This window comes from Paraburkholderia sp. SIMBA_027 (assembly GCF_046535315.1).
Lineage (GTDB): Bacteria > Pseudomonadota > Gammaproteobacteria > Burkholderiales > Burkholderiaceae > Paraburkholderia > Paraburkholderia tropica.
Genome location: NZ_JAWRWY010000002.1, coordinates 397,049 through 454,719, shown reverse-complemented (window position 1 = coordinate 454,719; position 57,671 = coordinate 397,049). Strand labels below are relative to the sequence as shown.

General features: G+C 66.0%; 43 protein-coding genes (2 of these 43 running past the window's edge). 22 read left to right on the top strand and 21 right to left on the bottom strand.

The annotated features are described in order from the left end of the window. A protein-coding gene (locus SB764_RS04970) for a BMP family ABC transporter substrate-binding protein (RefSeq protein ID WP_080180213.1) crosses the window boundary here: on the bottom strand, positions 1 to 197 show its start. It extends 904 nt beyond the left edge of the window; only the first 197 of its 1,101 coding nucleotides appear in the window; its start codon is at positions 195 to 197; its stop codon lies beyond the left edge, outside the window. Between the two features lie 399 nt (positions 198 to 596). On the opposite strand from SB764_RS04970, the gene SB764_RS04965 reads away from it, so the two are divergent. Together SB764_RS04965 and SB764_RS04960 are read left to right on the top strand one after the other, a co-directional pair. Next, on the top strand, positions 597 to 2,216 hold the full coding sequence (locus tag SB764_RS04965; protein WP_176080214.1) for a protease pro-enzyme activation domain-containing protein: 1,620 nt from the start codon (positions 597 to 599) through the stop codon (positions 2,214 to 2,216). A gap of 212 nt (positions 2,217 to 2,428) precedes the next feature. Further along, the gene (locus SB764_RS04960; RefSeq protein WP_321900930.1) at positions 2,429 to 4,090 is read left to right on the top strand and encodes a S10 family serine carboxypeptidase-like protein; all 1,662 of its coding nucleotides are present in this window, start codon (positions 2,429 to 2,431) and stop codon (positions 4,088 to 4,090) included. A gap of 39 nt (positions 4,091 to 4,129) precedes the next feature. Here the strand turns inward: SB764_RS04960 and SB764_RS04955 are convergent, their stop codons facing one another. After that, positions 4,130 to 4,654, bottom strand: coding sequence for a nucleoside 2-deoxyribosyltransferase (locus SB764_RS04955; RefSeq protein ID WP_074982407.1), 525 nt, complete (start codon positions 4,652 to 4,654; stop codon positions 4,130 to 4,132). A 71-nt stretch (positions 4,655 to 4,725) separates the two neighbouring features. Then, complete coding sequence (locus SB764_RS04950) at positions 4,726 to 5,100, bottom strand: Rap1a/Tai family immunity protein (RefSeq protein ID WP_074982405.1); 375 nt, start codon at positions 5,098 to 5,100, stop codon at positions 4,726 to 4,728. A 349-nt stretch (positions 5,101 to 5,449) separates the two neighbouring features. Here SB764_RS04950 and SB764_RS04945 point away from each other — a divergent pair, with 349 nt between their 5' ends. Both SB764_RS04945 and SB764_RS04940 read left to right on the top strand, forming a co-directional pair. After that, on the top strand, positions 5,450 to 6,322 hold the full coding sequence (locus SB764_RS04945; protein WP_074982686.1) for a transporter substrate-binding domain-containing protein: 873 nt from the start codon (positions 5,450 to 5,452) through the stop codon (positions 6,320 to 6,322). 272 nt (positions 6,323 to 6,594) lie between these two features. Continuing rightward, a complete protein-coding gene (locus tag SB764_RS04940) occupies positions 6,595 to 7,836 on the top strand; it encodes an NAD(P)/FAD-dependent oxidoreductase (protein WP_410862817.1) in 1,242 nt (413 codons plus the stop codon). A 91-nt stretch (positions 7,837 to 7,927) separates the two neighbouring features. Here SB764_RS04940 and SB764_RS04935 read toward each other — a convergent pair whose 3' ends face one another. Beyond that, on the bottom strand, positions 7,928 to 8,155 hold the full coding sequence (locus tag SB764_RS04935; RefSeq protein WP_124263079.1) for a hypothetical protein: 228 nt from the start codon (positions 8,153 to 8,155) through the stop codon (positions 7,928 to 7,930). 135 nt (positions 8,156 to 8,290) lie between these two features. On the opposite strand from SB764_RS04935, the gene recC reads away from it, so the two are divergent. From recC to recD, 3 genes are read left to right on the top strand one after another with little or no spacing between them, the layout of a single operon-like run. Continuing rightward, a complete protein-coding gene (gene recC / locus SB764_RS04930) occupies positions 8,291 to 11,878 on the top strand; it encodes an exodeoxyribonuclease V subunit gamma (RefSeq protein ID WP_410862815.1) in 3,588 nt (1,195 codons plus the stop codon). Continuing rightward, positions 11,875 to 15,792, top strand: coding sequence for an exodeoxyribonuclease V subunit beta (recB, locus tag SB764_RS04925; protein WP_410862813.1), 3,918 nt, complete (start codon positions 11,875 to 11,877; stop codon positions 15,790 to 15,792). The genes recC and recB overlap by 4 nt, the downstream gene beginning before the upstream one ends. Then, a complete protein-coding gene (recD, locus tag SB764_RS04920; protein ID WP_410862811.1) occupies positions 15,789 to 18,101 on the top strand; it encodes an exodeoxyribonuclease V subunit alpha in 2,313 nt (770 codons plus the stop codon). Before recB ends, recD begins: the two co-directional genes overlap by 4 nt. Positions 18,102 to 18,308: 207 nt before the next feature. Here the strand turns inward: recD and SB764_RS04915 are convergent, their stop codons facing one another. Both SB764_RS04915 and SB764_RS04910 read right to left on the bottom strand, forming a co-directional pair. After that, on the bottom strand, positions 18,309 to 18,734 hold the full coding sequence (locus SB764_RS04915; protein WP_065065363.1) for an organic hydroperoxide resistance protein: 426 nt from the start codon (positions 18,732 to 18,734) through the stop codon (positions 18,309 to 18,311). Positions 18,735 to 18,989: 255 nt separating this feature from the next. Further along, positions 18,990 to 19,556: a TetR/AcrR family transcriptional regulator gene (locus tag SB764_RS04910; protein ID WP_065065362.1), complete on the bottom strand. Its 567-nt coding sequence runs from the start codon at positions 19,554 to 19,556 to the stop codon at positions 18,990 to 18,992. Positions 19,557 to 19,778: 222 nt separating this feature from the next. On the opposite strand from SB764_RS04910, the gene SB764_RS04905 reads away from it, so the two are divergent. Both SB764_RS04905 and SB764_RS04900 read left to right on the top strand, forming a co-directional pair. Further along, a complete protein-coding gene (locus tag SB764_RS04905) occupies positions 19,779 to 22,202 on the top strand; it encodes a TonB-dependent receptor (RefSeq protein ID WP_410862809.1) in 2,424 nt (807 codons plus the stop codon). Between the two features lie 57 nt (positions 22,203 to 22,259). Further along, entirely contained in the window at positions 22,260 to 22,940 is a 681-nt protein-coding gene (locus SB764_RS04900) for a Fe2+-dependent dioxygenase (RefSeq protein ID WP_065065360.1), read from the top strand. Between the two features lie 150 nt (positions 22,941 to 23,090). Here SB764_RS04900 and SB764_RS04895 read toward each other — a convergent pair whose 3' ends face one another. Further along, a complete protein-coding gene (locus SB764_RS04895) occupies positions 23,091 to 23,858 on the bottom strand; it encodes a CerR family C-terminal domain-containing protein (protein ID WP_065065359.1) in 768 nt (255 codons plus the stop codon). A 102-nt stretch (positions 23,859 to 23,960) separates the two neighbouring features. Between SB764_RS04895 and SB764_RS04890 the strand changes: the two genes are divergently transcribed. From SB764_RS04890 to kdgT, 4 genes are all read left to right on the top strand, one after another. Beyond that, positions 23,961 to 25,160 (top strand): HlyD family secretion protein, encoded by a 1,200-nt coding sequence (locus tag SB764_RS04890; RefSeq protein ID WP_410862807.1) that lies wholly within the window; start codon positions 23,961 to 23,963, stop codon positions 25,158 to 25,160. Further along, positions 25,090 to 26,769, top strand: coding sequence for an MDR family MFS transporter (locus tag SB764_RS04885; RefSeq protein WP_110326884.1), 1,680 nt, complete (start codon positions 25,090 to 25,092; stop codon positions 26,767 to 26,769). Before SB764_RS04890 ends, SB764_RS04885 begins: the two co-directional genes overlap by 71 nt. 18 nt (positions 26,770 to 26,787) lie before the next feature. Continuing rightward, complete coding sequence (locus SB764_RS04880; RefSeq protein ID WP_124260519.1) at positions 26,788 to 28,281, top strand: efflux transporter outer membrane subunit; 1,494 nt, start codon at positions 26,788 to 26,790, stop codon at positions 28,279 to 28,281. Positions 28,282 to 28,507: 226 nt separating this feature from the next. Further along, positions 28,508 to 29,524 (top strand): 2-keto-3-deoxygluconate transporter, encoded by a 1,017-nt coding sequence (gene kdgT, locus SB764_RS04875; RefSeq protein WP_065060622.1) that lies wholly within the window; start codon positions 28,508 to 28,510, stop codon positions 29,522 to 29,524. Between the two features lie 38 nt (positions 29,525 to 29,562). Here kdgT and SB764_RS04870 read toward each other — a convergent pair whose 3' ends face one another. After that, positions 29,563 to 30,105, bottom strand: a complete 543-nt coding sequence (locus SB764_RS04870) for a cytochrome b (RefSeq protein ID WP_183039124.1) — start codon at positions 30,103 to 30,105, stop codon at positions 29,563 to 29,565. Further along, a complete protein-coding gene (locus SB764_RS04865) occupies positions 30,102 to 31,163 on the bottom strand; it encodes a catalase family peroxidase (protein ID WP_410862804.1) in 1,062 nt (353 codons plus the stop codon). The genes SB764_RS04870 and SB764_RS04865 overlap by 4 nt, the downstream gene beginning before the upstream one ends. A gap of 192 nt (positions 31,164 to 31,355) precedes the next feature. Between SB764_RS04865 and SB764_RS04860 the strand changes: the two genes are divergently transcribed. Next, on the top strand, positions 31,356 to 31,760 hold the full coding sequence (locus tag SB764_RS04860; RefSeq protein ID WP_065060625.1) for a GFA family protein: 405 nt from the start codon (positions 31,356 to 31,358) through the stop codon (positions 31,758 to 31,760). 59 nt (positions 31,761 to 31,819) lie between these two features. Here SB764_RS04860 and SB764_RS04855 read toward each other — a convergent pair whose 3' ends face one another. From SB764_RS04855 to SB764_RS04830, 6 genes are all read right to left on the bottom strand, one after another. Next, entirely contained in the window at positions 31,820 to 33,262 is a 1,443-nt protein-coding gene (locus tag SB764_RS04855; protein WP_321855337.1) for an NAD-dependent succinate-semialdehyde dehydrogenase, read from the bottom strand. A gap of 247 nt (positions 33,263 to 33,509) precedes the next feature. Then, positions 33,510 to 35,699 carry a TonB-dependent siderophore receptor gene (locus tag SB764_RS04850; protein WP_410862802.1) on the bottom strand — a complete coding sequence of 730 codons (2,190 nt, stop codon included), beginning with the start codon at positions 35,697 to 35,699 and terminating at the stop codon, positions 33,510 to 33,512. A gap of 392 nt (positions 35,700 to 36,091) precedes the next feature. Beyond that, positions 36,092 to 38,230 carry a phosphocholine-specific phospholipase C gene (locus SB764_RS04845; RefSeq protein WP_322007164.1) on the bottom strand — a complete coding sequence of 713 codons (2,139 nt, stop codon included), beginning with the start codon at positions 38,228 to 38,230 and terminating at the stop codon, positions 36,092 to 36,094. 59 nt (positions 38,231 to 38,289) lie between these two features. Further along, a complete protein-coding gene (locus SB764_RS04840; RefSeq protein WP_181440957.1) occupies positions 38,290 to 38,700 on the bottom strand; it encodes a hypothetical protein in 411 nt (136 codons plus the stop codon). A gap of 322 nt (positions 38,701 to 39,022) precedes the next feature. Continuing rightward, positions 39,023 to 40,171, bottom strand: a complete 1,149-nt coding sequence (locus SB764_RS04835; protein WP_065060630.1) for a porin — start codon at positions 40,169 to 40,171, stop codon at positions 39,023 to 39,025. Between the two features lie 273 nt (positions 40,172 to 40,444). Further along, entirely contained in the window at positions 40,445 to 40,774 is a 330-nt protein-coding gene (locus SB764_RS04830) for a DUF1330 domain-containing protein (protein ID WP_065060631.1), read from the bottom strand. Positions 40,775 to 41,234: 460 nt separating this feature from the next. On the opposite strand from SB764_RS04830, the gene SB764_RS04825 reads away from it, so the two are divergent. Beyond that, positions 41,235 to 41,453, top strand: coding sequence for a hypothetical protein (locus tag SB764_RS04825; protein ID WP_065060632.1), 219 nt, complete (start codon positions 41,235 to 41,237; stop codon positions 41,451 to 41,453). A gap of 44 nt (positions 41,454 to 41,497) precedes the next feature. Here the strand turns inward: SB764_RS04825 and SB764_RS04820 are convergent, their stop codons facing one another. Continuing rightward, complete coding sequence (locus SB764_RS04820) at positions 41,498 to 43,654, bottom strand: tetratricopeptide repeat protein (protein WP_321865820.1); 2,157 nt, start codon at positions 43,652 to 43,654, stop codon at positions 41,498 to 41,500. A 315-nt stretch (positions 43,655 to 43,969) separates the two neighbouring features. Here SB764_RS04820 and SB764_RS04815 point away from each other — a divergent pair, with 315 nt between their 5' ends. After that, positions 43,970 to 44,974 carry an aldo/keto reductase gene (locus tag SB764_RS04815; RefSeq protein ID WP_065060634.1) on the top strand — a complete coding sequence of 335 codons (1,005 nt, stop codon included), beginning with the start codon at positions 43,970 to 43,972 and terminating at the stop codon, positions 44,972 to 44,974. A gap of 98 nt (positions 44,975 to 45,072) precedes the next feature. Here the strand turns inward: SB764_RS04815 and SB764_RS04810 are convergent, their stop codons facing one another. Continuing rightward, positions 45,073 to 46,125 carry an alcohol dehydrogenase gene (locus tag SB764_RS04810; protein ID WP_183713891.1) on the bottom strand — a complete coding sequence of 351 codons (1,053 nt, stop codon included), beginning with the start codon at positions 46,123 to 46,125 and terminating at the stop codon, positions 45,073 to 45,075. 138 nt (positions 46,126 to 46,263) lie between these two features. Here SB764_RS04810 and SB764_RS04805 point away from each other — a divergent pair, with 138 nt between their 5' ends. The 3 genes from SB764_RS04805 (at position 46,264) to SB764_RS04795 (ending at position 48,722) form a co-directional block, all read left to right on the top strand. Next, positions 46,264 to 47,892 (top strand): Na/Pi cotransporter family protein, encoded by a 1,629-nt coding sequence (locus tag SB764_RS04805; RefSeq protein WP_410862798.1) that lies wholly within the window; start codon positions 46,264 to 46,266, stop codon positions 47,890 to 47,892. A gap of 124 nt (positions 47,893 to 48,016) precedes the next feature. Further along, positions 48,017 to 48,433, top strand: coding sequence for a MarR family winged helix-turn-helix transcriptional regulator (locus SB764_RS04800; RefSeq protein WP_065060636.1), 417 nt, complete (start codon positions 48,017 to 48,019; stop codon positions 48,431 to 48,433). A gap of 109 nt (positions 48,434 to 48,542) precedes the next feature. Then, positions 48,543 to 48,722, top strand: coding sequence for a hypothetical protein (locus SB764_RS04795; protein ID WP_065060637.1), 180 nt, complete (start codon positions 48,543 to 48,545; stop codon positions 48,720 to 48,722). A gap of 157 nt (positions 48,723 to 48,879) precedes the next feature. Here the strand turns inward: SB764_RS04795 and zwf are convergent, their stop codons facing one another. Beyond that, a complete protein-coding gene (gene zwf / locus SB764_RS04790) occupies positions 48,880 to 50,355 on the bottom strand; it encodes a glucose-6-phosphate dehydrogenase (protein WP_065060638.1) in 1,476 nt (491 codons plus the stop codon). Between the two features lie 368 nt (positions 50,356 to 50,723). After that, positions 50,724 to 52,049, bottom strand: coding sequence for an Nramp family divalent metal transporter (locus SB764_RS04785; RefSeq protein WP_183713630.1), 1,326 nt, complete (start codon positions 52,047 to 52,049; stop codon positions 50,724 to 50,726). A 299-nt stretch (positions 52,050 to 52,348) separates the two neighbouring features. Here SB764_RS04785 and SB764_RS04780 point away from each other — a divergent pair, with 299 nt between their 5' ends. The 3 genes from SB764_RS04780 (at position 52,349) to SB764_RS04770 (ending at position 55,724) form a co-directional block, all read left to right on the top strand. After that, positions 52,349 to 53,380, top strand: coding sequence for a YncE family protein (locus tag SB764_RS04780; protein ID WP_065060639.1), 1,032 nt, complete (start codon positions 52,349 to 52,351; stop codon positions 53,378 to 53,380). A gap of 15 nt (positions 53,381 to 53,395) precedes the next feature. Beyond that, positions 53,396 to 54,403: a sterol desaturase family protein gene (locus SB764_RS04775; RefSeq protein WP_410862796.1), complete on the top strand. Its 1,008-nt coding sequence runs from the start codon at positions 53,396 to 53,398 to the stop codon at positions 54,401 to 54,403. Positions 54,404 to 54,596: 193 nt separating this feature from the next. Then, complete coding sequence (locus SB764_RS04770) at positions 54,597 to 55,724, top strand: 3-deoxy-7-phosphoheptulonate synthase (protein WP_065060641.1); 1,128 nt, start codon at positions 54,597 to 54,599, stop codon at positions 55,722 to 55,724. Between the two features lie 126 nt (positions 55,725 to 55,850). Here the strand turns inward: SB764_RS04770 and SB764_RS04765 are convergent, their stop codons facing one another. After that, positions 55,851 to 57,104, bottom strand: coding sequence for an MFS transporter (locus SB764_RS04765; RefSeq protein ID WP_321892906.1), 1,254 nt, complete (start codon positions 57,102 to 57,104; stop codon positions 55,851 to 55,853). Positions 57,105 to 57,195: 91 nt separating this feature from the next. Then, positions 57,196 to 57,671 carry the 3' portion of a siderophore-interacting protein gene (locus SB764_RS04760; protein WP_065060643.1) on the bottom strand. The gene runs 334 nt beyond the window's last position, so the window shows 476 of its 810 coding nt (coding positions 335–810); its start codon lies beyond the right edge, outside the window; it ends in the stop codon at positions 57,196 to 57,198.

Sequence of the window (57,671 nt, the reverse complement as noted above, 5' to 3'; positions counted from 1 at the left end):
CCGTACTGCGCTTCGACGGCTTTCACGCCCTGTTCGTGCGCGTAGGTCCAGCCTGCATCGCCGGGGTTGCCGAGGTAGACGAAGGCCACGCCCATCGGCGCGGTGGCGGCGTGTCCGATGCCGCTCGTGAGGGCGGCGAACAGGGCGGCAAGGAGCGGTGCGCAAACGCGGCGCGCGCGGGGCAGGCGGACTTTCATGAATTCTCCGGTGAAGGGCAAGTCGTGTTTGCACCATGTTCGCGAGCCAAATATAAGGGAAATATTTGTGTCCCTTATTGCGGGTATAACGGAATGGATATGAAAGGCCGGGGGCGGCAAAGTGGAGACCGGGCGCGTGGGCATGCCGAATGCGCTCGCCGAGCGGCCTGGCTCAGCGTGGCTTCGTGCGTGCGGTTGACGTCGATTCGCAAAGATTCGCCCGCGCGTCGGATGACGCCCGGCGAGTGCATGCCCGTCGAATACGTGCGTATTCATGCGCGATGAATGAAGGCGCGCGCCGCGCCGCTGTTGCGCGGAACCCGATCACCCGGCCATGGGTCTTTCATAGCGTGGAGAGACGCACGACCGAGATTCACGACGAAAACAGGAGAGCCGTTCATGACCCGTCATCCCGTGGCAGGCAGCGATCATCCGGCGCCGACCGGCGCGCAATGCGTCGGCGCTTGCGATCCCGCGGAGCATTTCGACATCGTCCTCATCTTGCGGCGCCAGGCGCAGGCCGCGTTCACCGAACTGGTCGACAAGATCGCTTCGGGCGCGGCGGGCGCGCAGCCCGTTTCGCGCGCGGACTACGAGAAGCGCTTCGGCGCGTCGCAGGCCGATATTCAAAGCGTCGAGACCTTCGCGAAGGCGCATGGCCTGAGTGTCGTCAGCGCCGACGCGGGCGCGCGGCGGGTGGTGCTCTCGGGCACCGTGCAGCAATACAACGCGGCGTTCGGCGTCGATTTGCAGCGCTTCGAGCATCAGGTCGGCACGCTCAAGCAGCACTATCGCCAACCGAACGGCCCGGTGCATCTGCCCGACGACATGCACGAGATCGTCACCGCCGTGGTCGGGCTCGACAATCGCGCGAAGGTGCGGCCGCACTTTCGCATCGATTCGACGCAAGGCGGCCAGAACGATAACCCGATCCACGCGCCCATCCGCGCCGCGCGCGCCGTGAATCGCTCGTTCACGCCGCTCGAACTCGCGAGCCTCTACGATTTCCCCGCCGGCGACGGCAAAGGCCAGTGCATCGCGCTGATCGAAATGGGCGGCGGCTACACGGAGTCCGACCTTAAGGCCTATTTCAGCGCGCTCGGCGTGGCCATGCCGAAGGTGGAAGCGGTGTCCGTCGATCAGGCGAAGAACGCGCCGACCGGCGACGCGAACGGCCCGGACGGCGAAGTGACGCTCGACGTCGAGATCGTGGGCGCGCTCGCGCCGGCCGCGCTGATCGCGGTGTACTTCGCGCCCAACAGCGAAGCCGGTTTCGTCGACGCGGTGAGCGCGGCGCTGCACGACAGCCAGCGCAAGCCCTCGGTCATTTCGATCAGCTGGGGCGCGCCCGAATCGGCGTGGTCGCAGCAGACGCTCAGCGCGCTGAACGACGCGCTGCAAACCGCCGTCGCGCTGGGCGTGACGGTGTGCGCGGCATCGGGCGACAGCGGCTCGTCGGATGGCCTGACCGACGGCGCCGATCACGTCGATTTCCCGGCGTCGAGCCCGTACGCGCTCGGCTGCGGCGGCACGCACGTCACGGCCGCAAACGGCCAGATCACGCGCGAGTCCGTCTGGGGCAGCGCCGCCGCGCAGGGCGACGGCGCGACCGGCGGCGGCGTCAGCGCCACCTTCGCGCTGCCCGCTTGGCAGAAGGGTTTGCGCGTCGTGCGCAGCAGCGGCGGCGCGGGCGCGCTGGTGCGGCGCGGCGTGCCCGACGTGGCCGGCGACGCCGATCCGGCCAGCGGTTATGCCGTGCACATCGGCGGCGCGGATACGGTGGTGGGCGGCACGAGCGCGGTCGCGCCGCTGTGGGCCGCGCTGATCGCGCGCATCAACGCGACCAACGGCAAGGCGGCGGGTTTCGTCAATGCGAAGCTCTACGCGCAGCCCGGCGCGTTCAACGACATCACGAGCGGCAACAACGGCGATTACACCGCCGGGCCGGGCTGGGACGCCTGCACGGGACTCGGCACGCCGGTGGGCGGCAAGGTGGCGGCGGCGCTCGGCTCGGCGTAGCATCGAGTGCCTGCGCGCTCCGCCCGGTTCGGCTCGATGCGGGGCGTACACAAAAGTTTTCCTGGTTTCCGAAGCGAAACCGCGTGCCATCCGCGCCGTGTCGATCGTGACGCGGCGCCCCGGCACGCGGTGCGTCACCGTTGCAGCCCCCGCGCCCGTCGCCAGGCGCGGCGCTGAACGACCCACCGGCGTACCACGAGCAAGGAGACGACATGAACGAAGAGGCTCAGTCCAGCAACGGTCAAGAACACGGTCCGGCCGGCAGCAACGGCAAGCACCGCAGCCCCGCCGACCAGCCGTGCTTCGATCCCACCGCCTACGGCAACGGTCCCGACGACTTCGTCACCGACATGACCGAGAACGCCGCCATCACGCATCACGCGATCCAGATCGGCAAGGAGGTGATCGCCTACACCGCGACCGCGGGCCACCTCGTCACCGTCGATCCGAGCAGCTCGCAGCCCAACGCGAAGATCTTCTACGTGGCGTTCACGAAGGACGGCGTGCAGGCGCAGGACCGTCCGGTCACGTTCTTCTACAACGGCGGGCCGGGTTCGTCGTCGGTGTTCGTGCTGCTCGGCTCGTTCGCGCCGCGGCGCATCAAGACGTCGATGCCGGGCTTCACGCCGCCCGCGCCGTATACGCTCGAAGACAATCCCGACAGCCTGCTCGACAAGAGCGACCTCATCTTCGTCAATCCGGTCGGCACGGGGTATTCGGCGGCCATCGCGCCGCACCACAACCGCGACTTCTGGGGCGTCGATCAGGACGCGGATTCGCTCAAGCAGTTCATCAAGCGCTATCTGAGCGCGAACGATCGCTGGAATTCGCCGAAGTTTCTGTACGGCGAATCGTATGGCACGGCGCGCAGCTGCGTGCTCGCATACCGGCTGCACGAAGACGGCGTGGACCTGAACGGCATCACGCTGCAATCGTCGATACTCGATTACACGCAGAGCGGCAATCCCATCGGCGCCTTGCCGACGGCCGCCGCCGACGCGTGGTTCCACAAGCGGCTCGGCGTGAAGCCCGCGCCGAAGGATCTGCAGAGTTTCGTCGCGCAGGTCGCGCAATTCGCGCGCACCGATTATCGCGAGGCGCTGGCGAAATTTCCCGACCCGAAAGATCCGTCGATTCCCGCCACGCTCAAGACGCTTGCGCAATACACGGGCATCGACACGCAAATGCTGCAAGCCTGGAATCTCGACGTCGCCGGTTACGACAGCCGCGGCAATTCGCTCTTTCTTACCACGCTGCTCAAGGACAAGGGCGTGGCGCTCGGTTCATACGACGGGCGCGTGACGGCGATCGACACGGGCATTGCGGGCAATGTCGATCCGAACGCGGGCGGCAACGATCCGACCATGACGGCGGTCAGCGGCGTTTATACGGCGATGTGGAACAGCTATCTGAACGAGACGCTCAAGTTCCGCACCAATTCGTCGTTCACGGACCTCAACGATCAGGCGTTCAAGAACTGGAATTTCGGCCATATCGATCCGACCGGCGCGCAGAAGGGCGTCGACGCGCAAGGCAATATCGTGCTCTACACGGCCGGCGATCTGGCGGCGGTGATGGCCTTGAATCCGGATCTACGCGTGCTGTCCGCGAACGGCTATTACGACTTCGTCACGCCGTTCTATCAGACCGTGATCGATCTGCAGAAGATGCCGCTCGCCGACCAGAAAGTGCGCGACAACCTCAGCGCGCGCTTCTATCCCTCGGGGCATATGGTGTATCTCGACGGCGCGTCGCGCACGGCGCTCAAGGCCGATCTCGCGAAGCTCTACCAGAGCGCGGTCGCCGACCGTCCGGCCGTGGCGCGCATCCGCGCGTTGCAGCGCATGAGCACGATGAGCGCGCTGCATCACTGAGCGCGATGGCCGGCCGCGCGTGAAGCGCGAGGGCGTGCGTCAGAGCGTGCGCCCTTGCGCCATCGCGGCGAGGCACGCGCGCGCGTCGCCCTGCACGATGCGCGCCGAGCACGCGATCATGAGGTTCTTCGAGAGCCCGAAATCTTCCACCAGGAAGCCGCGTTCGCAGACGCGTCCGCGCGGATCGGCGCGCGAGGGCACGCGTTCGGCCAGCGTGCCGTCGTCCGTCGTGTAGGCCCAGATCTCCTTGCCGAGCGCGGCGGCGAAGCCGATCTCGAACGCCGTGCCGGAGTCGGGCTCGCCGGGACCGCGAAAGTCGTCGACATTCGCCATGACGATGTCGGCGGTGCGGATCGATTCGATGTTCGCGTGGTAGATCCAGGCGGCCTGGCGCGGGCCGTCGAGGTCGGCGGGCGCCTGGGCGTCGAGCGGATAGACGCCTTCGAAGCCGAACTCCGCACACGCGGCAACGAGTCGCGCGCCGTGCTCGATCGCATCGAGACGAAAAACGTCGAAGCCCGCGAGATAGACGCGCGGGCGGCGGGGCGAGGCGGCGAGGGTCATGGCGGGGCGTCTCCAGTCGGGGCCGTGGGGCGTGTGCCGATTCTAGCCCCGTTGCCCGCGCCCGCGCAGGTTCAGCGCTTCGCCTGGCAGGGGTACGCGGCGATCAGCGCCTTGTAGACGACCGCGCCCGTGGGCTCGAGCATATTTTCCAGATGGCCCTTCATATACGCGAGCACCGCGCCGAGTTGCTGCGGACGCGTGGCCGTCGGCGGCAGGCAGTAGCGCGGCTGCTGGCGGTCGAGCAGCGCCTGCACGAGCGCGCCGTTGGCGTAGCCGGCCATGTACAGCAGGCAGGCGTCGCGGTTCTCGGGCTTCTGGCAGGCGGCGTAGAACACATCGGACTGATCGATGGAGGGCGCGGCTTGCGCGGGCGCCGGTTGCGCCGATGCGCTGCCGGCGGTGAATGCGGCAGCAAGCGCCAGCGCGGTGAGGGTTGCCTTGATCATATTGCTTCCGAAGGAGGGAGTGCGAACGAATACAGCGCGAATGCGGAATGCGCGAGCGCGGCGTGCCGGCGAGGCCGATGCGCGCGGCGGCCCGTGCGAGCCGGGCGCAAGGATAGCCGCGCCGCTTTATCTCAGGCTTGCCGTCCGTCAAGGGGAAGCGATGGCCGTGGCATGATGCAGGGCGGCATCGGATTTCGGGATGCGCGCAAGGTTTGCTGCCGTTCGCCCGTCAACAAGGAGAGAGACTGTTATGAGCCGATTGAGGCGCCCGCCGTCAGGTCTGCGTGCCGCCGCCGGCACCGCGCTCGTCAGGTCCGTCGTGTCCGTCACGTTCGTCGCGTTCGTTGCGATGGCGGCGGCTGCCGTGGCGTGGCCGGGGCTGGCGCGCGCGCAGGTCGCGCAGCCCACGCTCGACAAGATCCGCGACGCCAACGCGATCGCGATCGGCTACAGCGAGACCTCGGTGCCGTTTTCGTCCGTCGATGCGAACGGCAAGGTCGTCGGCTTTTCGCAGGACATATGCGACCGCGTGATCGCGGCGGTCAAGGCGCGCACGCAGCGGCCGGGGCTGGGCGTGCGCTTTATCGCCGTCACGTCGCAGAATCTCATGCCGCTCGTGCAGAACGGCAGCGTCGATCTAGTCTGCGGCGTCACGACCAATACCCGCGCGCGCCAGCGCCAGGTGCAGTTCTCCGACACGTTTTTCATCGCCGATACGCGCCTGCTCACGCGCCGCAACTCGGGCATTCACGATTTTCCGGACCTCGCGGGCAAGACCGTGGTCACGAATCAGGGCACGACGTCCGAGCGCATGCTGCGCCGCATGAATCTCGATCGCCACATGAACATGCAGGTGCTCAGCGCGCACGACTACGGCGAGGGACGGCGCATGCTCGAATCGGGCCGCGCCGTGGCCTACATGATGGACGACGTCCTGCTCGCGGGCACGCGCGCCCACATGGCGAAGCCGGCGGACTGGGTGATCGTCGGCACGCCGCAGTCGTCCGAGGCGTATGCGTTCGTGATGCGCAACGGCGACCCGGCCTTCCGTCAGGTCGTCGACGACGCGATGAGCGCGCTCATGAGGAGCGGCGAAATGGGCAAGCTCTACACGAAGTGGTTCGAGCAGCCGACGCCCGGCAGCGGCGCGGACTGGCGGTTTCCGATGAGCGACGCGCTGCGCAAGCTCTACGCCGCGCCGAACGACCGCGCGCTCGATTGAGCGGCGATACCGATCCCCGCGCCGAACGGGGACTTTTGCGGGGCAGCCGGCGCGATCGTGAGATGATCTCGGTCCCGGCCAGCGGCGCGAGCGCGCGTTGCCGATCGGAAACACGGCGCAAGCGGGCGCAAGCAGGCGCAAGCAAGACACAAGCCGCGTGTTTCCGATGCGAAAATGGCGGGCTTAAGCGTGCCTGAACGAAACAGGCGACGCGGATACGAAACACGAACACGGCGCGCGGGCCGCGCGCACGCAGACCTCAGGGAGCGGACATGCAGGAACAGGGCAGCACGGTGGTGATCGTCGGGGCAGGGCACGCGGGTGGCAACGCCGCGGCGCTGCTGCGTCAATACGGTTTTGAAGGGCGCATCGTGCTGGTGGGCGAGGAGCCCGTGCCGCCGTATCATCGTCCCCCGCTCAGCAAGGCGTATCTGAAGGGCGAGACCGACGTCGAGCGCCTCTGGCTCAAGCCGCGCCAGTTCTACGAAGACAACCGTATCGAGCTGAAGCTCGGCGTGAGCGCGCAGTCGCTCGACCGCGCGGGCCATACGCTCACGCTCGGCGACGGCAGCAGCCTGCACTACGACAAGCTGATTCTCGCGACCGGTTCGCTGCCGCGCGCGCTGACGGTGCCGGGCCACGACCTCTCGGGCGTGGTCGCGCTGCGCACGCTCGCCGACGCCGACGTGCTGCGCGAACGCGTTCAGCCCGGCGAAAAGCTCGTCGTGATCGGCGCGGGCTATATCGGCCTGGAAGCCGCCGCCGCCGCGCGTCAGCTCGGCCACGACGTGACCGTGCTGGAAGCCGCGCCGCGCGTGCTGGGCCGCGTGACGGGCGAAATCGTGTCGACGTTCTACGCCGACCTGCATCGCGCGCAGGGCGTCGATCTGCGCCTGAACGCGAAGATCGAGGCGCTGGTCGGCGAAAACGGCAAGCTCACGGGCGTGCAGCTCGCGGGCGGCGAAGTCGTGCCGGCCACGCTGGCGCTGATCGGCATCGGCATCGTGCCGAACGTGGGGCTGGCCGAGACGGCGGGCATCGTCTGCGTCAACGGCATTCAGGTCGACGACGATTCGCGCACCTCCGACGCGGACGTATTCGCCATCGGCGACTGCGCGAGCCGTCCGCTTTCGCACTACAGCCGCACGGGCCGCCTCGAAAGCGTGCACAACGCGGTCGAACAGGCGAAGCTCGCGGCGGCGGCGATCGTCGGCAAGCCGCGTCCGGCCTGCGACGCACCGTGGTTCTGGTCCGATCAGTACGAACTGAAGCTGCAGACCGTCGGCCTGCTCGAAGGCTACGACGAGACCGTCGTGCGCGGCGATCCGGCGGCGCGTCGCTTTGCCGTCTACTACCTGAAAAACGGCACGCTGCTGGCGGTCGATGCGGTCAGTTCGATGCCCGATTTCCTGTGCGGCAAGAAGCTGGTCGGTTCGGGCAAGACGCTCGACGTGGCGGCGCTGCGCGATCCGGCGACGGATATCGGCAAGTTCGCGGCGGCCACGCTGGTCTGAGCGCGGCGGCTGCGCCAGCCGGACGAGAACGAAGCGCGCGGTCGAATTCAAGCGCGGATTCGACCGCGGTTCGACCGCGACTTCGCGGCCATCACTTCAGCGCATGTTCGCGCCAAACGCGCGCGACACCGCGCGATCCGCGCACGAAAGCCTTCATGCGGTCCACGTCATCCTCGACGTGGACGCCATGCCGATCCGGACGTATGCGCGGCCTGAATCGGCCTGAGCCGTCGCCGGCCGCGCCGCAAAGCCGGCCATCGTTGAGCACGCCAATGTCGTAAACTATCGCATCGGGCCGCGGGCTTCCTCGGGGCAGCATGAACCACTCCCCGCCACCTCGCGCCCGAGTTTCCTATCGGCAACATTTGCGACATTTACGACCAGGCGACATGGCCGCATTCCACCCGCACGATCTTCTTTCCCGGCCCGCCCGCGCGCCGCAACGGAGCCGCATGTGAACGCGCGCGCCTTGCCTCCGGGCCTGATGCTCGTTCACGGCAACGAGCCCGAACGGCTGCGCGACCTGATCGTTCAGTGGATCGGTCAGCATCCCATCGCGCCGCTCGAAAAGGAAATGCTGCTGGTGCAGAGTAACGGCATCGCGCAGTGGCTCAAGCTCGCGTTCGCCGCCGATCCCGAGGACGGCGGGTGTGGCATCGCAGCGGCGCTGGAAATGTCGCTGCCGTCGCGTTTTCTCTGGCAGGTGTATCGCGCGGTGCTGGGCGAGGACGCGGTGCCGGCCGTCTCGCCGTTCGATAAATCGCGCCTCGTCTGGCGGCTGATGCGCATGCTGCCTGCGCTGCTCGACGAGCCGGGCTACGAACCGCTCAAGCGCTTCATGGCCAACGACGAGGAACAGCGCAAGTGTTTTCAGCTCGCGCAACGCGTGGCCGACCTGTTCGACCAGTACCAGGTGTATCGCGCCGACTGGCTCGCTGCGTGGGCCGATCACGACGACGTGCTGATCGACGCGCGCAACAACCGCGTGCCGCTCGCCGACGACGCGCGCTGGCAAGCCGCGCTCTGGCGCGCGCTGCTCGCCGACGTGAGCGAGCGCGCGCCTGCGGGTAGCGCGCTCGCGCAAACCGGCCGGGCGGCGGTGCACGATCTCTTCATGCGCCGCGCGCAGGCGTGGCAGGAAGGCGAGCCGAGGCCGCGTGGCCTGCCGCGCCGCCTCGTGGTGTTCGGCATTTCGAGTCTGCCGCGCCAGTCACTCGAAGTGCTTGCGGCGCTCGCGCGCTGGAGCCAGGTGCTGCTCTGCGTGCACAACCCGTGCATGCACTACTGGGCCGATATCGTCGCCGACCAGGATCTGCTGCGCGCGCGTCACGCGCGTCAGCGTCGCCGCGCGGGCGCGCCCGCCGTGCTCGACGAATCGCAACTGCATTTGCACGCGCAACCCTTGCTGGCGGCGTGGGGCAAGCAGGGGCGCGACTTCATCGGCCTGCTCGACGAATACGACAGTGACGAAGCGCGCGAAACCTACACGCCGCATTTCACGCGCATCGGTCAGCGTATCGATCTGTTCGACGGCGCCGACGCGCACACGTTGCTGCAAGAACTGCAGGACGATATTCGCGATCTGCGTCCGCTGCCGGAGACGCGCGAGCATTGGCCCGCCGTCGATCCGCAGACCGACGAGTCGATCCGCTTTCACGTTGCGCACAGCGCGCAGCGCGAAGTGGAGATCCTGCACGACCGTCTGCTCGCGGCGTTCGCGGCCGACCCCGCGATGCGTCCGCGCGACGTGATCGTGATGGTGCCCGACATCGAGATTTACACGCCGCATATTCAAGCCGTGTTCGGTCTTGTCGATAGCGACGATCCGCGCTATATCCCGTTCAGCGTCGCGGACCGCGCGCAGCGCGCATTCGATCCGTTGATCGGCGCGCTCGAAATGCTGCTCGCGCTGCCGCACGGACGCGTCACCGTGAGCGACGTGCTCGATCTGCTCGAAGTGCCCGCCGTGCGCACGCGCTTCGAGATCGACGCGGAGGATGTGCCGACGCTGCGCAACTGGATCGATGGCGCGAATATCCGCTGGGGTTTGCATGCCGAACAGCGCGCGAGCCTCGGCCTGCCGCATGGCGAAAGCGGCGCGCCGAACAGTTGGGCCTTCGGGCTGCGCCGGATGCTGCTCGGTTATGCGGCCGGAGATCGTGCGAGCGCGTGGCGCGGGATCGAGCCGTACGCGGAGATCGGCGGGCTCGACGCGGCCTTGCTCGGCCCGCTTACGCGCCTGATCGACGCACTCGATCACGCATGGCGCACGCTGCGCGAACCGGCGAGCGTGGACGTCTGGTGCGAGCGTCTGCGCGCGTTGAAGGCCACCTTCTTCGCCACCGACGAAGGCGAGGACGCGTACACGCTCGAACGCCTCGACAGCGCGCTCGAAACGTGGCGCGACGCGTGCAGCGAAGCCGAACTCACGGACGCGCTGCCGCTCGCCATCGTCGCCGAAAACTGGCTCGGCCAGCTCGACGGCGGCGGCCTTTCGCAGCGCTTTTTCGCAGGCGCGGTGACCTTCGCCACGCTCATGCCGATGCGCGCGATTCCGTTTCGCTACGTCTGTCTGCTCGGGATGAACGACGGCGATTATCCGCGCAGCCGCACGCCGCTCGACTTCGACCTGATGCGGCGCGACTATCGTCCCGGCGACCGTTCGCGCCGCGAGGACGACCGCTATCTGTTTCTCGAAGCGCTGCTGTCCGCACGCGAGCATCTGCATATCTCGTGGATCGGCCGCAGCGTGACCGACAACACACCGCGTCCGCCTTCGGTGCTGGTCGGGCAGTTGCGCGATCACATCAAGGCGGGCTGGCGGCTCGACAGCGAAGACGGCAAGCCCGACGCGCTACTCGACGCGCTCACGATCGAACATCGGTTGCAGCCGTTCAGCGCCGACTACTTTCCGGCCGATCCGCGTCACGCGCCGCTGTACACCTATGCGCACGAATGGAGCCGTCCCGCGCCGCTGGCGAGCGGCGCAGCCGACGCGCCGACGCTGCCCGCGCCCGAGCGCGACGAGCCGCTTTCGGTGCGTGAACTCGCGGAGTTTCTCCGCGATCCGGTGCGCAGCTTCTTTCGTCAGCGTTTGCGCGTGGCGCTCGAAATGCAGGACGAAGCGAGCGAGAACCACGAGCCGTTCGAAGTGGATGCATTGCAGGCGTGGCAGTTGCAGGGCGAACTGATTCGCGCGCAGGTGGCGGCGATGGAGCGCGGCGAAACCGATCTCGAACCGGTCGCGCGCGAACGGCTCGAACGCATGCATCGCAGCGGCGATCTCGCGAGCGGCGGCTTCGGCGAAGTGATCGGCGAGGAACTGCTCGCGCCGATGGAAGAACTGTTCATCGAATATCGCAAGGCGCTCGCGCGCTGGCCGCGTCTGCGTACCGATCAATATGAAATTCGTCTGGATCTCGCGCGCGAAGGCCGCACGATCGACGTGCAGGATTGGCTCGACGATATTCGCGAAGGCGATGACGGCACGCTCGGGCGCGTGATTCTCGAACCCGGCACGCTCGTGAAGGACAACAAGTATCGCGGCGAACGGCTCGTCGCGTACTGGGTCGCGCACGTTGCCGCGCAACTCGCGGTGGGCGAAGTGACCACGGTCGTGGTGAGTAAGGTGGGCGTGGCGGAGTTCGCGCCGCTCGCGCGCGAGACTGCGCGCGCGTGGTTGCTCGCGCTGCTGGCGGCGTGGGACGAAGGCGCGCGGCGGCCGTTGCCGCTCGCGGTGAAAACGGCCTTCGCCTGGCTGCGCAAATTGCCGGCGGACTACGACGCGGCGTCGGGCGCGGTGCCCGCCGAAGCGTGGGAAGCGGCGCGCACGGCCTTCGAGGGCGCGGCGCGCATGGCGGGCGAGTGCGAGACGAATCCGTACGTGCGCCGCGCATTTCCTGACTTCGACACGCTGATCGCGAACGACGAATTCGCGACGCTGGCGGCCACGTTATTGCTGCCGGTGCAGCGCGCGCCGCTCGCTTCATCGAAGAAGAAAAGCGGCGCCGCGTCTGCCGACAACGCAGGAGACGCCGCATGACCCCGGCCGACGACATGATCGCCAACGAATTGAAGCCGCTCTCGTTTCCGCTTTACGGCAGCCGCCTGATCGAAGCGAGCGCGGGCACGGGCAAGACTTTCACGATCGCGATGCTTTACGTGCGGCTCGTGCTCGGTCATGCGGGCACGCGTGACGCTCAGGAGCGCGACGAATTCGACTTCGACGACGAGTTCGACGAATTCGACGAATTCGACGAATCCCACGAAGACGAAGAAGCACTCGCGCACAGCGAAACCGCTGCCGATGCACAGCCCGCGATGCGTCCGCTCACGCCGCCGGAAATTCTCGTCGTGACCTTCACGGACGCAGCCACGAAGGAGCTGCGCGAGCGGATCCGCGCGCGTCTGATCGAAGCGGCCGAGTATTTCCGCGCCGAGCCCGACGAGGATTCGCAGCGCGCGACGGGCACCGATCTGCTGCACGATCTGCGTGCGGAATATCCCGAAGCGCAATGGCCCGCGTGCGCGCGCCGTCTGCAACTCGCTGCCGAATGGATGGACGAAGCGGCGGTCTCGACGATTCACGGCTGGTGCAATCGCATGCTGAGCGAGCACGCATTCGACAGCGACAGCCTGTTTTCGCAGACGCTCGAAGCCGATCAGACCGAGTTGCGCGCCGAAGTCGTGCGCGATTACTGGCGCACGTTTCTCGCGCCGCTCGATGCGCAAGACGCCGCGCAGGTCCGCGCGTGGTTCGCGAGTCCCGATGCCTTGCACGGTGCGATTCGCAGCCTGCTCGGTCACGCCGAACTGCTGCCCGACGCCGACGTGCCCGAAGCCGCGCTGAGCGAAGCCCGCAAGCAGGCGCACGACGCGCTCGAACTGCTGAAAGCGCCGTGGCGCACGGGCATTGACGAAGCGGAAGGACTGATTGCGGCCGCGCGCGAGAAAAAGCTGTTCGACGCGAAGAAACTGAATACGCGCAATTGCGAAACGTGGTTCAGCAAGCTGCGCGAATGGGCCAACGATCCCGACAGTCTGCATCCCGGTTTCAAGGACGATGCCGCCGTGTGGACGCGTCTTACGCCCGCCGGCCTCGCGGAAATCTGGAAGGACGGTCCGCCGCCCGCGCACGATTGTTTCGTGGCGATGGAGGCGTTGCGCGAGGCGCTGGCCGCGCGGCCCACGGCGAAGCTGCCGATTCTTTGCCACGCGGCGCGCTGGATCGCGCGGCGCTTCGAAGAGGAAGAGACGCGACGCTCGCAGATGGGTTTCGACGAACTGCTCACGCGTCTGCTCGACGCGCTGAAGAAGCCTAATGGGTCGCGTCTGGCCGAGATCATCCGCAAGCAGTATCCGGTGGCCTTGATCGACGAGTTCCAGGACACCGATCCAGTGCAGTACCGGATCTTCGATGCGGTCTACGATATCCAGGCGAACCGCAATGAGACGGCTATCGTCTTGATTGGCGATCCTAAGCAAGCGATCTACGCGTTCCGTGGCGCGGATATCTACACGTATCTGCGCGCGCGCGAGGCGTGTGCGGGTCGGCTCTATACGCTCAAGAAAAATTTCCGCTCGACGCGTGCGATGGTCGATGCGGTCAATCGCTGTTTCGAGGCGGCGGAGCAGCGGCCCGAAGGCAGCGGCGCATTCCTGTTTCGCGGCGCGCCAGGCGAAGCCAATGCGTTGCCTTTCGTCGCGGCGGATGCAGCCGGGCGTCCCGACTCGCTGGTCGCGCCTGGCGGCGACGTGCCCGCGCTGAACGTCTGGTGGTTGCCCGCTTCGGCCGACGGCAAACCCTTGAGCAAGACCGCGTATTTCGCGAGCATGGCGGCGAGTTGCGCGACCGAGATGGCGCGCCTGCTGAATCTCGGCCAGGCGGGCACGGCGGGCTTCGAAGGCGAGCACGGCATGCGGCCCCTGCAACCGGCCGACATGGCGGTGCTCGTGAACAATCGCGACGAAGCGCGCGCGATTCGCGAAGCGCTGGCGGCGCGTGGCGTGCGCAGCGTTTATCTGTCCGATCGCGATTCCGTGTATCAAACGCCGCAAGCGGAAGAATTGCGCTACTGGCTCGGCGCGTGCGCCGAACCCGACGACGGCCGCCTCGTGCGCAGCGCGCTCGCAACGGGATCGCTCGGCCTCGGCTGGGATGAACTCGATGCGCTCGGTCGCGACGAAATCGCATGGGAAGCGCGCGTGCTGCAATTTCGCGGCTATCGCGAAGTGTGGCGCAAGAAGGGCGTGCTGCCGATGCTGCGTCGTCTGCTCAACGACTTCCATGTGCCGCAGCGGCTGCTCGGCGCGAGCGCGGCGGCGGGTCTGAACGGCGAGCGCGCGCTCACGAATCTGCTGCATCTGGCCGAACTGTTGCAGCAGGCGAGCACGCAGCTCGATGGCGAACACGCATTGATCCGCTATCTCGACGAACAACGCGAGGACGAGAGTGCGGGCGGCGGTGGCGACGCACGCCAGTTGCGCCTCGAAAGCGACGCGGGACTCGTGCAGGTGGTGACGATCCACAAGTCGAAAGGCCTCGAATATCCGCTCGTATTTCTGCCGTTCGCGTGCGCGCATCGCGCGGTGAAGGCCGACGACGTGCCGTTCAAATGGCACGACGAGGCGGGCAATCTGCGCGTCACGCTCGAAGCGGATAGGCAGGTGCTGGCGCAGGCCGATCGCGAACGGCTCGGCGAGGATCTGCGCAAGCTTTACGTCGCGCTCACGCGCGCGCGTTACGCGACGTGGATCGGTTATGCGCCGGTGCAGAACGTCGAAGGCAGCGCATTCGGTTATCTGGTGAGCGGCGGCGCGCCGTTGCCGGCGGAGCAGAGCGCGACGCTGCTCGGCGAGTTGCGCGGCGCATGCGCGGATATCGCGGTGGCGGAAGCGCCTGTGCCCACGCACGAAACCTTCGCGCTGCGCGGGCCGGGCGTCGTGCGCGGTCACGCGCGCATGTTCCCGCGGCGTGGGCGCGAACCGTGGTGGATCGCGAGCTATTCGAGCCTGAAAACCGTGGAGGGCACGCAACTCGCCTACGCGGCGCAGATGGCGCAGGAAGAACACATCGCGCCCGACACGCGCAGTGAAGACGTGTTTCGCGAACTGCTCGACGCGCGCGTGATCGACGATGTCGACGCGGACGATGTGTTGCCCGTATCGGCGGAACTCGCGCCCGAGGGCGCGCCGATGCACGGCTTCGAGCGCGGCGCGGACGCGGGCAGCTTCCTGCACGAACTCATCGAGTGGGTGGCGAACGAGGGCTTTGCGGAAGTCGCGCGCGACGCCACGAAACTGCGCGACATGATCGCGCGGCGCTGCAACGTGCGCGGCTGGTCGCAATGGATCGATACGCTCACCTCGTGGATGCTGGCGTGGTTGAGCACGCCACTGCGTCTGCCGTCGATCGATGGCGAAGCGGTGGCGCCGCTCACGCTCGCGAAGCTCGACAGCGCGTCGTATATGGCGGAAATGGAATTCTGGGTCGCGGCGCACAAGGTGAATACGCTCGAACTCGATGCGCTCGTCACCGAACTCACGCTCGACGGCGCGCCGCGTCCGCCGCTCGACGCGACGCGTTTGAACGGCATGCTCAAGGGTTTTATCGATCTGGTTTTCGAGCACGAGGGCCGTTATTACGTCGCCGATTACAAATCGAACTGGCTCGGAGCCGACGATGATTCGTACACCGAATCGAGAATGAGCGCGCAGATTCTGCACTCGCGTTATGAGTTGCAGTACGCGCTTTATCTGTTCGCGCTGCATCGTTTGCTGAAGGCGCGTTTGCCCGATTACGACTACGACCTGCACGTGGGCGGCGCCGTCTATATGTTCCTGCGCGGCGGCCGTGCGCCGAGCCAGGGCCTGCATTGCGAGCGCCCGCCGCGCGAGTTGATCGAAGGACTCGATGCGCTGTTCGCGCATCACGACGCGCTTGAGGATGCAGCATGAGCCCGCGACGCAACACGCGCAACGATTTGCCGAAAGGCGCGATCGGCACGACCGGCGATCTGTTCGATACGTTCTTGCCTGAAGAGATCGAGGAGGAGGCGAAGCCTGCGCCTGTCGAAGCCGCTGAGTCCATCGCGCAGCGTCCCAACGTCAGCGAGTCGGCGGCGCAGATGCTCGCGACGCTCGATCGCTGGGTGGAGCGCGGCTGGCTGCGCACGCTCGACGGCGCGTTCGCGCGCTTTCTGCTCGACGAGACGCCCGATGCGCCGCCGCTGTTGCTGCTCGCCGCCGCGCTCGCGAGTCATCAGTTGGGGCGCGGCCATGTGTGTCTCGACTTGCAGGCGACGCTCGACGATCCCGCCTTCGCGCTCTCGTTGCCGCCCGACGGTCCGCAAACGCCCACGGCCGAGCCGCCGCAGCCGCCCGCCGAAGTGCTCGCGGGGGTGACGCTCGAGCGCTGGCGCGCGGCGCTCGACGCGCCGGAACTGGTCGGGCACACGCAAGCCGATGTGCACGACAGCACGCAAGCCAGCGCGCAAGACAGCACGCAAGACAGCACGCAAGCCAGCGCGCAAGACAGCACGCCGCTCGTGCTGGCCGGCAATCGTTTCTATCTGCGCCGGTACTGGCAGTACGAGCAGGACGTGCGCGCGGGTATCGAAGCGCGGCTTGCGCGCGGACCGCGTCTCGAAGCGGCGCTGCCCGCCGCGGCGGCGCGCGCAGCGCTCGACGCCTTGTTCGCGCCGCGTTCGGCATCGGCAAAAGGCGCGGACTGGCAGAAACTCGCGTGCGCGCTCGCGGCGCGCAGCGCGTTCAGCATCATCACGGGCGGACCCGGCACGGGCAAGACGACCACCGTCGTCAAATTGCTGGCGCTGCTGCAAACGCTGGCGCTCGATCCGGACGGCACAGGCGGACGCCCGCTGCGCATTCGCCTCGCCGCGCCGACGGGCAAGGCCGCCGCGCGCCTGAACGAATCGATCGCGGGTGCCGTCGAACGATTGCCGTTCGACGCGCTCGCGCAGCGCGTCGATCCGGCTGCGCTGCGCAGCGCGATTCCGACTGTCGTGACCACGCTGCATCGCGTGCTCGGCACGCGGCCCGGCAGCCGGCGTTTTCGTCACGATGCGGGCAATCCGCTGCCCGTCGACGTACTCGTGATCGACGAAGCGTCGATGGTCGATCTGGAGATGATGGCCGCCGTGCTCGATGCGTTGCCGTCGAATGCGCGTCTGATCCTGCTCGGCGACAAGGACCAGCTGGCCTCGGTCGAAGCGGGCGCGGTGCTCGGCGAACTTTGCGAGCGCGCGCGCGACGGCCACTACACGGAGGCGACGCGCGCATGGCTCGAAGCGGCCACGGGCGAGCGCATCGACGCCGCCATGCTCGATACGCACGGCACGCCGCTCGATCAGGCCGTGGCGATGCTGCGCGAGAGCCATCGTTTCGCATCGGAAAGCGGGATTGGCGCGCTGGCCGAACTCGTCAACGCGGGCGACGCCACGGGCGTGGCGAAGATCTGGACGCGCGGCTATGCGGATCTCGCGCGCCTCATCTGTCCGGCGGGCGACGACGCGCCGTTGCGCGCGCTGATCACCGACGGCGTGGTGAACGAAGAAGCGGGCGGCGGCAGCAGCGCGCCCGCCACGCAGCGCCGGGGCTATCGGCATTATCTGCACACCATGCGTGCGTTGCGTCCGGAAGCGGGCGCGTCGCCGGAAGCGCTGGCGAAGTGGGCATCGGTGGTTTTGCAGGCGCATACGCAGTTTCAGTTGCTGTGCGCGTTGCGACGCGGCACGTGGGGCGTGGAAGGACTCAACCGGCGCGTCGCGCGGCTGCTGCAGGAAGACGGTCTGATCGATCCGCTCGGCGACTGGTATGCGGGGCGGCCCGTGCTCGTCACGCATAACGACTACGAGCTTGGGCTGATGAACGGCGATATCGGCATTGCGCTCGATCTGCCCGTGGAAGCGGGCGCGCCGCCGGTGCTGCGCGTGGCGTTCCCGTCGGGCGATGGCGCGGGCGGCGTGAAGTGGGTGTCGCCGAGCCGCCTGCAAGGCGTCGAGACCGTGTTCGCGCTGACCGTGCACAAGTCGCAGGGCTCGGAATTCACGCACGCGGCGCTCGTGCTGCCCGATACGTACAGTCCGATTCTCACGCGCGAACTCGTCTACACGGGCATCACGCGCGCGCGCACGTGGTTCACGCTGGCCGTGCCGGAAGGGCGCTCGGTGCTGGAGCGCGCGGTTTGCGCCCGCGTGCAGCGCGCGAGCGGCTTGATGGCGGCGCTATTCGACGAAGCGCGCTGAAACCCGGCATTGCGATGTTGTTGCATGCGATCGCCGCGCGCGTTTCCCATCGGAAATCGAGAAAACTTCTGAACCCATGACGAAACAAACGGGCCGCGCCGGATCATGCAGATGATCCGGGGCGGCCCGTTATTTTCCGATCGGAAATCGGGAAAACTTTGGGTTGCCCTTTGTTTTCCCGATCCCGTTTCCGGTCGTCGTGCGGTCTTAAACGATCGTCAGCGTGACGTCGATGTTGCCGCGCGTGGCGTTCGAGTACGGGCACACGATGTGAGCCTTGTCGACCAGCGCCTGAGCGGCTTCGCGGTCGAGGCCCGGCAGCGAGACGCGCAGTTCCACTTCGATGCCGAAGCCGTTCGGAATCTGGCCGATGCCGACGCGGCCCGTAACCGAGACGTCCGCCGGAATGGCGATCTTGTCGCGCGCGGCGACGAACTTCATCGCGCCGATGAAACACGCGCTGTAACCGGCTGCGAACAGTTGCTCCGGGTTCGTGCCGGCGCCGCCTGCACCGCCCAGTTCGCGCGGCGTCGTGAGCTTGAGGTCGAGGTTGCTCTCGGGCACAACGGCGCGGCCGTCACGGCCTCCGGTTGCGGTGGCTTCGGCGGTGTAGAGGACTTTTTCGATCGACATGACTGACTCTCCAGTGTGAGTAACGATAGGTCAAGCAACAAGGTTGATTCGTTAGTCGTCCAGATCGAAGGGATCTTCGCGACCGGTTGTGCCACTGTTGTGCAGCGACGATAACGGTCATTCGTGGCGTACGCGTGATCGTCATCGTGATTCTCGTAATGCTATCTATCACTAGATAGACAACGGGGTCCAACAATGGGGCGGTGAACCGCCCCGGTACTGCAATCCTTGCCTGTGGCCGCGTTGCTATGCCCCTCAGGCCGCGACTCGCCACATGGCTTCCACGTCTTCCAGACGCGACTTCGTGTGAAACAGCCGGCTCGCGATCACGCTGCCTTGCAGCGCCGCGAACAGCGTGCGCGCCGCGCTTTCCGGCTTGCCTTTCGCGACCAGCGTGCCTTCCTCGACGCCTTGCGCCAGCACCTTGGCCAGCCAGGCTTCGTTGGTGCGGAAGAAGGCCTGCACCGCTTCACGCACGGTTTCGGGCAGCGTCTCGATGTCGGCGGCGAGCATGCCGCACAGACAGATCTGGTTGCCGTCGCCCAAGGTCTTGCCGAAGAAGCGCGTGTACAGGCTGAGCTTTTCGTTCGCCGGCAACGCCGGGTCGATCGACTGCAATGCCCGCACGACTTCTTCGCTGTACTGCTTGACCGCTTCGAGCACCAGGTCGTCCTTCGACGGGAAGTAGTAGTGGATGCTCGATGTTTTCACGCCGACCAGTTCCGACAGGTCGCGATAGCTGAAGCCGTTGTAACCCCGCAGCATCATCAACGTGATGGCGTGATCCAGAAGCTGCTCGCGTACGGTTGATTGCGTGTCCATGGGTGTTAATTTATCTACTGGAAGATAGATTGTCAAGTTTCCGAAGCGAAATATTTTTTCGCACTGGAAAGCCCTTGTTTCCGCACGGTTTCCGATCGGAAATCGGGTCTTAACGTTTTCTTGATGCCTGCATTCTTACCATTGCAAATCGCAATCATTCTTATTTGTGATGGCGATGCCGGCAGGCAATCCAGCAAAACAGGAAACTGGGGTGAATACAACATGCAGTTGAATCGGGGAACGCGAGGCCGTCCATCGGGCTTGCTGATCAATCTGTTCGGCGCGACGTTCGGTTGCGTCGCGCTGACGGCGGCGCACGCGCAAACGTCGGCGCAAACCGCGCAGACGACGCAACCGGCACAAGCCGCACAAGCCGCGAATACAACCGACGCAACCGGCGCCACGCAAACCGCTGGCGCGACGCTGCCCGCCGTGAACGTCAGCGGCAGGAACTCGCCATATCAGACGAAATACGTGGAGTCGGATCAGTTCACGGCGCCGCTGCTCGACATCGCGCAGAGCATCGCGATCGTGCCCAAGCGCGTGCTCGATGAACAGCAGGCGCAAAGTCTCCAGGACATTCTCAAGAACGTGCCGGGCATCACGTTCACGTCGGGCGAGGGTAATCTCGGCTGGGGCGACATGTTCACGATTCGCGGCTTTTCGGGTGAGCAGAGCATCACGATCGACGGCATGCGCGACGCGGGCCTCGCGAGCCGCTCGGACACCTTCGACGTCGATCGCGTGGAAGTGTTCAAGGGCACCGGCACGATCGAATCGGGCGTGGCCGCGCCGGGCGGCAGCGTCAATCTCGTCACGAAGGAAGCGCATCTCGACGACGCGTATCACCTCGCGACCACACTCGGCTCGGCGCGCTATCGCCGCGTGAGCGCCGACCTCAACAAGCAGATCGGCGAGCATTCGGCGCTGCGTCTGAATCTCATGCGCCACACGCAGGACGTGGACGGTCGCGCCAGCGTGCACGACGACCGCTGGGGCGTGGCCGGTTCGCTCGCGATGGGGCTCGGCACGCCCACGCGCGTGACGCTCGACTATTTCCATCAGCAGGACAACAACGTGCCGGACACCGGCGTGCCGATCGAGCGCGGCACGGGCGGCCAGCGCATGCCCGGCGTGCCGCGCAACGGCTGGTATGGCGACCCGAATCTCTACAAGGATCACTCGACCACCAACCGCGCGAGCGTGAAGATCGAGCACGACTTCAACGACAACCTGCGCATCTCGAACATGACGCGCTGGGAGCAGACCGATCGCACCACCGTGCTCGCGCCCGCGCGTTTCAATTCGACGAGCGGCACGTCGTACGGCTACGTGGGCTCGGGCTCGCTTGTGACGAGCGCCTCGGGCGTGCTCTCGTACAGCGGCGTGTCGGCGGACCCGAATCTCTCGCCGCTCGCGGTGCTGCGCGGCAACAACTACGGCACGTCGAAGCGCTACGACATTCTCGCCAACGAGACCAACGTGAACACGTCGTTCGATACGGCGGGGCTGCATCACGATGTCGTCGTCGGCGCGGAGTTCTATCACGAGCGTTATGGCGATCTGCCGCGCAGCGTGGTCGCGCCATCGACGAATCCGGTGATGGACCTCACGAACGCGTATGGCACGAGCATGGGCGGCGTGAACACGATGGAAGGCACGACCGGCGACTACGCGGCGGTCAACGATGCGGGCGTGTATATCCGCGATACCGTGACGATCACGCCGAAGTGGATCGTTGAAGGCGCGGCGCGCTACGACCGTTTCTGGGTCAAGCAGGTGAGCGGCGCGGCCAACGCGCACTCGGTGCTGACGACGAGCGACGGCGCGTTCAGCGGCCGTATCGGCATCACATACAAGCCGCTGCCGTTCGGCAGTCTCTACGCGACCTACGGGCGTGCGGCGCAGCCTTCGGCGGTGGGCGCGACGACCAACAACACGATTTACGGCGCGACGTCGGCGGCCACGGCGAGCCTCAAACCGGCCGTGGCGCAGACCTGGGAACTGGGCACCAAGTGGGATCTGCTCGACCGGCGTCTGTCGATCACGAGCGCACTGTTCCGCACCGAACTCAGCGATTCGTGGGACTACGGCGACACGACTTCGAGCGTCGTGCGCGAGTTGCCGCCCAAACGCGTTGATGGCATCGAACTGGGCGTGTCGGGCAACATCACCGAAAAGTGGTCGGCGTTCGCGGGCTTCGCGGCGATGCGCGGGCGCATCACGAAGGGCATCAACGAAGGCCAGCGACCGGCCAACGTGCCGAACGCGACCGTCAATCTCTGGACCTCGTATGCGGTCACGCCGAAGTTCTCGGTGAGCTATGGCGTGCAGTACGTCGGCACGCGCCGTTATACCGACAACGAATACGTCGGCGGCCAGAACAACAACAGCAGCACGGTGAGCGGCGCGAGCGGCAATCATCCGGCCTATGTGTACGACGCGGAAAAAGCGCCGGCATTCTGGCTGCATTCGCTCGCGGCGCGCTATGAGGTCAACAAGAATCTCGCGCTGAGCCTCAACGTGCAGAACCTGTTCAACACGTTCTACTACTCGGCGGTGGGGGCGTCGCTCGACGGCTTCCAGTTGTATGGCGTGCCGGGTGCCGGACGCACCGTGCTGCTGTCGGCGGACGTGCGTTTCTAGCGGTTTTCGCGAGCGGCGCCGCCGCTCGCCCATTCAGACGATGCACAGAGTGAAACGATGATCGTGGAAATTCCGGGCGTATTCAGCCCGCAGGAATCGAAGGTGCGGGTCGAGCGGTTGCGCGCGGCGCAATGGATCGACGGCAAGGCGACGGCGGGCGCGCAATCGCAGCGCGTCAAACACAATCGCCAACTCGGTGGCGACGATCCGCTCGCACGCGAGATCGGCGACGAGATTATCGACCGTCTCGCGAAGGATGCGGTGTTCATGTCGGCGGCGCTGCCGAAGCGTATTTATCCGCCGCTGTTCAACAGTTATGGAATTGGAGAATCATTCGGATTCCATATCGATAACGCAGTGCGCGGTATTCGCGCGTCACGTGAGCGGGTGCGAACCGATCTGTCCGCCACGTTGTTTCTCGCCGATCCGGCGAGCTACGATGGCGGCGAACTCGTGATTCGCGACACCTATGGCGAGCAGCGCGTGAAGCTGCCCGCGGGGCACATGATCCTGTATCCGGGGTCGAGCGTGCACAAAGTCGAGCCGGTCACGCGCGGCGAGCGCATCGCGTCGTTCTTCTGGATCGAAAGCCTCGTGCGCGAGGACGCGCAGCGCGCGCTGCTGCTCGATATGGACGTCGCGATCCAGCGGCTCACGATGCAGAACGCCAGCGACGAATCGCTCGTGCAGCTCACCGGCTGTTATCACAATCTGCTGCGCATGTGGGCCGATTGCTGATTGTGGATTGCTGAGCGCCGGGCGCCGGGCGCGCGTAGCGCGTTGGCTGTGTCGGATCGGAAACCGGGAAAACTCGCGCATGCACGCGAGTTTCCGATACGCGTCGCATCGTCGTTCGCGTTTCCGTGAGGAAACGCGAAGCGCGATCGCTCAGCGCGTGGCGGTTTTCGCGGGCGTCGAATCCGTTTTCTCGGCGACGCGCTTTTCGCCGTCCGTGCCGCCCTGGCGGCTCCAGTGCTCGAGCAGCACGCGGGTTTGATCGGCGATATTCGCTTTCAGAAACTCGGCTCTTTCGGCGTCGATATCGTCCCATTTCAGCGTCGACAGCGTCACGCGGCGCGCGATGTAGAACAGCAGAAACTGGCCGTAGAGGCTGAGCATCCGCATGACGGTGAGCGGATCGTCAGCGCTCATGCCGCTGATGCGGGCGAGCAGCGTGATGTTCACCTCGTTGAGCGGCGCGCGTACGCGCTGGCGCAGGACTTCGGAGCCCGATTCCGGTTCGCCGCCGCCTTGCTCGCGCGCGAAAAAGAGCCGCTGGTCGGGGTCGCTGCGCTTGACGAAGGTGCGATCGGCGACGGCGCGCTGAATGTCGAGAAACGCGTCGATCAGCTCGGCGGTGTCGCCGTTGCGTTCGAGCACGGCGCGTGCGCGCAGCACGGCGGGCTCGAAGGATTGCCATGACTCGTCGGCGAGCGATTCGGCGCACGCGCAGTACAGCCCTTCCTTACTCTCAAAGTAGTACTGCAGGGCCGGCGCATTGACGCCCGCGCGCGCGGCGATATCCCGGGTGGAGGCGCCTTCGAAACCGTGCTTGCCAAACAGGCTGATGGCCGCTTCGATAATCTTGCGGCGCGTTTCGTCGCCGCGCGCGTAGCCGCCCGCTTTGGGACGCCGTAGCGGTTTCGTGTCGTTCATGTGATTCGGGTAGCGATCGGATTTCTCGAAATATATCACTTGACACAATTTTTCCGGATGGAATAATTTTGCCAACTGGAATAAATTGAGACTGATAAGAACATGTCAACGACCGCAGGTGCGCCCGGACGAGATGCGTCGAGCGACACCCATTCGCCCGATAAGCGCGATATTCAAACCGCCGACAACAAGACCGACAACAAGACCGACAGCAAGACCGGCAACAAGTCGGGCAAGAAGCGCATCGTCCTGATCGGCCTCGGCATCGTGGCGCTGCTCGCGGGTGCGACGTGGCTCGGTCACTGGTGGCTGGTCGGCCGCTTCATCGAGAGCACCGACGACGCCTATCTTCAGGCCGACAGCGTCACCGTCGCGCCGAAAGTCAGCGGCTATATCACCGACGTCTTCGTCGCCGACAACCAGGCTGTGAAGGCCGGCGATCCGCTGGTGAAACTCGACGCGCGCCAGTATCAGGTCGCGCTCGATCAGGCCAACGCCACCGTCGATGCGCGCCAGGCCGACATTCAGCACGCCGAGGCGCAACTCGTTCAGCAGCGCGCGAACATCGCGCAGACCCAGGCGCAGCAGGACGTGGCGCGCGTGAGCTTGCGGCACGCGCAGGACGAAGTCGCGCGTTACGCGCCGCTGGCGGCCACGGGCGCGGAAACGGTCGAGCGTCTCACCGAACTCAAGAGCACGCGCGATCAGGCACAGGCGACGCTGGCGGCGGATTCGGCGTCGGTCGAGGCGGCGCGTTCGCAGATTGCCGCGCTCACGGCGCAACTCGCGCAGGCGCGCGCCCAGCTCGAAGCGGCGCGCGCGAGCGCGGCGCAATCGCAGCTCGATCTCGACAACACCGTCGTGAAGGCGGCGCTGTCCGGCCGCGTCGGCGATCGCACCGTGCGCGTGGGCCAGTACGTGCAGCCGGGCACGCGCATGCTGACCGTGGTGCCGGTCCAGCAGACCCATCTCACGGCGAACTTCAAGGAAACGCAGATCGGCCGCATGCGCGTGGGGCAACCCGTGGAAATGCGCGTCGACGCCTTGTCGGGTCACACGCTGCATGGCGTGGTCGACAGCTTTGCGCCGGGCACGGGCGCGCAGTTCGCGCTGCTGCCGCCGGAAAACGCCACCGGCAACTTCACGAAGATCGTGCAGCGCGTGCCGGTGCGCATTCGTCTCGACGTCGGGCCGGAAACGCGCTCGGTGCTGCTGCCCGGCATGTCCGTGAATGTCGACGTCGATACGCGTTCGGCGCGCGACGACGATCGCCGCATCGACGCAGAGAACCATCGTGGCTGACGTGCCCAACGTCCCACCCAACGCTGCGCAAGCACCCGCCGCGCCGCAGCCGCACGGCGAGCAGCGCGCGGGCGTCGCCGACTGGATCGCGGTGGCCGCCGGCGCGCTGGGCGCGTTGATGGCCACGCTCGACATCTCCATCACGAACTCGGCGCTGCCGCAGATCCAGGGCGAAATCGGCGCGACCGGCACCGAAGGCACGTGGATTTCCACGGGCTATCTGATGTCCGAGATCGTGATGATTCCGCTCGCCGCGTGGCTCACGCGTGTGTTCGGACTCCGAAACTTTCTGCTGGCGAATGCCGCGCTCTTTATCGGCTTCTCGATGATGTGCGGCTGGTCGAGCACGCTCGCCGTGATGATCGCGGGCCGCATCGGCCAGGGCTTCACCGGCGGCGCGATGATCCCCACGGCGCAGACCATCATCCGCACGCGGCTGCCGCTTTCGCAGCTACCTGTGGGCATGACGGTGTTCGGGCTCATCGTGCTGCTCGGGCCGTTGCTCGGGCCCGTGGTGGGCGGTTGGCTCGCGGAGAACATCAGCTGGAGCTGGTGCTTCTTCATCAACCTGCCCGTGTGTATCGCGCTGATCACGCTGCTGATCGTGGGCCTGCCCGCCGATCGTCCGCACTGGGAGGCTTTTTTCAAGGCCGACTGGCTGGGCATCGTCGGTCTCGCGGTCGGCCTGAGCACGCTCACGGTCGTGCTCGAAGAGGGTCAACGCGAGCGCTGGTTCGAATCGAGCATGATCGTCACGCTGAGCTGCGTGTCGCTCGCGGGCATGGTGCTGATCGCGATCTCGCAGTTCGTCGCGAAGAAGCCCATCTTGCGGCTCTCGCTCATGCGCAATCCGCGCTACGCGAGCGTGATCGTCATCGTGTCGGCGGTGGGCGCGGGCCTCTATGGCATTTCGTATCTGCTGCCGCAGTTTTTGAGCCTCGTCGCTGGATACAACGCGGAGCAATCGGGCGCGATCATGCTGCTGTCCGGGCTGCCGGCCTTCCTCGTGATGCCGATTCTGCCGCGTCTGCTCTCGAAGGTCGATTTCCGCGTGCTGGTGGTGAGCGGCCTGCTGCTGTTCACGCTGAGCTGCATGCTCGATATTTCGCTGACCGCGCAGAGCGTGGGCCACGATTTCGTGTGGTCGCAGCTGATTCGCGGCGTGGCGCAGATGCTCGCGATGATGCCGCTGAATCAGGCCTCGATGGCGGCGGTCGCGCGCGAGGATTCCGGCGATGCGGCGGGTCTCTACAACATGGCGCGCAATCTCGGCGGCTCGGTGGGGCTCGCGATCATCGGCACGCTGATCGATCGCCGCGAGACCTTCCACACGGCCATGTTGCGCGAGTCGATCAGCGCGAATTCGCTGATCGGTCAGGAGCGACTCGCGAACGGCGCGGCCAGCTGGTTTGCGCAGAACGGCGACATGGCCTATTCGAAGATGATCTCGCTTGCCCAGATCGCTTCGCAGATCCAGCAGCAATCGATGGTGATGACGTACTCCGAAACATTCTGGGTGCTCGGTATTGCGCTCGCGGCGTGTGTGCCGCTCGCGCTCATGCTCAAGAAACCGCAGCCCGGCGCGAAGCCGCCGTCCGCCGGCCACTGACGCTTCAATATTCGACTCATGACGGCCATTCGTTCTTACCGCTTTCCTCGGGCAAAGCCCTTCACGCGCCTCACGCTGCTCGCCGGTGCATGCGTGCTGTCGGCCTGCACCGTGGGCCCCGACTATCACGGCGCGCCCGCGGTCGCGCCCGAAGCCGCGAGCGCCGCGAACTTCGTGCGTACGCCCGCGCAGGGCGTGACGACGGCGCGCGCGCCGAGCGACTGGTGGACCGCGCTCGACGATCCGCATCTGAACGCGCTGATCGCGGCGGCGCTCGAACACAATCCCGATGTGCGCGTCGCGCAGGCGCGGCTGCGCGAATCGCGTGCGCAACTGCAGCAACAGCGCGCGGCCGAGTTGCCGAAGGTGTCGGCCGCGGTCGCCGCGCCGCGCATGCGCGAGCCCGATCTCAGTACGCTCTCGCAGTCGTCGGGGAGTTCGGGTTCGGGACGCGGGCCGCTGCAGTTCTATACGGCGGGCTTCGACGCGTCGTGGGAAATCGACCTGTTCGGCGGCACGCGCCGCGCGGTGGAAGCGGCCACCGACGAAGCCGACGCCGTATCCGCCGATCTCGCCGACACGCAGGTGTCGCTCGCGGCCGAAGTGGCGCAGGCCTATATCGATCTGCGCGACGAGCAGCAGCGTTTCGCGCTTGCGCAGCGCACGGCGGAGATTCAGCAGCAGTCGCTTACGCTGACCGAGCAGCGCCGAGCGGGCGGCACGGCCGCCGAGGTGGACGTCGAGCGTCTGACCACGCAGGTCGAAAACACGCGCTCGACGCTTGCGCCGCTCGCCGCGCAAGTGGAGATGTCGCTCGATCAGCTCGCGGTGCTCACGGGCAAGGCGCCCGGCGCGCTCGACGCGGAACTGGCCGCGCCGAGCCCGTTGCCGACGTTGCCCGCCACCGTCACGGTCAGCGATCCCGCAACCGTGCTCGCGCAGCGCCCCGACATTCGCGCTGCCGAGCGCAGGCTTGCGTCGAGCAATGCGCAGATTGGCCAGCACGTGGCCGACTATTTTCCGAAGCTCACGCTGTTCGGCGACCTTGGCTTCACCGCCGCCGATCCGGGCCATCTGATGCGCAAGCGCAATTTCAGCTGGGTGGGCGCGCCGTATCTGCAATGGAATCTGTTTGATTTCGGCCGCACGGCCGGTGCCGTGCGTGGCGCAGAAGCCTCGCGCGACGAAGCCGAAGCGCGTTACGAAAAAACGGTGCTCGCCGCGTTGCAGGACGCCAATGGCGCGCTCTCGCGCTATGGCTATCAGCGCGAGCACGTGGTGACGCTGCAGAAAGTGCAGGCGTCGGCGGAACGCTCGGCCACGCTGATGCGTCAGCGTTATCGTGCGGGTGCGTCGAGCCTCGTCGATCTGCTCGATACGCAGCGCGCCGAGTTTGCAGCGCAACAGGACGTGGTGTCCGCGCAGGCGCAGTTGCTCAAGGACTTCGTCTCCTTGCAGAAGAGTCTGGGTCTGGGCTGGCGCAGCGCTTCGCAAAGTCCGCTCAAAAGCTGAACCGGGCGGCGCGCTCGCGCCGCGAAAATATCCACGCCACATCAAACCCCAGATAGTGGGAAATCACCCTCAATTTGCGGGGTAAACGATGAGCGGGCAACGATTAAAAATCGAATTCGCTCGCCTTTCAGGCTGCTATATTTTTTCGTCAGGGAGTCGCGACTAGAACCCGGACGCCATGCGCGTGCGTGCCGATCCGGCGTGGATGAGACATCCAGGAGGAGGCATGAAGCTGAAGAAGGCCATCGACCGCGTGCCTGGCGGCCTGATGCTGGTGCCCTTGCTGCTCGGCGCCTGCGTGCACACGTTCGCGCCCGGCGCGGGCAAGTACTTCGGTTCGTTTACCAACGGGCTGATCGCCGGGACCGTGCCGATCCTCGCGGTCTGGTTCTTCTGCATGGGCGCGACCATCGATCTGCGCGCGACCGGCGCGGTGCTGCGCAAATCCGGCACCTTGCTCGCGACGAAAACCGCGGTTGCGTGGATTGCCACGCTGGTCGCGGCGCGCTATCTGCCCGCCGACGGCGTCAAGGCCGGCCTGTTCGCGGGGCTTTCGGTGCTCGCCATCACCACCTCGATGGACATGACCAACGGCGGCCTCTACGCCGCCGTCATGCAGCAATACGGCACAAAGGAAGAGGCGGGCGCGTTCGTGCTGATGTCGATCGAATCGGGGCCGCTCGTCAGCATGCTCATTCTGGGCGCGACGGGCGTGGCCTTCTTCGAGCCGCGTCTGTTCGCGGGCGCGGTGCTGCCGTTTCTCGTCGGCTTCGTGCTCGGCAATCTCGATCACGATCTGCGCGATCTGTTCGGACGCTGCGTGCATCCGCTGATTCCGTTTTTCGGCTTCGCGCTCGGCAACGGCATCGACCTTGGCGTGATCGTCAACAGCGGGTTCGCGGGCGTGATGCTGGGGCTCGGCGTGATCGTCGTGACCGGCATTCCGCTGATTCTCGCGGATCGTCTGCTCGCGGGCGGCAATGGCGCGGCGGGACTCGCGGCGTCGTCGACGGCGGGCGCGGCGGTGGCGAACCCCGCGATCATCGGCGAGATGATTCCGCGCTTCAAGCCGCTCGTGCCGGCCGCCACAGCGATGGTCGCCACGTCGTGCCTCGTCACGGCGATCCTCGTGCCGATCCTCACGGCGCTGTGGGTGCGCAGGAAAAGCGCGCGCGAGGCTTTGCGCGAAGAGTTCATGGGGCCGCCCGTGCAGCCGGTTGCGAGCCAGGACGTGCACGTTTGATTCGCGCCTTGAATTCCGCCTGATCCGCGCGCGTCGCGTCAGTTTCGTGCGGCGCCGCGCGCCATGCTCGCGAGCACGCCGTCGCGGCGGATCAGCGCATGGAATAGCGCGGCCGCGAGATGCATCAACACCGTCGCGAACAGCGCGAACGCGAGCCACGTATGCGCCGCGCGCAACCACGCATAGAGCGTGACGTTGTGCGGCACGATCGGCGGCAACTGCACGCCGCTTGCGAGCACGACCGGATAGCCGCCCGCCGACAACATCGACCAGCCGATCAGCGGCATCGCGATCATCAACGCATACAGCACGAGATGCGAGGCGTGCGCCGCGCCGCGCTGCCACGCGGGAATATCGGCGGGCAGGGCGGGCGCGCCGCGCGAGAGGCGCACGGCCACGCGCACGATCACGAGCAGCAGCAGCGCGATGCCGAGCGGCCGATGCAGCGCGATCAGCGTCTCGTGCAGGCGCGAAACGGTCGCGACCATGCCGACGCCCACGAACAGCATCGCGATGATCAACACGGCCATCGACCAGTGAATCAGCCGCGCGAGGCCGCTGAAATGGGTGCCGGTTTTCATGGCTGAGTGTCTCCGTGCGGTTCGTGCGATTGCGCGGCTTCTTCGCGCGTGCGGCGGTTGAACGAAACGGCATAGGCGGCCGAGCGTGCCGCGAGCAGCGGATCGTCGGACGGTTTCAGGCCGTCGGGCAGAATCGTCGGGTCGTAGTTCACGTCGCGGCAAGCGCCTTCGCGCTGCGGCGTCGCGCGGCGCAGCACCAGCGTGCCCGCGTCGATCTGCTCGCGGTCGGCGGGCCATTGCTGCGTGGCGTCGTTGGTCGGGTCGCCGGGCTGGCCGACCGTCAGCACGAGACGCCAGAGCAGCGGGCCTTGCGCGAGGCGTGCTTCGAGATCGTCGGCGAGAAAATCCGGATCGTTCTTCTGCGCGGCGCTTTGCGGCGCGTAGGCGATCTCGGGCACGGTCTGCCAGCGGATCGGGCGCGTGTTGTCCTCGGCATCCGTGGCGAGGAACGCGTTGATGCCGTAGAAGCCGGTGTTGGCGAAACTCGACGAAGGCGGATGCGACTTCAACCATTGCCGGAACGGCAGCGTTTCCGGATTCGCGTCAAAAAACGCGTTGAGTTTCGCGGGATCGGGCTTGCCGGTAGCCGGGTCGGGTTTCGAGGCCACCAGTTGCTGATAAAACTGCTTCGGTGTCCGAACGACGAAAACCGGCGTCGAATTCATGCCGGTGCGCCATTGCTCGCCGTCCTTCAACTGGAACAGCAGCGCCATGCTGCGTACCGGCGTGCTGGCGTCGGGCGCGGACGGATTGCTGCCCGGAATGGCGAAGCGGCCGATCACCGGCGTCTCGCCCGGCGCGAACACGGCCGCGCGCGAAACGCGTGCGCCGTTGCCGTTGCTTTCGAACTCGCCTTCGAGGCAGAGGCCCTTGGCGTGATTGCGCCGGAAGCCCGCATGCACGCCGTAATTCGACTCGAAGGTGTTGATGATGTGCGGCGCGTTCACGCGTTTGGGCGTGAGCCAGCCGGCGGTCCAGGCGAACGCGCCGGCGGCGCCGACGACAACCGCCGCGATGGCCGCGAGCCGGCACGGCATGCAGATGGGGTTCTGGCTCATGGCGCGCTCCTGCGCCGCGTGGAGGTACGATGAGGCATGATCGGTCCTGTCGATGGCCAATAAGGGCTGTTACTGGCGTCAACACGGCGGGCACGCGGTCTATTCCACCCGATGCAGAAGTTTTTTTGCGGGTTTTTTTGCGGCGATCGAGCGGCGCCGGTGTCAGGCGAACGAAACCAACAGGAGCGAACGATGCTGAAGCTGACGGGCGGGTGTCTATGCGGGAAGATCCGCTACGAGATCGCGGGCGAGGCGATCGGCAACACGGCGTGCCATTGCGTGGATTGCCGCCGTGCTTCGGGCGCGCCCTTCGTGGCGTGGCTGAGCGTGGCGCGCACGGCGTTTCGCGTGACGGCGGGCAATCTGAAGCGCTACGCGTCGAGCCCCAACGTCGAGCGCGGCTTTTGCGCCGACTGCGGCACGCCGATCACCTACCACAGCGCCGCCTTCGCAGACGAGATCGACGTAGCGACCGGCACGCTCGATCAGCCCGATGCCGCGCCGCCCGAGCGGCACTCGTGGGTGTCGCAGCAGCTTGCGTGGGTGAAGCTGGCGGACGGCCTTCCGCGCCATCCGCGAAGTTCTACGGAATCCTGAATAACCAGCCAAAAAAAAAACGCCGCGGCGCATTGACAGCGCCGCGGCGTTTCGCTCGATCAACGATGTTCGGTGACGAACTTCGTGACCAGATACGCTTCCATCGCTTCCGTACCGCCTTCCGAACCGTAGCCCGAATCCTTCACGCCGCCGAACGGCACTTCGGGCAGCGCGAGGCCGTGGTGATTGATCGACAGCATGCCGGTTTCCACGTCTTCGGAGAGCGCCGCCGAGGTGGCGGCCGAACGCGTGTACGCATACGCGGCGAGACCATACGGCAGACGATTCGCTTCGGCGATCGCGTCTTCGTAACGCGAGAAGCGCGTGATCGGCGCGAGCGGGCCGAACGGCTCTTCGTTCATGATGCGCGCGGAGAGCGGCACGTCGGTCAGCACGGTCGGCGCGAAGAAGTAGCCTTCGCGGCCCACGCGTTCGCCGCCCGTGAGCACCTTCGCGCCGTGTTCGCGCGCGTCGGCCACGAGTCGCTCCATGGCGGCGAGGCGGCGGTCGTTGGCGAGCGGGCCCATTTGCACGCCTTCCTGCAGGCCGTTGCCGACCTTCACGGTCTTGATGGCGGCCACGAAGTGCTCGACGAACTCATCGTATGCGGCGTCTTCCACCATGAAGCGCGTGGGCGAAATGCAGACCTGACCCGCGTTGCGGATCTTCGCGCCCGCGAGCAGCTTGGCGGCGCGCGGCACGTCGGCGTCGGCGAACACGATGGCGGGGGCGTGGCCGCCGAGTTCCATCGTCGCGCGCTTCATGTGCTCGCCGGCCTTCGAGGCCAGCAGCTTGCCGACCGGCGTCGAGCCCGTGAACGAGATCTTGCGGATCGCCGGATGCGCGATCAGATACGACGACACTTCCGAGGGCACGCCGAACACCAGATTCAGCGCGCCTTGCGGCAGACCCGCGTCGATGAACACCTGCACGAGCGCCGCGCAGCTGGCCGGCGTTTCTTCCGGTCCCTTGAGCACGACGGTACAACCCGAAGCGAGCGCGGCCGAAACCTTGCGCACGGCTTGATTGAGCGGGAAATTCCAGGGCGTGAAGCAGGCGACCGGGCCAACCGGTTCGCGCGTGACGATCTGGCGGACGGCGTCGGTGCGCGAGGGCACCACGCGGCCATAAGTGCGGCGGCCTTCTTCGGCGAACCAGTCGATCACGTCGGCGCCCGCGAGCGTTTCAGCCTTGGCTTCGCCGAGCGGCTTGCCTTGTTCGCGCGTCATGATCGCGGCGATGTCGCCTGCGCGTTCGCGCAGCAGGTCGGCGGCGCGGCGCATGAGCTTGCTGCGCTCGAGCGGCGAGACCTTGCGCCATGCGTTGAACGCGCGCGCCGAGGCGTCGGCTGCGTCCGAAAGGTCCTGCTCGCTCGCGAGGCTCAGGCGGCCGATTTCCGCTTCGGTGGCCGGGTCGATCACGGCGATCGTCTTTGCGCCGGCGCGCCACGCGCCGTCGACGTAGATCTGGGTATCCGGATAGGGCTTCACGCTGGAACTCATGATGGGGCGATCCTTTGCAACGATGCAACGGTGAGAGGAGCCGGCGACGCGCTCGGCAACGCGCGTCGCGTGGGCCGCGAGACCGCTCATTGTGCCACCGCTTCGCAAGGCTTGCAGGCGGCCTCCGGAGTGCCGTCATGTGGCACAAAAGCACAAAGCCCTTCGGCAAATGCGAAGGGCCTTGTGGATAGCCCCGTGTTTCAGGGGCTGAAGCGCATTGCGCCGGCGCGCGTTTATACGTCCCGCATCAGAATTCGAGCGTGGCGTTCGCAACGAAGGTGCGTGTGGCCGACGGCATCACGTAATAGCCCCACGCGGCGGTCCAGTAGCGGCGGTTGAACAGATTGTTCACGCCCGCGCGCAGCGTCACGTCCTTGCCCGCGACCTGGGTTTCGTATTTCGCGCTCAGGTCCCACGTGGTGTACGCCGGCACGAACTGCGTGTTGGCCGCATCGACCGCCATGTTGCCGACATACTTGCCGCCGAACGCGACCGTCAGCGCGCGCAGATACGACGGGTTGTATTCCACGCGGCCCGTGACCGTGAAGCGCGGCGCGCCGTAGATGCGCTTGCCGTCCACGCTTGCATCGTCGACATCGACGGCCTTCGCGTTCAGCCACATCACGCCGCCCATCAGACGCCAGTCGGCGGCGAGCTGCAGCCAGCCGCTCGCGTCGATGCCCTGATAACGCTTCGTGCCGCTCTGCGTAAACACGTTCGCCGAGTTGGTGTACTCGTAACCCTGATCGATGCGGAACAGCGCGAGATTCGCGCCCCAGTTGCGATGATCGGCCTTGAGGCCCACTTCGTATTGCTTGCTCTTGAGCGGCCCGAAGGTCTGCGGATAGTTCACGTTCGTGTTGCTCGACGCGCCGCCTTGCTGCAGCGCTTCCACGTAGCTCGCGTAGACCGTGGTGTCGGGATCGAGCTTGAACATCAGCGCGCCGGTGGGCGTGACAGGGTTCGCGCTGTAATCGGCCTGCACCGACTGATCGACGTTATAGACGCGGTCGCGGAACTGCGTATAACGCAGGCCGAGCAGCGCCGAAAGACGCGGCGTGATCTGCACCGTGTCGCTCGCGTAGAGCGCGGTCTGCGTGGTGCGTTCGTGGCGGAACAGATTTTCGCCGATATGCACGGCGTCGTTCGTGAGCAGCGTGCTCTGGTACAGATTGCCGGTGCCGAGGCTATAGCCATCGTTCCAGCCTTCGCTGTCGTCGTATTCGCTTTGCTGGGTCTGGTAGCTCGCGCCGATCACCACGTCGTGCTTGAACGGTCCCGTGTTGAACTTGCCTTGCACCATCGCGTCGACGTTCTGATAGAAGTAGCGCGTCAACGCCGCATACAGCGTGTTCTGATAATCGCCCGCCGCGTTGTAGACGTACAGCAGGCTGTCCGAGTTGGTGCGGTTTTCCTTCGCGAAGCGGTATTTCAGGCTCGCGCGCCACGTGTCGGAAATGCGATAGTCGAGGCCCGTGCCGAACGAAGCGATCTCGGTCTCGTAGAAGTTCTGCGGCTGCGTGAGATCGCGCGTGACCTTGCCCGCGTCGGGAATGCCGAGGCCGCCGCCCACGTAGATGCCGAACAGCGTGCCGTTGGTCTTGCGCTTCTGGTAGAACGCGTCGGCGGTCCAGGTGAGATCGGGCGTGATGCGCAAGTCGAGCGCGAGCGACGCCACCTGGCGGCGCACGTGGCCGTTCGCTTCGGCGGTGTTGCCGTCTTCGTTGACGAGATTCAGGCGATAACCGAAGCGCTTGTCGTTGCCGAAACGCCCGCCCAGATCGATCTTTTCGCTGAACACGCCCGCCGATTGATAGCCGATCGAGAAGCTGCGGTACGGGTCGTCGGTGGGGCGCTTGAGCACGTAATTGACGATGCCGCCGGGCGTGCTGAAGCCGTACATGAAGCCCGAGAGACCCTTGAGCACTTCCACCTGCTCGAACTGTTCGAGCGATAGTTCGGTGTCCCAGGAAGGGAAATTCTGGCCATCGACTTTCACGCCGTTGAGCATGTCGACCGCGAGGCCGCGAATCGCGAAGGCGGAATTTTCGCCGGTCGCGTTGTCGCCGACGACGGTCACCGCCGGATCGTATTTGAAGAGATCGTTGGCCGTGTTGGCGAGCAGATCCTTGCCGCGTTCCGTCGTCACCACATCGGTGGAGAACGGCGTGTCCACCTGGCGGCGATTGCCGAGCGCGCCGGCCGTCACGCGCTTGGGCGAGGCCGTTTCGCTGTCGCGCGCGGCGTTCACCTTGACGGTGGGCAGCGCCTTGCCGTCGGCGGCGTTAGTTGCCGCGTCGCCGGTGTTATCGCTTTGGGTTGCCGGTTGTGTCTCCGTTTGCGCGATCGCCTGGGCCCAGCCGGCCGTCGACAGCGTGGAGAGCGTCACGCCCGCGCTGACGAGCAGCGCGGCGCTCAGCGAAGTGCGGGCGCCCATGACGGGGCGGGACGCGAAGGCAGGGCCGGATCGGCGCGCGGCAGCAGTATTCTTCATATTATTCTGATGAGTCGGATGACCGGGCGCCCCCGGTTGGACGGTGTACGCGTGTCATCGCATGCAAGTGCGATGAAAGTGCAGTGAAAGAATCGGCCAGATCGTAATGGAAATGATTCGCATCTACAACAAAATGCATAAAGGTGTCTGAAAGGTGTTGAATTGGGCGGGAGCGGCTTGCCTGGGCTGCGCTTTTGTGCACATGACGGCGGCGCGCAATGCGGGATCGATGGCGGCGCGGACGCACCAAAGCACACGGCGCCCGAAGGCGCCGTGCGAGGAGAGCGGGGCAGAGAAGAGAAGCGGGCGGGTGAAGGCCCGCTGCGAGGCGGGGTTTAGCTGATCTGCGTGATCGGCGCGACGGCGGCCGGGTCGCTGATGCTCGGCTTGCCGGTTTCGACGTGACCGGCGTAGCGGCGCGCGAAGCTGGTGTCGTCGCGATTCGTGACCGTGAGGTCGTACCAGTGATGGCTCGACGCCAGCACCCACGGTTCTTCGATGCGCGCGCCCGCGGGGACCACGATCAGGCGCTCGCGCGCGCCGTAGGCGTTGTCGGTGACCGTGAGGCGCGCGAGGCCGCCGCCCGTGTTCGTGAACTTGAGGAACAGGTTGCCGTTGGCCACGTCGTATTGCGCCGTGACTTCGGGTTGCGGCGTGCCGCCGTGCTTGCCCTGTTGCGACGTCTGCGTGGCCGCGACCGTGCCCGAGAAGCGGCGCACGAAGCCGTTCGGACCGTGAACTTCGAACCCGTAGACGCCGTCGGTCGAGCCCAGATCCCAGGTGTCGTCGATCGACTTGCCCGCTTCCACCGTGTAGCGCCACGGACCGTCCGTGCGGTTCGTGCCGTACACATAGAAGTGCGCGCCCTGGCGGCCCTTGTTCGCGAACGTGATCGAGAGCGCGTTCTTCGTCGGATCAACGTGTGCGTTCACGTGCAACTCGTAGGGCAGCGCGCGCGCGTAACGCACGCCGGGTTCCTGCGCATCGATCGGGCCGGGCGTGGCGGGCACCGTGGGCGCGGCGTTGGCCGAGCACTGGTTGTCGGCCATCGACATGTAATTGCTGGTGTCGGGCAGCGCGGGCATCGATGCATCGGGCGTGCGGAAATCGAACGCCGTGGTGAGGTCGCCGCAAACCGCGCGACGCCATGCCGTGATGTTCGGCTCCTGCACGCCAAAGCGTTCTTCGATGAAGCGAATGACCGAAGTGTGATCGAACACCTGCGAGCAGACGAAGCCGCCCTTGCTCCACGGCGAGACGATGGTCATCGGCACGCGCGGTCCGAGGCCGTAGGGCAGGCCGTCGGCGGTGTACGAGCCGCCGCGCGCCGGATTGACGACGTTATGGATTTCGCCTTCGACGCTGACCGTCGACTTGCCCTGCGACGACGTCGTGGGCGGCTGCGGCGGCACGACGTGATCGAAGAAGCCGTCGTTCTCGTCGTACATGATAAAGAGGACGGTCTTGCTCCACACTTCGGGATTCGAGGTCAGCGCGTCGAGAATCTGCGAGGTGTATTCCGCGCCGTAGGCGGGCGTGTATTTCGGATGCTCCGAGAACGCGGCGGGCGGCAGCAGCCACGACACTTGCGGCAACTTGTTCGCCAGCACGTCCTGCTTGAGATCGGCGATCGTGCGCGCGGTCTGCGCGCGCTGATAGAGCGCCGAGCCCGGCTGCGCGTTGATGAAGTTCGCGAAGTTCTGCAGGATGTTGGTGCCGTAGTTGCCGTTCAGCGGATCGCTGCCGTTCGTGCCTTGCTGATAGATCTGCCACGAAACGCCGGCGGCCTGCAGGCGCTCGGGATAGGTCGTCCACGAGAGCAGTTGATACGCGGGCGGCACGTCGCCATCCACGTAATCGTTGTTGTCGAGCAGCGGGCCGCCCATCGTGCCGGTGGGATCGACCATGCCGGTCATCAGATAGGAACGGTTCGGGTGCGTCGGGCCGGGCAGCGAGCAGAAGTAGTTGTCGCAGACGGTGAACGCATCGGCCAGCGCGTAGTGGAACGGAATGTCCGCGCGCATGTAATAGCCCATCGTCATGTCGGTCTTGTACTGCGGCCACTGATTGTGCCGACCGTTGTTGATCGCGTATTGCGTCGGGTACCACGAGTGATCGAGGTCGCCCACGCATTGCGCGCTGGTGGTCTGCGTGTCGAGGTGGAACGGCAGCACCGGCTTCGTGGCGTCTTCCTTCGACGGCTGATACCAGACCGGCAGGCCGCCCGGCAGCGGAATCGGCAGGCGGTCGTTATAGCCGCGCACGCCGCGCAGATGGCCGAAGTAGTGGTCGAACGAGCGGTTCTCCTGCATGAACACGACGATGTGCTCGACGTCGCGGATCGAACCCGTGCGCGAGAACGCGGGAATCGCGAGCGCGTTACGGATCGATTCGGGAAGCACGGTCATCGCGGCGGCGGCTGCGCCCGATGAAGCGACGGTTTGCAGGAAACGGCGACGGCTGGTTGACGTCATTGTTGTTCACCTTTCTGCTTGCGGATGGAATTAAGTGTGCATAGGCACACAACGGTGTATTACTGGCTCGTCGTTACGGTGCTGCGGGATTCGTTGCCGGTGCTGGAGTTGGCGTCGGCGTTGATGGCGCTGTTCGTTTGGGGCGGCTCGTCGCCGGGCGCGTAGCTCATGACGGGCGCGATCTGCTCGCTGTCCGCCGCGAGACTCGCTTGCACGCTTTGCACGGGATCGCTCGCATAAACGGCGGGCGCGGCGGCGAGCGTGTCGCTGGCGGCGTTGGTGGCATTGCCTGCATTCCCGGCGTTGGCGTATGCGGCGGTATCCGCGGCATTTGCGGTGAGATTCGGCGCACTTTGCTGCGGCGCCGATGACGACGCGTTATCGCCCGGCCCGCAGGCAGCGAGCGCCATGGTTGCGAGCACAACGGAAATCGCGGTCGCCGGCGTGACGGCGAGAGAGCGTCGAGTCATGTGCGCTTGCACTCCCGTGAATGGATCGGCGCACAGTTTCCGGTAAGGAGAAGAAAGAATTGTGAAACGGGTGAAAACGTTTGCGCGCGATGATTTTTCTTTTGCAAACGGGATTGATCGAATGCGGAATGCGTAAAAGATGCGTGCCGTGCGAGTTAATTCTTTCTAATCGCCGACAAAACTTTCTCGATACTTTCGAAGGGTTTAATTGCACCGGATGCAAAACGCAGGACGAAAAAAAGCCCGTCCGGAGACGGGCTTTTCGTATCGCCGATTCGCGCGAAACGGCTTGCGCGAATCAGATTGCGCGAATCGGCGCGCTTTAGAAGCGCGTCAGCATGCCGACCGCGCCCATGACCTGATTGCCCGTCGACGACGAGCCGCCCGCGTTGTACATCACCGCGACGTTCTTGTTGCCCGTGGCGTGCTGGAACATCGCTTCGGCGTACAGTTCGGTGCGCTTGGACAGCGAGTAACGCGCGATCGCGTTCACCTGGTTCCACTTCGGATCGGCGCCATACGAGGTTGCGCCGCTCAGATGCGCATCGGTGTACGCATACGACAGACCGGCCTTGAAGGCGGGCGTGAAGTTGTACATGCCGTTGACTTCGTAGTTGTCGAAGCGCACCGAGCCGTTGCTCAGGCCGAATGCGCTGGTGCCTTGATACTGGCTGTGCGAGTAGACGAAGCCCACGACGGCCGGGCCGAAGCCGTAGTTCAGGCCGGCGGCCACGGTGCGCTGCACGTCGGACGTCAGGCTGCCCTTGACTTCGGCCTGATCGACCGCGCCGGCGGTATTCGTGAACGCGCTGGTCGTGCCCGACACCGTCTTCGCGCCCGAACCGTTGGTCTGCAGGTAGCCCGCGGCGGCCGTCAACGAACCGAACGTGTAGCTGGCGGCGGCGCTGTATGCGCGGCTGACGGCGAAGTCCGTGTTGTTGCTGAACGCGTACATGCCGCCGAACTTGAAGCCGCCGTAGTTCAGGCTCGTGTACTTGACCGAGTTGTTGAAGCGGACGCTGTGCTGGAGATTGTCGTTGTCGTACGGATGCGCGAAGCCCGAGTCGCCGAACGTGCCGGCCGTGGCCGAGAGCGGCGCAACGAAGTCGACGACGTCGTCGTACTGGCGACCCATCGTGAGCGTACCGAACGTGTTGCTGCTCAGGCCGACATACGCCTGGCGACCGAACAGGCGGCTGTTCTGGCCGAGCTGGCCGTTGTTGACGCTGAAACCGTTTTCGAGCAGGAAGATCGCCTTCAGACCGCCGCCGAGATCTTCGGCGCCCTTGAGGCCGAAGCGGCTGCCGCTGATGTTGCCGCTCGCGAGCGCCACGCGGCCGCTGCCGCCGACATTGTTCGTGTAGGCGATGCCGGCATCGACGAGGCCGTAAAGGGTAACCGAGCTTTGAGCGTGGGCGGACGCTGCGGCGAATGCGGTAACGCACGCGGCGGCGATAGAGATTTTTTTCACTGTGGGACTCCAGTCCTGTAGAAACGCCGGGTTGAGACGGGAGCGAGTATAGGAAGCGACCTTGGATGAAAGGTGACGGGCAGTCCGCAAGGACTATTCCGTAATCTGGAAGAATAGTTTCAAAAAATTGAAATAAATCGGCGCAAGTCATGCACCGTCAATACTTGCGCCGCGCATGACACGCCGATATGACTGATTGCGCGGTCCATTGAGTCGCATTTGCACAACAAGTGGAATTCATGCGGCGCGGCGCGTGATGCAGGCTATGCGTGGTTATCCGCGTTTCGCCAGCACATCGGTGGCGCGATGCGGCTGCGCGACCTGATCGATCAGCAGCACGTCGCCGCTCGCGTGTTGCGTGCGCAACGGCAGGATCGCCTGATAAGCCGGCGAACGATACCAGGCGCGGGCACGCTCGCGATCGTCGAATTCGATCATGATGAGGTCGCCCTTGAATGCGCCTTCGAGCCGCTCGACGCGTCCGCCGTGAATGAGGAACCGGCCGCCGAACGGTGCGAGCGTGGCGTCGATCTTCTCCAGATACTCGACGATCTCCGCGCAAGCTTCGCAGCGGTGCAGATGGGCAATGGCGTAAGCGGTCATGGCGATCCTCGCGGTGTGTGCTCAGTGGTGCATTCAGTGAAGCGATGCAAGCGAGGATAGGGCGCGCGCGGCGGCGTGGCGATTACGTGGCAGGTAATGCAAGCCTGTGACAATAACGTTAAATAACGTCTGAATTAAACGAAAGCTGAATCGGCAGAAAATTATTGAAATGCCCAAAAAAACGCTTGCAAAGTTTAGGGGAAAACCCTATAGTTGAGCCGTCTCCTCCATGTCTCCTCCTGATATGGATTCAGCCCGCCAACTTAGGTGGGCTTTTTCTTTTGGTGCGCTGGTTTTGCGCGGGTGTTCTTCGAACATCGCATGCGCTTATTGCGTCCGCGCATTACGCCTGTAATGCCCGCTTTCCCGCGCATCGCTTGCCGCTTCCGTTGCGGCGATCCATCGAGAGTAAAATAAGCTAATCGGCGTCCAGTCGGGACGCTCCGAACTCCCAAGCCCGATGAAACCGTCTTCCGCGCAGGAACCCAGGCGCAAGCGCCCGCCGACCTGGCTGCTCAATACGCTGACCGCGCTCGTCGGCGTGCTCACGCTGGCGATCGGCGTGGGCTGGCTGATCCGCAGCTGGATCGTCGATATGGAAATTCCGTACTTCGCGATCCCGCTCGTGATGTGCGTGCCGGTGATCGTCGCCGTCGCGTTCCGTAATTTCTGGGACTAGCGCGGACCGTCGTCCGCGCTTTGCGATCGGGTCGCTTTGATCGTTTATTTCACCGCTTCTTCTTCGACCTGACCGGCGAACGCCAACGCGCACGCCTCGCGCACGCGCTCGATGACCGCGCCCCACGTTTCGTAATTGCCTTGCCGGAACAGCCGCACGTTCTGCGGATACCACGGCGAATCCTCGCGCTCGTACAACCAGCGCCAGTCCAGGTCGCGACGCGGCAGCATGATCCAGCACGGCTTGCCGAGCGAGGCGGCCAGATGCGCCGTCGACGTATCCACGCAGATCACGAGATCGAGCTGCGCGATGATCGCGGCCGTATCGACGAAATCCGTGACTTCGCTGCCCAGCGGCAGAATCGGCTGATGCAGCGGCGCGCGCAGCGCTTCGTCTTCGCCCGCGCCTTTTTGCAGGCTCACGAAGCGCAGACCCGGCACGCGCCAGAGCGGCGCGAGCGCGGCCAGCGACGGGATCGAGCGATGATGATCGTTGTGATGTTTCGGGTTGCCGCGCCACACGAGACCCACGCGCGTGCCCGGCGCCAGCGTGTCGAGGCGCGCGGCCCAGTGTTCTAGGAGCGCCGCGTCGGGCGGGAAATGCGTGGGTGCAGGCGTGGTCTCCAGCGTCGTGCCCAGATGCATCGGCAAGCTCAGCGGGCTGACCCAGTAGTCGAATTGCGACGCGCGCGAAACGGCCTCGGGATGATCGATCACCATGTCGACGCCTTCCACGCCCGCGAGCACGCGATGCAGCGTGTGCACGCACGCGAACGTCACGTGCGCCGCGCCTTGCGCCTTCAGCAGCCGCGCGTAACGCGCGAACTGCAGCATGTCGCCGAGTCCGTCTTCCTGCCACAGCAGCAGCGCCTTGCCCGCGATCGGCTCGCCTTGCCAGTGCAGGCAGTCGAGCATGTCGCGCGAGTGATAGTGCACGAAACCCGTGTTGTCGTAGCGTCGTTCGTAGAGGCGCCAGCCTTCTTCGTAACGTCCCATCGCGATGAGCAGCGTGGCGAGGCGGAACTGCGCGTCGCCATACGCGGGATTCAGTTCGAACGCGCGGCGATAAGCCGCTTCCGCTTCGTCGAGCGCGCCGAGTTCCTTGTGCGTGCTGCCGAGATTGAAATGCGTGAGCGCGAAGTCGGGATTGCAGACGAGCGCTTCCTGGAAGATCGCGAGCGCTTCCTGCAGCCGGTCGAGCGCGACGAGCACGCCGCCGAGATTGTTGAGCGTTTCCGTATGCGTCGGCGCGAGGCGCAGCGCCTGGCGATAGGCGGTTTCGGCTTCGGGATAGCGTTCGAGCTGCCGCAGCACGACGCCGAGGTTGTAATGCGCCTCCGCGTGATCGGGGCGTAGCGCGAGCGCTTGCCGGAACAGTTGTTCGGCGTCGGGCAGACGCTTGAGGTCGACGAGCACGCAGCCGAGGTTGATGACCGCCTCGACGTAATCGGGACGAATCTGCACCGCGCGGCGGCAGACCATTTCCGCTTCGCCGAGCCGGCCGAGCGTCTTGAGCAGCGCGCCGTAGTTGTTGAGCGCCTCGGGATACTGCGGTTGCACGAGCAGCGCCTGGCGAAACGCTTCTTCGGCATCGGCGAGACGTCCGCACTCGCGCAGCAGATTGCCGAGATTGTTATGCGCGCGCGCGCCTTGCGGATTGGCCGCCACCGCCGCGCGATAGGCCGCTTCGGCTTCGTCGAGACGTCCCGTCGTGTGCAGCGCGAGGCCGAGGTTGTAATGCGCGTCGGCGTGCGCGGGGTTGTGCGCGAGCGCCGCGCGGTAGGCCGCTTCGGCTTCCTGCTGGCGTCCGAGCCGATGCAGCACGGTGCCGAGATTGCTCCAGGCGTCGGCGTGCGCGGGCGTCAGGGCGAGCAGCTTGCGCCAGACCGCTTCCGCGGCGGGCAGCTTGCCGAGCGCCGTGAGCATCGCGGCGAGCCCGTTGTAGGCCTCGACGTGTTGCGGCTGCGCGTCGATACAGCGCTGCCACAGCGCTTCGGCGGCGTTGGCCTGGCCCGATCCCATCGCGCAGAGTGCGGCGAAATTGAGCACGTCGACGCGCGCGGCGTCGTCGGCGCACGGCTGCGTGCCGACGAAGGGCCCGATCACGGCATAGGCATCCGCGAAACGGCCTTGCGCGCACAGGGCGCTTGCCTCTTGCAGGCAATCGGGGCGAAGAGGCGCGGCGGTCGTCGTCGTGGTCACGGTGGTGCTGGGCGAAATAAAGGACCGTATGAGCTTAAGCCATCTGCGGCCTGCGCAACGTCGCGATAAGAGCGCACAGACTGCGGTTTTTCGGGCGATCGGACCTTCACGGCGGTTACGGCCCGCGTGCGCGCCGAATCCCTGCGAAAGCCCGGGAAGGAATGGAAAAATCCGGCAAGGTCGCTTGCAGGTTCGTAAGGCGTCGAGGGCGTCTTCAGCGCCCGCTGCAAAGCCGCGCTATGCTCTTCGGGATCGCGCGCGGCGGGTCGTCCGCTGACGTTTGCCGCTTGCGCGCCGCTTCCACAGGAGACATCGATGCAATACCGCCGTTTCGGCCAGACCGGCCTCACCGTTTCGCGTCTTTGCCTCGGGACCATGACCTTCGGTTTGCAGACCGAAGAGGACGTGTCCCGCCGCATTCTCGACAAGGCCGCCGACGCGGGCATCAATTTCATCGACACTGCCGACGTCTACCCGCTGGGCGGCGGCGAATCGCGCGCGGGCCGCACTGAGGAGATCGTCGGGCGCTGGCTCAACGCGGAGAAGGGACGCCGCGAGCGCTTCATCCTCGCGACCAAGGCGGTCGGCAAGGTCGGGCCGTCGCCGTGGGATCAGGGCGCGTCGCGCAAGCATCTGCTCGATGCCATCGACGCCTCGCTGCGCCGCCTCGGCACCGATTACGTCGATCTCTACCAGCTCCACTCCGACGACGCGAACACGCCACTCGACGAAACGATCGAAGCGCTCGACACGATCGTGCGCTCGGGCAAGGCGCGCTATATCGGCGTGTCGAATTTTCTGGCGTATCGCCTCGCGCGCGCGCTCGGCCGCGCCGATTTCCTGCGCTGCGCGCGCTTCGTGTCGGTGCAGCCGCGCTACAACCTGCTGTTCCGCCAGATCGAGCGCGAACTGCTGCCGCTCGCGAACGAAGAAGGGCTCGCGGTGATTCCGTATAACCCGCTGGCGGGCGGCCTGCTGACCGGCAAGTACCAGCAGGGCAGTGCGCCGTCCGAAGGCCGCTTCACGCAGAGCGTGGGCGTGGCCGGTTCGATGTATCAGGACCGCTACTGGCACGAGCGCGAGTTCGCGAGCATCGAGAAGCTGCGCGCGATCGTGGAGCAGGGCGGCCAGTCGCTCACGACGGCGTCCGTCGCGTGGGTGCTGGCGAATCCGCAGGTGACGTCGGCGCTGATCGGCGCGAGCCGGCCCGAGCAACTGGATGCGTCGATTGCCGCCGCCGATCTCGTGCTCGATCCCGCGCTCAAACAGCAGCTCGACGAAGCGAGCCACGAGTACCGCATGGGCGACGCGGCGCGTTGATCAGGCATCCGAAGTAATTGACGGGGTGTGAAAAAGGCGAGCGTGTTGCGCTCGCCTTTTTTATCGTCGATCGAAATGCAGACGCCTTAATACACCGTCTAAGGCACCAGCACCTGACGGCCCACCACCTTGCCGTGCGCGAGCGCCTGGAGTGCGTCGTTCACTTCGCCGAGCGGACGCGGCGACACCGCCGACGGCTGCATCTTGCCGTCGCGCATGAGCATGACGAGTTCGCGCAATTCGGGCAGCGTGCCCACATAGCTGCCTTCGATCTTGAGCGGGCGCATCGGAATGATCGGTAGCGAGAGCGTGATGTCGCCGCCCATCAGGCCGACCACCACCACATGCCCGCCGCGTGCGCACGAATCGAGCGCGAGCTTCACCGTGGGCGTCGCGCCGACGAGATCGAGCACGGCGCGCGCGCCGCCGCCCGTGGCTTCGATGATCTGCTGCGCGGCGTCGGGCGCGCGTGCGTCGATGGCGGCCAGCGCGCCCGCTTTCAGCGCGGCGTCGCGCTTGGCGGCGTCCACGTCGACGACGATCGCGCCTTTCGCGCCGAGCGCCTTGAGCACCTCGATCGCCATCATGCCGAGGCCGCCCGCGCCGATGATCACGACCGCGTCGTCGTGAATGCGCTCGCCGAACTTCTTCACCGCCGAATACGTGGTCACGCCCGCGCAGGCGAGCGGCGCGGCCTTCACGGGATCGAGGCCGCCGAGATCGACCAGATAGCGCGGATGCGGCACGATCACGTAGTCGGCGAAACCGCCGTCGCGCATCACGCCAAGCGATTGCGGCTTCGTGCAGATATTTTCCTCGCCGCGCTGGCAGGCCGCGCAGACGCCGCAGCCGATCCACGGATGCACCACGGCCACCATGCCGGTCTTCACGTCGCCGGCATCGGGGCCCGCCGCGACGATTTCGCCGCAGATTTCATGGCTGAGCGTGAGCGGCAGCTTGATGCCGCGATCGGCGAGCGACAGCTTCTTGCCGCCGCCGAGGTCGTAGTAGCCCTCCCAGATATGCAGGTCGGAATGGCACAGACCGGCGGCTTTCACGCGCACGAGCACTTCCGTGCCTTTGGGTTGCGGCGTGTCGCGCTGGACGAGTTCGAGCGGTTGACCGTGACCGGTCACGCAATAACAACGCATCTGCATCGATGTCTCCGTGTGTGTTGTGTCAAGCAGGCGGGCGATGTCGAATCCTCTGCATCATAACGGATTGCGGATAAATTCGTCCGGTCGTTCGTTTTTATAGGGCGATAACCGGAATGCAGGCGTGGCGTGCGCATGAGCGGCCTCGTCGAATCGCTGGGCGTGCTGATCGGCGGCATCGGCCTGTTTCTGCTCGGCATCACGATGATGACCAACGGCCTGAAGCTCGCGGCCGGGCCCGCGCTCGAAGTGATCCTGAGCCGCGCGACGCGCACGCCCGCGGCGGGCCTCGCGTCGGGCGTGCTGGTCACGGCGCTGGTGCAGTCGTCGAGCGCGGTGACGGTCGCGGTGATCGGCTTCGTGAACGCGGGCCTGCTCGATCTCGGCGGCGCGCTCTGGGTGCTGTTCGGCGCCAATCTCGGCATGACGACCACCGGCTGGATCGTCTCGCTGCTCGGCCTGAAGATGAAGATCGACGCGCTCGCGCTGCCGCTCGTCGGCATCGGCATCGCGCTGCGGCTGACGGGCGTGGGGCAGCGGCGCGGCGCGCTCGGCGATGCGCTGGCGGGCTTCGGCATTCTGTTCATCGGCATCGCCACGTTGCAGGGCGCGTTCACCGGCCTCGTCGCGCAGTACCGGTTGCCGCAGGGCGAAGGGCTCGTCGAAGTGCTGATGCAGGTGTTCGCGGGCCTTGTCATCACGTTGCTCGTGCAGTCGTCGTCGGCGACCATGACCATCACGCTCGCCGCCGCGCAAGGCGGCATGCTGAGCACGCAGGGCGGCGCGGCCGTGATCATCGGCGCGAACATCGGCACCACGGCCACGGCGCTGCTGGCGGCCGTGGGCGCGACGCCCAACGCGCGGCGCGCGGCGGTCGCGCAGGTGATCTTCAACGTGGTGACGGGGCTCGTCGCCACCGCGCTGCTGCCGTGGATGATCGGCTTCATCGTGCGCGTGGGCGACTGGCTGCATCTGCCGCACGATCCTGCCATCGCGCTCGCGCTCTTTCACACGGCGTTCAACGTGCTGGGTCTCGTCATCATGGTGCCGTTGGCGGGGCGGCTCACGCGCTGGCTGCAGAGCCGTTTTCGCGCGCGCGAGGGCGACGAGGGCGCGCCGCAATTTCTCGACGACACCGTGGCCGTGGTGCCCGAACTCGCCGCCGACGCGCTGCGCCTCGAAGTCAGGCGCATCGGCGCGATCGTGCGACGCATGGTGCGCATGACGCTCGCGGGCGCCGACGCTCACGCGCTGGCGCATGAGCAGAGCGCGACCACGCGGCTGTTCAACGCGGCGCAGAAGTTCGTACAGCGAATGAATCGCCAGGAGATGGTGCCGGCCACGGCGGCGGTGCTTGCTGAGTCGCTGCGCGAGCTGCGTTATCACGAAAGCGCGGCGGAGCAGGCCATGCAGGCCGCGGCGCTCGCGAACGTGCTGCCCGATGCGGGCGTCGCCGCGAGTTACGCGCAGTTCGAGCGCCGCTCGCTCGCGTTGCTCGATGCGATCGAGGCCGTCGATCACGCCAGTCGGGAGAACGAAAGTCGTCTGCGATCGCCCGGCGAGGACAGCGCGCTGATCGAAAATCTCTCGCAGGCGATGGAGGGCGCGTATGGCGCGCTCAAGGCGCAACTGCTCGGCGAGGGTGCGGCGGGCACGGTGTCGATTGCGCTGATGGAAGAGTTGTTGCGCCGTCACAGTGCGTTGCGGCGCGCGTTGCAACAGGTCGCGAAGGCGCATTCGCGCGCGCTTTCTTTCGCGGATTGAAGCCGATCCAGGCACGCGAAAAGCTCATCGAAACCTTGTCGGACCAATTCGAAAGTGCCTTAAAAAAGGCCCGGATCGCAGGCGATTGATTGCATGGCTAACGACAAACGGTTATCCTGTGGCCATGTTCGATCAGTGTCTTTACTTCAACACGTCGGCGCTGGCACGCCGCCTCGAACGCGAGTGGTCCGAAGCTTTCGAGCCTTTCGGCCTCACGCCGCCCCAGGGTTTCATGCTGCGCGCGGTGCTGGAACGGCCCGGTTCTTTGCAGCACGAGCTTTCGGACATGCTCTCGATCGCACGGCCCACGGCCACGCGCGTCATCGACGGTCTGGAGGCGCGCGGCTATGTCGAGCGCCAGCGCACCGAAGGCGATCAGCGCGAAGTGGCCATCGTGCCCACGGCGCAGGCGCAGGCCATTCGCGAGGCGCTGCATCACGCGAGCGCAACGGTCACGGGGCGCATCAAGCGCACGCTGGGCGGCGAGGCGTTCGTCGACACCGTGAGCCGTCTGCGCACCGCGCGCGCGACGCTCGGCTAGCCGCCGTCGATCAACACAGGCAATCGCAAACAACAGCAGGAAACTGCAGCACGCGCGCGTTCTCGCGATTCAGGGCGAACGCCGCGCGGGTAGTGAATGGAGTGGCATCATGCGGCGCATCGGCGCTTTTTGTATTTCGACGTGGCTGGCCGCGTTGATTCTCTTTCTGGGCCGCCATTCGGTGCCGATGATGGCGCTGAGCGGCGTAGTGGTGTTCGCCGGTCTTGATCTGTTTCATCCCGAGCGCGCGGGCGCGGAGAACGCGTCGCCGGGCGACGATCGTCGCTGATCGTTCGCGCGAGTCGTTGCCTGGGTTGCCTGCCTTGCCGCGTTGAATGTATCGGCGCCAGAGCGGATACATCGGCAGATACATCGGCAAACACCAACAAAAACGCCGCGCATGAAGCGCGGCGTTTTTTCATGCCTCGAATCTCAGCACGAAATCATCAAGCCTCTTCGGCCCACGACATGTTCTCGCGCGCGAGCAGCGCCGACGAAGCCGCCGGGCCGAACGTGCCCGCCGTGTACGTGCGCGGGCGGTCGTTCAGTTCCTTCCAGCCGTCGAGAATCGGCTCGACCCACGTCCATGCGGCTTCGAGTTCGTCGCGGCGCATGAAGTGCGTGAGACGGCCGCGAATCACGTCGATCAGCAGACGCTCGTACGCTTCCGCGCGGCGCTCCGGAATCGCCTGCTGCAAATCCAGATTCAGATTTACCGGCAGCATGTTCATGCCGCTGCCCGGTTCCTTCGCGAGCATCTGCAACTGGATCGATTCTTCCGGCTGCAACTGGATCACGAGTCGATTGCCGTAATTGCGCGGGCCGCTCGGGAAGATCGAGAACGGCAGGTCCGCGAATTCGATCACGATTTCCGACTGGCGCTTTTGCAGGCGCTTGCCCGTGCGCAGGAAGAACGGCACGTTGGCCCAGCGCCAGTTGTTGATGTGCGCGCGGATCGCCACGAAGGTTTCGGCCTTGCTGTCGGCCGGCACGTTGTCTTCTTCCAGATAGCCCTTCACCGGCTGTCCGTCGACGGCGCCCGCCGCGTACTGGCCGCGCACCGTGTCGCGCGCGATATCGGCGAGCGACATCGGGCGCAGCGAGCGCAGCACCTTGAGCTTTTCGTCGCGCACCGCGTCCGGATCGAGCGAAACGGGCGGCTCCATCGCCACGATGCACAGCAGTTGCAGCAGGTGGTTCTGCACCATGTCGCGCAGCGCGCCCGTGTGATCGTAGAAGCCCGCGCGGCTGCCCACGCCCACGGTTTCCGCCACCGTGATCTGCACGCTGCGGATATACGGCGCTTGCCACAGCGGTCCGAAGATCGGATTGCCGAAGCGCAGCACCATCAGGTTCTGCACCGTTTCCTTGCCGAGATAATGGTCGATGCGGTAGATCTGCGATTCCGCGAAGTGACGGCCCACCGACTCGTTGATCTCCTGCGCCGAAGCGAGGTCGTGGCCGAGCGGCTTTTCGAGCACGACGCGCGACTGGCTGTCGAGCAGCCCGCCGGCCGACAGGTTGTCGCAGATCGTCGTGAAGAGTTCGGGCGACGTCGAAAGATAGAACACGCGCAGCGCGTGCTCGCGCGAAGCCTGCTTCAGATGCGCGTAATCGGCGGGATCGTTCACGTCGATGATCACGTACTGGAACAGGCTCAGATAACGGTCCCACGCTTGCGGGTCGAAGGCCTTGGCGTCGATGAACGGACGCGACTGCTCCTCCATGAACTTGCGATAGTCGTCGATGGTCCAGTTCTTGCGGCCGACGGCGATGATGCGCGTCTCGGCGGGCAGGTTGCCGTGCAGGTGCGCCATGTAGAGCGCGGGGAGCAGTTTGCGCGCGGCCAGGTCGCCTCCGCCGCCGAAGATGATCATGTCGACGGGCTGTTCGGGCGCGGCTTGGGCAGGCTGATTCGTCATGGCAGGTCGCTCGCTTGTGGCGATGTGTGGCGCTAGGTTGCGAAGTGTGCAGCCGGCGCGGGGGCCGGAGCGTTGAAAACGGTAATGGTGCATGGTTTTGCGCGAGTTTGCACGCGTCACGCCGATTCACTGCGATTCGTCTCTGCCGACGCGAACGGGCCGATGAACGGTTCGCGCACGTCCACGCGCGATCTTGCGCGAATCGATCGCGAATCGATGGGATGGCGCGCCCTGCGTTGCTCGCTTCGCGCTGAAGCGTTGCTAACGTTGTTTAGCGCTCGCTTGCGGGCGGCGGCGTTTGCTGCATTTAGCCCCGCATCGCGCAGGGTTTTTATGGCGCGGCCCGCAGCGCGGCTCATGGCGCAGCATCAACCGAGCCCAGGCACGCTCACGCCCAGCGCCTGCACGAGCAGCAGCGCGTTGAGCGCGAGCACGGTCAGCGCGCCCAGCACCGCGAGCCACGCCACCCACGCGCGATTCGCGTACGCGCCCATGATGTCGCGCCGGCACGTGAACACCACCAGCGCGGCCATCGGAAACGGCAGCGCGAGACTCAGCACGACCTGGCTTGCGACCAGCGCATCGGTGGCGTTCACGCCGAGGCCCACGACCGCGAAGCTCGGCGCCATCGTCACGAGGCGGCGCAGCCAGAGCGGAATCTGGAAGCCGACGAAGCCCTGCATGATCATCTGTCCCGCGAGCGTGCCGACCACCGAACTCGAAATGCCCGAGGCGATCAGCGAAGCCAGAAAGATGCCCGCCGCGGCCACGCCGAACAGCGGCGCGAGCGTGTGCCAGGCGGTCCCGATTTCGGCGACATCGGCATGGCCCTGATGAAACGACGCCGACGCCATGATCACCATCGCCATGTTGATGAGGCCCGCGAACGCCAGCGCGATGACCACCTCGACGTTCGAAAAGCGCAGCAGACGTGCGCGTTCGGCGTCGTTGCGCGGCTGCACGCGCGCCTGGGTGAGCCCGGAATGCAGGAAGAGGGCGTGCGGCATGACCGTCGCGCCGACGATGCCGACCGCGATCGTGACCGCCTGCGCGTCGGGCAGGCGCGCCGTGAAGGTGCCGCGCAGCACGCCCGTCCACGCAACCGGCACGATGAAGAGTTCGAGCAGATAGCAGAGCCCGATCAGGCCGACGAGCGCGCCGATCACGAGTTCGAGCGGCCGGAAACCCGCGCGCTCGAAGAACAGCAGCCCGTAGGTGACGAGCGCCGTGACGGCCATGCCCGCGATCAGCGGCAGATGGAACAGCAGCGCGAGGCCGATCGCGCCGCCGAGGAATTCGGCGAGATCGGTGGCCATGGCGGCGATCTCGCTCACGATCCACATGCACCAGACGAGCGGCGCGGGCAGGCGTTCGCGGCACAGCTCGGCGAGATTGCGGCCGGTGACGATGCCGAGTTTCGCCGACAAGGCCTGGAACAGCATCGCCACGCCGTTGGCGAGCAGCACGACCCACAGCAGCGCGTAACCGTAGCGCGCGCCCGCCTGGATGTTGGTCGCGAAGTTGCCGGGGTCCATGTACGCGACCGAGACGATCACGGCCGGGCCCGCGAGCGGCAGCAGCAGCGCGGCGCCGCGCCGGCGCCCTTCGAGCGCCTCGCGCACCTTGCGCACCGTGCCCGCGGAGAGACCGTCGGGCACGTCGCGCACATCGTCGTCGCGGGTGCGATGCTGCATGGGCGCCTCGTCGCGGTTGCGGGGCCGGAACACACGCGCCTCGCGCACGCCGCGGCTCACAATTTGTCGGAAATCAGCAGAAAAGCGCGTCAGAATGTGCCACGCGCGTCATCGGAATGCATCGCTCACGCGTTAAGCAGATGATCCGCGGCGCGCGATTCGCTGCCCGGTTTCATTGAGGTTTCATCTGGCTTTCGACCGCGTTGCGGCGCACCAGCAACTATCTCAGCACAAACCGGCCCCGCGCGCTTTCCCCGGCCGCTTTTCCCGGCAATTCCCCGGCCTCACGCCCTTACGAAATGTCCCATTTCCCGATTTTCTCCCTGACCCGCAAACGCGCCGCAGCGGCGCTCCTCGCGGGCGGTCTCGCTTGCAGCGCGCTGGCCCACGCCGACGCCAACGTCAATCCGAACGACAAGGTCATCGTGCTCGACTCCGGCGAGGCGCAGCTTTCGCTGATCGACGAAGCGAGCCGCACCGTCGTGGGCACGGAGCCCACCGGCAAGGAACCGCATCACCTGATGATCACGCCCGACGGCCAGTCGCTGATCGTCGCCGATTCCGTCTCGAACGACCTGCTGTTCCTCGACCCGCACAGCGGCAAGGTGCAGCGCCGCGTCGAAGGGATCGAAGATCCGTACCAGCTCGGCTTCTCGCCCGACCACAAGTGGTTCGTGACGGCCGGCCTGCGTCTGGACCGCGTGGACATCTACAGCTACAACGGCCATGACGTCACGCTCGTCAAGCGCATCCCGCTCGCGAAGACGCCGAGCCACATCACCTTCGCGTCGGACAACAAGACCGCGTTCGTGACGCTTCAGGACACCGGCGAAGTGGCGGCCATCGACCTGCCGACGCAGACCGTGCTCTGGAAGCTGCACATCGGCAACACGCCCGCGGGCCTGTGGATGACGCCCGGCGATAAGTACCTGCTGGTCGGCATGACGGGCGAGGACGACGTGGCCGTGGTGGACTGGCACAACCGCACGCTGGTGAAAAAGATCCAGACCGGGCGCGGCGCGCACAACTTCCGCAATCTCGACGACGGCAAGCACATCGCCGTGTCGAATCGCGTGGAAAGCACCATCAGCATTCTCGATTACACGACGCTCACCAAGGTCGCCGACATCACGGGCCTGCGCCCCGGTCCCGACGACATGGAACTTTCCGCCGACAAACGCTATCTGTGGGTTACGTTCCGCTTCGCGAAGCACGTGGGCATCATCGATCTCACGACGCGCAAGCTGATCGATACGATCGCCGTGGGCCGCTCGCCGCACGGCATCTATTTCGCCAACAGCGCGCCGTTTTACGCGCCGAATCCGGATTGACGAGCGGGAGTCCCGATGCTTGACACGCTGCTTTCGCAGGCCGACAACCTCGTTTCGTGGCTGCAGACGCTCGTCTACGTCGACGTCGTGCAGCCGATCTTCTACAAGGTCGGCCTGATGGGCTACGACGAGGACACCTACGACGCGCTCTACTGGGTGATCGTCGGCGTGCTCGAAATCGCGCTGACTTACGTGCTGCTGCGCCCGCTCGAAGCGCTGCGCCCGGCCGAATCGTGGCAGGACCGCAAGGCGCTGCGCGCCGACGTCTGGTACACGTGGATCGCGAAGCTCGGCATTCTGAACATGGCGTTCTTCTTCATGCTCACGCCGCTGTTCAACCATCTGCAAAGCGAGATGGCGATCCACAACATTCCGAACATCGACGTGGACAGCCTGTGGCCCGGCGTCACCGACAAGCCGTACGTCTCGTTCCTGGTCTATCTGGTCGTGCTCGATTTCGCGGGCTACTGGTATCACCGCTGGCAGCATCGTTTCGGCGTGTGGTGGGAATTGCACGCGGTGCACCATAGCCAGCAGCAGATGTCGCTCTGGTGCGACGACCGCAATCACTTCCTCGACGACATCGTGCAGGCGGCGTTTTTTGCGGCGATTTCGCTGTTTATCGGCGTGCCGCCCGCGCAGTTCGTCGTGTTGATCGCGGTGAGCAACTTCCTGCAGGCCGTGCAGCACGTGAACGCGCGGCTCGACTACGGCCGGGTGCTGGAGCGCATTCTCGTGAGCCCGGCGTTTCATCGCCGCCATCACGCGATCGGTTACGGCCACGAAGGCACGCGCTACGGCTGCAACTTCGGCGTGCTGTTTCCGTGGTGGGACGTGATGTTCCGCACCGCGTCCTGGAACAAGGCGCCGGAACCCACGGGCATCCGCGACCAGTTGCCCGCGCCGCACGGCAAGGGCGTGAACTACGGCGACAGCCTGATCGCCCAGCAGTGGCTCGCGCTCGTGCGCATCGCGAAGCGGCTGGCGGGCAAGGGCTATCCGATGGGCGGCACGGCGAACTGAGCCGGCGCTCGCGCGTCGGCGTGACGCACATCCACCACGAGGCGGCCGCGAGCCGCCTCGTTTCGTTGACGGCCGAGGTGCGGCAGATGCGATAATCCCGGCTTGTCCCCCGCGAGACGCGTGCGCCGCGTCCGCATCATCTGCATGAAATCTGCATAAAAAGCGCAGGCGTTGCATGAGACTGGAGAGCACCTTGAGCCGTATCGACAACCCGCAGCACGACCAGGAAGTCGGCTTTGCCGACGCCACCCAGGACACCACCCGCATCGACGACGTGCGCATCGGCGCCGTGCGTCCGCTCATCTCGCCCGCGCTGCTGCTCGACGAGCTGCCGGTGCCGCAGGACACGCAGACGCTCGTCGAAACGAGCCGCGCGCAGATTGCCGAGGTGCTCGCGCAGCGCGACGACCGCCTCGTGATCGTGGTCGGGCCGTGCTCGATCCACGACCACGACCAGGCGATCGAATACGCGAAGCTGCTCAAGGCGAAGGCCGACACGCTGAGCGACGACCTGCTGATCGTGATGCGCGTCTACTTCGAGAAGCCGCGCACGACGGTGGGCTGGAAGGGCTATATCAACGATCCGCGTCTCGACGGCAGCTTCCGCATCAACGAAGGGCTGCGCAAGGCGCGCGAGCTGCTGCTCGACATCAACGCGCTCGGCCTGCCGACCGGCACCGAATTCCTCGATCTGCTGAGCCCGCAATACATCGCCGATCTGGTGGCGTGGGGCGCGATCGGCGCGCGCACGACCGAGAGCCAGAGCCATCGGCAACTGGCGTCGGGGCTGTCGTGCCCGATCGGCTTCAAGAACGGCACGGACGGCGGCGTGCAGGTCGCGGCGGACGCGATCGTGGCCGCGAGCGCGAGCCACGCGTTCATGGGCATGACGAAGATGGGCATGGCCGCGATCTTCGAAACGCGCGGCAACGACGCCTGCCACGTGATTCTGCGCGGCGGCAAGAGCGGGCCGAATTACGACGCGGCGTCGGTGGCCGCGTGCTGCGCGTCGCTCGCGAAGGCGGGGCTGCGCGAGCAGGTGATGATCGACTGCTCGCACGCGAATTCGAGCAAGCAGCATCAGCGTCAGATCGACGTGGCGCGCGATATCGGCGAGCAGTTGAAGGGCGGCGATGCGCGCATCGTCGGCGTGATGATCGAGAGCCATCTGGAAGAAGGGCGTCAGGACCAGCAGCCGGGCGTGCCGCTCAAGCGCGGCGTGTCGATCACCGACGCGTGCATCAGCTGGGCGCAGACCGAGCCCGTGCTCGACGCGCTGGCGCAAGCGGTACGTGCGCGCCGGACGACGCGCGCGGGTTGAGGGGCGGGTTTGCGGGCGCTTTCATCGGCGCCTTGTTCGGGACGTAAAAAAACGCGCGGCGGACTCCGAGTCCGGCGCGCGTTTTTTATGCGTCTCTCGCGTCTCTCGCGTGTTGAAAAGACCCGATCAGGCTTTGGCCGCCGCGCCCGCGTCCGGAACACGATTCGCGACTTCGTCGCCGAAACCGCGCACCTGGCCGACCCACAGCACGGCCACCACGGCGAGCGCCGCCGCGAACCAGCCGTTGTAGCCGAAGCCGACGATCGTCCCATGCGGACCGTTTTGCAGCAGCAGTCCGCCGACCCACGCGCCGATGCCCGTGCCCAGCGCCTGCACCGCGTTGTTCGCGCTCAGGAACGCACCGCGCCGTGCGGGCTCGGGAATCGTCGTGAGCAGCGCCTGCATCGGCACCATGCGGCTCGACAGCGCGATCATGAACACCGCGAAGAAGCCGACCATCGCGATGAACGGCAGCACCGGCAGATGCGTGACGAACAGCACCGGCGCGATCGACACGAGCGCCATGATGCGGAACACGCGGCGCTTGCCGTAACGATCCGCGAGACGGCCCACCGCGCGCGCGGTCAGGAAGGTCGACGCGCCGCCCGCCACGTAGAGCCACGAAAGCTGCTCGGGCGCGACGCCGTAGTTGGCGACCAGCATCGGCGAAATGAACGGGATCACCAGCATGTGCGCGCACATCATCGTGAAGGTAAGCGCGAACGCCTTCATGTGACGCGGCAGCGTGAGCAGTTGCCACAGCCGCGGCACGATGTCGGCGAGCGGCGTGTCGCGGTCGACGTGCTCGGTGAGCGGCGGAATCACGCGCGAGCCCGCCACCCAGATCACGGCGGAGAGCGCGACGAGCAGCAGGAACGGCGCGCTCCAGCCGAAGTGCGCGCCGAGCACGATGCCCGCCGGCACGCCCGCGATCGCGGCCATCGAGAAGCCCGTCATGATGACGCCGGTCGCAGCGCCGCGGCGCTGGATGGGAATCACGTCGCTGACGATCGCCATCACGATCGAGCCGAGCACGCCGCCCGTGAGACCGGCGAATGCGCGCGCGAACAGCAGCAGATGGAAGTTGGTCGCGAACGCACAGGCCAGATTCGACAGCGCGAACAGCGCATAGGCGACCTGCAGCAGACGACGCCGGTCGAAGCGGTCGATATAGGTGGCCGCGAGCAGCCCGGACAAACCGGAACACAGCGAGTACGCGGACACGGCCGTCGCGAACATCGCGGGCGTGATCGCGAACGCGTGCATGATCTGCGGGCCGAGCGGCATCATCACCATGAAGTCCATGATGACGGTGAACTGCGTGAGCGCCAGCAGCCAGAGCAGCGTGCGTTCGCGCAGCGGATTGAGTGTGAGGGTCATTCGGGACCTTGTTCAAGCACATACGGCCCCGCGAAAAGGCGGGGCCGTATGTGCGGGTTTCAGCGATCGCCGACCGCCGATCGAGGCTGAATCAATCGTCGATCGTTTCGTGCGCGGCCTGCGCGCCGCGGCGCCAGTACGCCGACGCACGAATGCGCTTCTTGTCGACGCCGCGCTCGTTGCACAGCTTCGCGCGCACGGCGCGAATCACCGAGGCTTCGCCGGCTGCCCATACGAAGCCGTCACCGGGCGGCAGCCAGACTTCGTCGACGGCGTCGACGAGGGGGTTTTCCGATTCGGATTCCTCGCGGTAGCACCAGATCGCGTAGAGATCGGCGGCGGTCGGCAGTTCGATGCGCGCCGCGCGGTTCGCCACTTCGGCGACCACGGCCACGCGCGCGCCGGCGGGCAGCTCGCTCAGGCGGCGCTGAATCGCGGGCAGGGCGGTTTCATCGCCGATCAGCAAGTGCCAGTCGAAGCCCGTGGGGATCACCATCGAACCGCGCGGGCCGCCCACGCCGAGATACTGGCCGGGCTGCGCCTGCGCCGCCCACGCCGTGGCAGGAC

Excerpts from the sequence above, each read along its gene's own strand:
- SB764_RS04965 (WP_176080214.1), top strand. The coding sequence starts at position 597 with ATGACCCGTCATCCCGTGGCAGGCAGCGATCATCCGGCGCCGACCGGC.
- SB764_RS04960 (WP_321900930.1), top strand. The coding sequence starts at position 2,429 with ATGAACGAAGAGGCTCAGTCCAGCAACGGTCAAGAACACGGTCCGGCC.
- SB764_RS04955 (WP_074982407.1), bottom strand. The coding sequence starts at position 4,654 with ATGACCCTCGCCGCCTCGCCCCGCCGCCCGCGCGTCTATCTCGCGGGC.
- SB764_RS04950 (WP_074982405.1), bottom strand. The coding sequence starts at position 5,100 with ATGATCAAGGCAACCCTCACCGCGCTGGCGCTTGCTGCCGCATTCACC.
- SB764_RS04945 (WP_074982686.1), top strand. The coding sequence starts at position 5,450 with ATGGCGGCGGCTGCCGTGGCGTGGCCGGGGCTGGCGCGCGCGCAGGTC.
- SB764_RS04940 (WP_410862817.1), top strand. The coding sequence starts at position 6,595 with ATGCAGGAACAGGGCAGCACGGTGGTGATCGTCGGGGCAGGGCACGCG.
- SB764_RS04935 (WP_124263079.1), bottom strand. The coding sequence starts at position 8,155 with ATGCTGCCCCGAGGAAGCCCGCGGCCCGATGCGATAGTTTACGACATT.
- recB (WP_410862813.1), top strand. The coding sequence starts at position 11,875 with ATGACCCCGGCCGACGACATGATCGCCAACGAATTGAAGCCGCTCTCG.
- recD (WP_410862811.1), top strand. The coding sequence starts at position 15,789 with ATGAGCCCGCGACGCAACACGCGCAACGATTTGCCGAAAGGCGCGATC.
- SB764_RS04915 (WP_065065363.1), bottom strand. The coding sequence starts at position 18,734 with ATGTCGATCGAAAAAGTCCTCTACACCGCCGAAGCCACCGCAACCGGA.
- SB764_RS04910 (WP_065065362.1), bottom strand. The coding sequence starts at position 19,556 with ATGGACACGCAATCAACCGTACGCGAGCAGCTTCTGGATCACGCCATC.
- SB764_RS04905 (WP_410862809.1), top strand. The coding sequence starts at position 19,779 with ATGCAGTTGAATCGGGGAACGCGAGGCCGTCCATCGGGCTTGCTGATC.
- SB764_RS04900 (WP_065065360.1), top strand. The coding sequence starts at position 22,260 with ATGATCGTGGAAATTCCGGGCGTATTCAGCCCGCAGGAATCGAAGGTG.
- SB764_RS04895 (WP_065065359.1), bottom strand. The coding sequence starts at position 23,858 with ATGAACGACACGAAACCGCTACGGCGTCCCAAAGCGGGCGGCTACGCG.
- SB764_RS04890 (WP_410862807.1), top strand. The coding sequence starts at position 23,961 with ATGTCAACGACCGCAGGTGCGCCCGGACGAGATGCGTCGAGCGACACC.
- SB764_RS04885 (WP_110326884.1), top strand. The coding sequence starts at position 25,090 with ATGTCGACGTCGATACGCGTTCGGCGCGCGACGACGATCGCCGCATCG.
- SB764_RS04880 (WP_124260519.1), top strand. The coding sequence starts at position 26,788 with ATGACGGCCATTCGTTCTTACCGCTTTCCTCGGGCAAAGCCCTTCACG.
- kdgT (WP_065060622.1), top strand. The coding sequence starts at position 28,508 with ATGAAGCTGAAGAAGGCCATCGACCGCGTGCCTGGCGGCCTGATGCTG.
- SB764_RS04870 (WP_183039124.1), bottom strand. The coding sequence starts at position 30,105 with ATGAAAACCGGCACCCATTTCAGCGGCCTCGCGCGGCTGATTCACTGG.
- SB764_RS04865 (WP_410862804.1), bottom strand. The coding sequence starts at position 31,163 with ATGAGCCAGAACCCCATCTGCATGCCGTGCCGGCTCGCGGCCATCGCG.
- SB764_RS04860 (WP_065060625.1), top strand. The coding sequence starts at position 31,356 with ATGCTGAAGCTGACGGGCGGGTGTCTATGCGGGAAGATCCGCTACGAG.
- SB764_RS04855 (WP_321855337.1), bottom strand. The coding sequence starts at position 33,262 with ATGAGTTCCAGCGTGAAGCCCTATCCGGATACCCAGATCTACGTCGAC.
- SB764_RS04850 (WP_410862802.1), bottom strand. The coding sequence starts at position 35,699 with ATGGGCGCCCGCACTTCGCTGAGCGCCGCGCTGCTCGTCAGCGCGGGC.
- SB764_RS04845 (WP_322007164.1), bottom strand. The coding sequence starts at position 38,230 with ATGACGTCAACCAGCCGTCGCCGTTTCCTGCAAACCGTCGCTTCATCG.
- SB764_RS04840 (WP_181440957.1), bottom strand. The coding sequence starts at position 38,700 with ATGACTCGACGCTCTCTCGCCGTCACGCCGGCGACCGCGATTTCCGTT.
- SB764_RS04830 (WP_065060631.1), bottom strand. The coding sequence starts at position 40,774 with ATGACCGCTTACGCCATTGCCCATCTGCACCGCTGCGAAGCTTGCGCG.
- SB764_RS04825 (WP_065060632.1), top strand. The coding sequence starts at position 41,235 with ATGAAACCGTCTTCCGCGCAGGAACCCAGGCGCAAGCGCCCGCCGACC.
- SB764_RS04815 (WP_065060634.1), top strand. The coding sequence starts at position 43,970 with ATGCAATACCGCCGTTTCGGCCAGACCGGCCTCACCGTTTCGCGTCTT.
- SB764_RS04810 (WP_183713891.1), bottom strand. The coding sequence starts at position 46,125 with ATGCGTTGTTATTGCGTGACCGGTCACGGTCAACCGCTCGAACTCGTC.
- SB764_RS04805 (WP_410862798.1), top strand. The coding sequence starts at position 46,264 with ATGAGCGGCCTCGTCGAATCGCTGGGCGTGCTGATCGGCGGCATCGGC.
- SB764_RS04800 (WP_065060636.1), top strand. The coding sequence starts at position 48,017 with ATGTTCGATCAGTGTCTTTACTTCAACACGTCGGCGCTGGCACGCCGC.
- SB764_RS04795 (WP_065060637.1), top strand. The coding sequence starts at position 48,543 with ATGCGGCGCATCGGCGCTTTTTGTATTTCGACGTGGCTGGCCGCGTTG.
- zwf (WP_065060638.1), bottom strand. The coding sequence starts at position 50,355 with ATGACGAATCAGCCTGCCCAAGCCGCGCCCGAACAGCCCGTCGACATG.
- SB764_RS04785 (WP_183713630.1), bottom strand. The coding sequence starts at position 52,049 with ATGCAGCATCGCACCCGCGACGACGATGTGCGCGACGTGCCCGACGGT.
- SB764_RS04780 (WP_065060639.1), top strand. The coding sequence starts at position 52,349 with ATGTCCCATTTCCCGATTTTCTCCCTGACCCGCAAACGCGCCGCAGCG.
- SB764_RS04775 (WP_410862796.1), top strand. The coding sequence starts at position 53,396 with ATGCTTGACACGCTGCTTTCGCAGGCCGACAACCTCGTTTCGTGGCTG.
- SB764_RS04765 (WP_321892906.1), bottom strand. The coding sequence starts at position 57,104 with ATGACCCTCACACTCAATCCGCTGCGCGAACGCACGCTGCTCTGGCTG.